This window comes from Pseudomonas sp. GW821-FHT10B02 (assembly GCF_059415665.1).
Genome location: NZ_JBWKNR010000013.1, coordinates 115,344 through 171,726, shown reverse-complemented (window position 1 = coordinate 171,726; position 56,383 = coordinate 115,344). Strand labels below are relative to the sequence as shown.

Below are 56,383 nucleotides of genomic sequence, written 5' to 3'. Positions count from 1 at the left end.
GCGTTTTTTCAGCTCTTCGACTTCGTTATGACCTTCTTCACTGTCGCCCAGCTCCTTCTGAATGGCCTTCATCTGCTCATTCAGGTAGTACTCGCGCTGGCTGCGTTCCATTTGTTTCTTGACCCGGCCGCGGATGCGTTTTTCCACCTGCAGCAGGTCGATTTCAGCGTCCAGCAGCGCCATGACATGCTCGACACGGGTAGTCAGGTCGAGGATCTCGAGGATTTCCTGCTTTTGCTCGATCTTCAGCGCCATGTGCGCAGCCATGGTATCGACCAGGCGTCCTGGCTCGTCGATGCTGTTGAGCGACGAGAGGACTTCAGCCGGGACCTTTTTACCCAGCTGAACGTATTGTTCAAATTGTGACAACAAGCTACGAACGAAGACCTCAGACTCGCGCTCGGCGGTCTGCGACTCGTCGATCAACGAAACTTCGGCGCGGATATGGCCATCGACTTCGTTGAAACGCTCAACTGCACCGCGCTGCTCGCCCTCGACCAGGACCTTGACGGTGCCATCAGGCAGTTTCAGCAGTTGCAGAACAGTGGCAATGGTACCGACGCGGTACAGGGCGTCTTCGCCTGGATCGTCATCAGCGGGGTTCTTCTGGGCCAGCAGGAGAATCTGCTTCTCGCCCGTCATTGCGGCCTCGAGGGCTTCGATGGACTTCTCGCGCCCCACGAACAGTGGGATAACCATGTGCGGATAGACGACGACATCGCGCAATGGCAAAAGAGGCAAGTCGAGGGTGGTCTTCATGATTTCGCCTCTACAGCGGCCTTGTGGCCGGAAACCGGTGGAATTTGAGCGTGGGTTTAATGTGGGGGCAGCCCCGCAAAAAAACAAGCTCTACGACAGGAAAAGCAAAGGGGCCCGAAGGCCCCTTGCAGACTCGAGCCGTTTGGCGACTCAGACGTCGGGTGCAGCTTTGGCTTGCGGCTCGCTGTTCTCGTAGATCAGCAGCGGCTGCGAAGAGCCTTCGATGACGCTCTCGTCGATCACCACTTTGCTGACATCCTTCTGCGAAGGAATCTCATACATGGTGTCGAGCAGGATGCCTTCGAGGATCGAACGCAGGCCGCGGGCACCGGTTTTGCGCTCCAGGGCCTTGCGAGCCACGGATTTCAGCGCATCGCTGCGGAACTCCAGGTCTACGCCTTCCATCTCGAACAGCTTGGCGTACTGCTTGGTGAGGGCGTTCTTCGGCTCGGTGAGAATCTGCATCAAGGCAGCTTCGTCGAGCTCGTCGAGGGTCGCCAGCACCGGCAGACGGCCGACGAATTCCGGGATCAGACCGAACTTGACCAGATCGTCAGGCTCGACTTCACGCAGCGATTCACCCACCTTCTTGCCTTCCTGCTTGCTGCGCACTTCGGCACCGAAGCCGATACCGCCGCGGGTGGAACGGTTCTGAATGACCTTTTCCAGGCCCGAGAACGCGCCGCCGCAGATAAACAGGATGTTACGCGTGTCGACCTGCAGGAACTCCTGCTGCGGATGCTTGCGGCCACCTTGCGGCGGTACCGAGGCAACCGTGCCTTCGATCAACTTGAGCAGCGCCTGCTGCACGCCTTCGCCCGAGACATCACGGGTGATCGACGGGTTGTCCGACTTACGCGAGATCTTGTCGATTTCGTCGATGTAGACAATGCCCATCTGGGCCTTTTCCACGTCGTAGTCGCACTTTTGCAGCAGCTTTTGAATAATGTTCTCGACGTCTTCACCGACATAACCGGCTTCGGTCAGGGTGGTGGCATCGGCGATGGTGAACGGTACATTCAACAGACGCGCGAGGGTTTCGGCGAGCAGGGTTTTACCCGAGCCCGTCGGACCGATCAGCAGGATGTTACTCTTGCCGAGCTCGACATCGTCGTTCTTCTTGTCGCGTTGGTTCAGGCGCTTGTAGTGGTTGTACACCGCTACCGCCAGTACCTTTTTCGCACGCTCCTGACCAATGACATACTGGTCCAGGATGGTGCTGATTTCTTTCGGCGAAGGCAGTTTATGCGCGCTGCTTTCGGCCTGGGCTTCCTGCACCTCCTCGCGGATGATGTCGTTGCACAGGTCGACGCACTCGTCGCAGATAAATACCGAGGGGCCGGCAATCAACTTGCGCACTTCATGCTGGCTTTTGCCGCAGAAGGAGCAATAGAGCAATTTGCCGTTGTCCTCGCCGTTACGGGTGTCAGTCATTCGATCGATCCAATCCGGTAGGCTTGCAACACAAGATGAAGGCAATTGCGGGCTTTTTCAAGTCCACAGGTGGCGGGAAAGCCCAACCACCTGCTTTAGCGCCTTAATCAGACAGCCATTTGCCGCTTCTCGTGTACCGAGTCGATCAGACCGTACTCGGCAGCACGTTGCGCGCTCATGAAATTGTCGCGCTCGGTGTCACGCTTGATGGTTTCCAGCTCCTGACCGGTGTGATAGGCCAGCAGTTCGTTCAACCGCGACTTGATGGAGAGGATTTCCTTGGCGTGGATTTCGATATCCGTCGCCTGCCCCTGGAAACCGCCCAGTGGCTGGTGAATCATCACCCGCGAGTTCGGCAGGCAGTGACGCTTGCCCTTGGCACCGGCGGCGAGCAGGAAGGCACCCATGGAGCAGGCCTGACCGATGCAGGTGGTGGAGACGTCCGGCTTGATGAACTGCATGGTGTCGTAGATCGACATGCCTGCAGTCACCGAACCGCCCGGCGAGTTGATGTAGAGATGGATATCCTTGTCCGGGTTTTCCGCTTCAAGGAACAGCAATTGCGCCGCGATCAGGTTGGCCATGTAGTCCTCTACCGGGCCGACCAGGAAGATCACCCGCTCCTTCAGAAGGCGCGAGTAGATGTCATAGGCACGTTCGCCACGAGCGGATTGCTCGATAACCATCGGGACCAGGCCGCCTGCGGCCTGGATGTCAGAGCTCTGCTGATAATAAGAATTGCGGGACATGTCCTGCACTCACTCCCAAATAGTCATGTCTTGAATACGCACAAGCCAGCTCGAAGGCTGGCTTGTGGTGTTTTCCTACGAGAGAAGGAAATCAGTCAGCGGCAGGAGCCTGCACTGGCTTGATCGCTTCTTCGTACGAGACCGATTTGTCGGTCACAGTCGCTTTCTGCAGAACAGTATCCACAACTTGTTCTTCCAGCACAACCGAACGAACTTCGTTCAGTTGCTGGTCGTTCTTGTAGTACCAAGCTACAACCTGCTCAGGCTCCTGGTAGGCCGAGGCCATTTCCTGGATCATTTCGCGAACGCGGGCTTCGTCCGGCTTCAGCTCGTTCTGCTTGACCACTTCAGCAACGATCAGACCCAGCACGACGCGACGCTTGGCTTGCTCTTCGAACAGCTCGGCCGGCAGTTGCTCAGGCTTGATGTTGCCACCGAACTGCTGAACGGCTTGAACGCGCAGGCGGTTCACTTCGTTTTCCAGCAGGGCTTTTGGCACTTCGATCGGGTTGGCAGCCAGCAGGCCGTCCATTACCTGGTTCTTGACCTTGGTCTTGATGGCCTGACGCAGTTCACGCTCCATGTTCTTGCGAACTTCGGCGCGGAAACCTTCCAGGGAAGCTTCTTTGATGCCGAACTGGGCGAAGAACTCTTCGTTCAGCTCTGGCAGCTTAGGCTCGGAAACGCTGTTGACGGTAACGGTGAACTCGGCGGCTTTGCCAGCCAGGTCCAGGTTCTGGTAGTCCTCAGGGAAGGACAGGTTCAGAACGCGCTCTTCACCGGCTTTGGCGCCAACCAGACCTTCTTCGAAGCCTGGGATCATGCGGCCGGAACCCAGAACCAGCTGGGTGCCCTTGGCCGAACCACCGGCGAACACTTCACCGTCGACCTTGCCGACGAAATCGATGTTCAGCTGGTCTTCGTTCTGGGCAGCGCGATCAGTGGCTTCGAAACGAACGTTCTGCTTGCGCAGTACTTCCAGCATGTTGTCCAGGTCGGCGTCAGCCACTTCGGCACTCAGGCGCTCGACGGCGATCGAGTCGAAACCGGCAACGGTGAACTCAGGGAACACTTCGAAAGTGGCAACGTATTCCAGGTCACCGCCTTTCTCGAACGATTTTGGCTCGACGGCAGGGGCGCCAGCCGGGTTCAGCTTCTGCTCGACCACAGCTTCGTAGAAAGAAGCCTGGACCAGGTCGCCGAAGGCTTCCTGACGGGCAGCATCTTCATAACGCTGACGGATCACGCTCATCGGCACTTTGCCAGGACGGAAGCCTGGAACCTTGGCGCGACGGGCAGTCTGTTGCAGACGCTTGTTGACTTCGTTCTCGACGCGCTCTGCCGGAACGGCGATGGTCATGCGACGCTCGAGAGCAGAAGTATTTTCAACAGAAACTTGCATGGATATTCCTCGTTGCACAGACGTTAGCCGGCGATACCCGACTCCAGAATCAAGGGCAAGCATTCTAGTGGCTCAAAGACCAGAAGTCACCCCGTTCAAGACGACGGGAAAGTACGCCGGTCCATTTCATTTACAGCCCCCGGCAAAAACCTTGCCTTGGGACGCTCAAGACCCGCTGCTCAAGGCCTGGACGCCTCCTTCGATCATGGCGACGCGCCCAACCTCGAACAGCCAGAAATACTTGTCAAAACACTACAGGATCACGGCTCGGCGCTCAGGGCGCCGCATCGTCGATCTCGTTGATACTGCAATACTCTTCCCATTCCATGCCCAGCGCCTCAGCGACCTCCCGATGCACTTCCAGGCGCATGGCCTGAAGCTCTGCGTCGGAGCCGGCGATCAGTTGCAGGGTCAATTCCCAGGGCTCAAGCCCCTGCTCCTGCGCGGCATCTTCGAAGGCCCACTCGATCTGCTGTTGCTGCTCATGGGCGCTAAGCCCGGCAATTTCTTCGAGCAGTTGCGGATTGGCTGCGGCGAAACGCTGCAATGCGCTGGCCTGGCGTTCTTTTGAAATCATGTAGCTGTCCTCACTACCTTACCGTTGGCCACGGCCTCAACCGGCTGAAATCTATCAGCTTTTGAGTACTTGTCACCAGTGCACCGCAGCACCGGCGCAGCAAATGGAGCAATGGCATAGCATCCTGACGAAAGCCACGGGCGAGCCTGGAAAAGGGTAATACAGCTAAAAAGGTTTCAGGCAGGCGACGGATGCCCCGGCAAATGGACGCCGAGGCACAACAGAAAGACCACGCACTGGTTCAAGCCCGGAAACGAAAAAAGCCGCACAAGGCGGCTTTTTCGAGGCTTTCATGCACTTCAGCGAAGGGCGGTGAAAGCTTGGATGGTGCGGACGAAGAGACTCGAACTCTTACAGCTTGCGCCGCTGGAACCTAAATCCAGTGTGTCTACCAATTTCACCACGTCCGCGTGAAGCTTTTAAAGCAAAGGCGCCAGATTTTCATCGGGCGCCTTTTGGAATATGGGGTGGACGATGGGGATCGAACCCACGACAACAGGAGTCACAATCCTGTGCTCTACCAACTGAGCTACGCCCACCATATTGCATTTACCGCTTTACTTGTGCCTAAGCTGCCTATTGGCGCACCCGGCAGGACTCGAACCTGCGACCATCCGCTTAGAAGGCGGATGCTCTATCCAGCTGAGCTACGGGCGCATATTTAATCTGCTTTCTGTTACGATTACAAATTAACTTTTAGCCGTACCGAACAAGCTACCAAATCCGCTCATTCTGCCTGACCTTGCTAACCAGTGCTAGGCTCTGCCCGACAAGTGCGACGAATGTTATAGACGAGTGGTTAGGTCGTCAACTCTTTTTTGAAAAAAATTCATTTTATTTAAGGGCTTAGGGGAATAGCCGGACCAAGCGCCTTTGCCCTCGGCCCCCTTCATGCGAGAATGCGCGCTCTTTTTATTCCCTCTCGATGGTTAATCACGCGTCATGACTGCACACCTTATAGACGGCAAGGCGATCGCCGCCAGCCTGCGCCAGCAGATCGCCCAACGTGTTGTGGAGCGTCGCCAGCAAGGCCTGCGTACTCCAGGCCTGGCGGTGATCCTGGTCGGCACCGACCCCGCTTCTCAGGTCTATGTTTCGCACAAGCGCAAGGACTGTGAAGAAGTCGGCTTTATCTCCCAGGCATTCGACCTGCCCAGCGAGACCACCCAGCAGACCCTGACCGACCTGATCGATCGCCTCAATGATGATGCGAACATCGACGGCATCCTGCTGCAGTTGCCACTGCCGGCCCATCTGGACGCGTCGCTGCTGCTCGAGCGCATTCGCCCGGACAAGGATGTCGATGGTTTCCATCCTTATAACGTCGGCCGCCTGGCCCAGCGTATCCCGCTGCTGCGCCCGTGCACGCCGAAAGGCATCATGACCCTGCTGGAAAGCACCGGTCAGGATCTGTACGGCATGAACGCCGTGGTCGTCGGTGCTTCGAACATCGTCGGCCGGCCAATGGCCATGGAGCTGCTGCTGGCCGGCTGCACTGTTACCGTCACCCACCGTTTTACCAAGGACCTGGCCGGTCACGTTGGCCGCGCCGATCTGGTCGTGGTTGCCGCTGGCAAGCCGGGCCTGGTCAAAGGTGAGTGGATCAAGGAAGGCGCGATCGTCATCGACGTCGGTATCAACCGTCAGGAAGATGGCAAGCTGGTCGGCGACGTGGTCTACGAGACCGCCCTGCCCCGCGCCGGCTGGATCACGCCGGTGCCAGGTGGCGTCGGGCCGATGACCCGCGCCTGCCTGCTGGAGAACACCTTGTATGCGGCGGAAGAGCTGCATAAGTAAGGTTTGATCGCGGGATCAAAAACGGCACCTTTGAAGGTGCCGTTTTTTTATGCCTAGCAATGCCTCAGTTGCGAGCCGCCTCCCACGACTTGAGCAGTTCGCTGTAGCTGACGGTCTCACCCTTGGGCTTCTCGTTAGCCAGCTTCGGCTTCGGTGCGCCCGGCTGGTCGAACCAGTATTGGGCGTCGCGCTCCGGATTGAGCTTGGGCGCGCAGGTCGCCTGGGCCTTGGAGCGTTCCAGCCGTTCGAGGATCTTGTCCTGGTCACGGGCCAGACCATCCAGCGCCTCTTGCGGCGTCTTGTCACCGCTGGCCGCCTCGGCGATATGGCTCCACCACAGCTGCGCCAGGCGCGGGTAGTCCGGTACGTTGGTGCCGGTCGGGGTCCATTGCACCCGCGCCGGGCTGCGGTAGAACTCCACCAGACCGCCGAGCTTGGGCGCCAGGTCGGTCATGGCCTGGGAGTTGATGTCCGACTCGCGGATCGGGGTCAGGCCAACGATGGTCTTTTTCAGCGAAACGGTCTTGGAGGTGACGAACTGGGCATACAGCCAGGCCGCCAGGCGCTGTTTTTCCGGGGTCGATTTGAGGAAGGTCCAGGAGCCGGCATCCTGATACCCCAGCTTCATGCCCTCCTCCCAATACGGGCCTTTGGGTGACGGCGCCATGCGCCATTTCGGCGTGCCGTCGGCATTCATCACCGGCAGGCCCGGTTTGGTCATGTCAGCGGTAAAGGCGGTGTACCAGAAGATCTGCTGGGCGATGTTGCCCTGGGACGGCACCGGGCCAGACTCGGAGAAGGTCATGCCCTGGGCTTCCGGCGGTGCGTAGGCACGCATCCAGTCGACGTACTTCTGGGTCGCGTAGACCGCCGCCGGGCCGTTGGTGTCGCCACCACGGGTGACGCTGGAGCCGACCGGATGGCAGTCCTCTACACGAATCCCCCACTCGTCCACCGGCAAGCCATTGGGCAGGCCCTTGTCGCCGCCACCGGCCATGGAGAACCAGGCATCGGTGAAGCGCCAGCCCAGCGACGGATCTTTCTTGCCATAGTCCATGTGCCCATAGACGCGCTTGCCGTCGATTTCCTTGACGTCTTCGCTGAAGAATTTGGCGATGTCCTCGTAAGCCGACCAGTTGACCGGCACACCCAGCTCATAGCCGTACTTTTCCTTGAACCTGGCTTTTAGGTCCGGCCTGTCGAACCAGTCGGCGCGGAACCAGTAGAGGTTGGCGAACTGCTGGTCAGGCAATTGGTAAACCTTGCCATCGGGCGCAGTGGTGAAGGAGATTCCGATAAAGTCCTTCAGATCCAGGGTCGGCGATGTGTAGTCCTTGCCCTCGTTGGCCATCAGGTCAGTGATGGACTCGGTCTTGCCATAGCGAAAGTGCGTACCGATCAGGTCCGAGTCGTTGACCCAGCCGTCATAGATGTTCTTGTCCGACTGCATCTGGGTTTGCAGCTTCTCCACCACATCGCCTTCCTGCAGCAGGTCATGGGTCAGCTTGATCCCGGTGATTTCGCTGAAGGCCTTGGCCAGCACCTTGGATTCATACTCGTGGGTGGCGATGGTTTCCGACACCACGTTGATCTTCATGCCACGGAACGGCTCCGAGGCCTTGATGAACCACTTCAACTCTTCGAGTTGCTGCTCCGGCGTCAGGGTCGACGGCTTGAACTCGCTGCCGATCCATTTCTTCGCCGCGTCTTCATAGGCGTCGGCCCAGGCGCTGGCGTGGAAACTGCCGAGCACGAGCAAGGCAGCCAGGGTCAACTGTCGCCGGTTCTTGTTGTTGTCGAACATCGTGATCTCCCGATTGAGTATTCCCATGGAGCCTGACCGAATCTGTTCGGTTAACCCCAGCGCATCACCACCAACAGCCACACCACCGACAGCAGTGAGGCCACCCAGAGACTCCAGTCACTGACCCCGATGATCAGCAGATGCAGGTAAGCGCTGACCAGAAGCCCGATGAACAGCCGATCGCCGCGGGTCGTGGCAATCGGCAGAAAGCCACGACGCTCGACACACGGCCGGCGCAATTCAGCCAGGGTCATGCCTACCAGCAACAGGCCGATCGCGCAGAAGAACAAGGCGGTCGGCAGGGTCCAGGCCATCCAGTCCATCGTGCGTCTCCTCAGACCCGGCCCAAGGCGAAGCCCTTGGCCACATGGTTGCGGACAAACCAGATCACCAGCATGCCCGGCAGAATGGTCAGCACCCCGGCAGCGGCCAGCACGCCCCAGTCGATACCGGAGGCCGACACAGTGCGGGTCATTACTGCCGCAATCGGCTTGGCATTGACGGACGTCAGGGTGCGCGCCAGCAGCAACTCAACCCAGGAAAACATGAAGCAGAAAAACGCCGTGACACCGATGCCCGAGCCAATCAGCGGCACGAAGATCTTCACGAAGAACCGCGGGAAGCTGTAGCCATCAATGTAGGCGGTTTCGTCGATTTCCTTGGGCACCCCGGACATGAAACCTTCGAGGATCCACACCGCCAGCGGCACGTTGAACAAGCAGTGCGCCAGGGCCACGGCGATGTGGGTGTCAAACAGGCCGATCGACGAATACAGCTGGAAGAACGGCAGCAGGAACACCGCCGGCGGCGCCATGCGGTTGGTCAGCAGCCAGAAGAACAGGTGCTTGTCGCCGAGAAAGCGGTAGCGCGAAAACGCATAGGCCGCCGGCAGGGCCACGCTCAGGGAAATCACCGTGTTCAGGCACACGTAGTACAGCGAGTTTATGTAGCCGGTGTACCAGCTGGGGTCGGTGAAGATCACCCGGTAGTTGGCCAGGGTGAAATCCTGCGGCCACAGGGTCAGGCCGCCGAGGATCTCGGTGTTGCTCTTGAACGACATGTTCAGCAGCCAGTAGATCGGCACCAGCAAAAACAGGATGTAGAGCAGCAAGGGCAGCGTTTTGCGCAGGTTCATGGCCACCCTCCTAGTCTTTGTCGGCATGGGTCATGGCGGTGTAGAACAGCCACGACACCAGCAGGATGATGAGGAAATACACCAGCGAAAACGCCGCGGCCGGCCCCAGATCAAACTGCCCTACCGCCATCTGGGTCAGGGTCTGACTGAGGAAGGTGGTGGCATTGCCCGGTCCGCCTCCTGTCAGCACGAAGGGCTCGGTGTAGATCATGAAACTGTCCATGAAGCGCAGCATCACTGCGATCAGCAGTACGTTCTTCATCTTCGGCAACTGGATATGCCGGAACACCGCCCAGGCCGACGCGCGATCGATACGCGCGGCCTGATAATAGACATCCGGGATCGCCCTCAGCCCCGAGTAACACAGCAGCGCCACCAGCGAAGTCCAGTGCCAGACATCCATCACCAGCACCGTAACCCAGGCATCCATGGTGTTGGCTGCGTAGTTGTAGCTGATGCCCAGCTGGTTCAACGACGCCCCGAGCAGGCCGATGTCGGCACGGCCGAAGATCTGCCAGATGGTGCCAACCACGTTCCACGGAATCAGCAGCGGGATAGCCATGACGATCAGGCACAGCGACGACCAGCGCCCCTTGGTCGGCATGGTCAGGGCAATGGCGATCCCTAACGGAATTTCGATCAGTAACACGCAGCCCGAATAAACAAACTGACGTAGCAAGGAATCGTGCAGACGCGGATCCTGCAGCACCTGGCGATACCAGTCGGCACCGACGAAATAGCGGCTGGACTGGTCGAAAATGTCCTGCACCGAGTAGTTGACCACGGTCATCATCGGTATCACCGCGCTGAAGGCCACCAGCAGGAACACCGGCAACACCAGCCACCAGGCCTTGTTGTTGGGCACCTTGTTCATGGTGCGGCCTCCAGCAGTACGTCGTCGGCATACAGCATCAGCCACTGCGCCGGAAAACTGATCCAGGCCTGCCCCTGCGGCACCACGCGGTCTTCCCCAAGGCGCACCTTGAGGGCCACTGCGCCCAGTTCGAGGGTCAGAATCCGGTAGGTACCCAGGTCTTCGACATCCACCACCCGGGCGGTAAAAGCGTCATCAAATGGCGCCTCGCGCACCTGTACGAACTCCGGGCGGATCCCTACCTGCAAACGCGCAACCGGCGTGCTGGCCAGACGCGCTTGCAATGCTTCTGGCAGCGGTAGATGGACACCGGCAAAACCGACACCGCCCGGCTGCGGCTGCACATCGATCAGGTTCATCCCCGGACTGCCGATGAAATAGCCGACAAAGGTGTGCCGCGGTCGCTCGAACAGTTCCCGCGGCGTACCGAACTGGACAATCTGTCCGCCGTACATCACCGCGATCTTGTCGGCGAAGGTCGAGGCCTCGAGCTGATCGTGGGTCACGTAGATCATGGTGATATTGAACTGCTCATGAATCTGCTTGAGCTTGCGCCGCAGCTTCCATTTCAGGTGCGGGTCGATCACCGTCAGCGGCTCGTCGAAGAGGATCGCGGAAACGTCATCGCGCACCAGGCCGCGGCCCATGGAGACTTTCTGCTTTTCATCGGCACTGAGGTTGCGGGCCTTCTTTTTCAGCGCCGGACCGAGTTCGAGCACCTCGGCGATCTCCTCCACCTTGCTACGCACCCGGGCCTCGTCCATGCCCTGGTTACGCAAAGGGAAAGCCAGGTTGTCGAACACCGTCATGGTGTCGTACACCACCGGAAACTGAAAAACCTGAGCGATATTGCGTGCCTGCGGCGACAACTCATTGACCACCTTGCCATCGAACAACACCTGGCCCTGGGAGGGACTGAGCAGCCCGGAAATGATATTGAGCAAGGTCGACTTGCCGCAGCCCGAAGGCCCGAGCAAGGCATAGGCGCCGCCCTGGGCCCAGACATGCTCCAGCTCGCGCAAGGCATAGTCATCGGCGCTGGCGGGGGTGCGGCTGTAGCTGTGGGCCAACTGCTGCAGGCGAATTTCGGCCATCAGGCGACCCTCGCTTCACGCGCGCCCGGCGCCTGGACCAACACCCCTGCACTGTCGAAGACGAACAGCTTGTGGGTCGGGATAAACACCCGAATTGGCGCATCGACGTGATACTCGTGCACCCCGGACAGATGCAGGATGATGCGAAAGTGCTCGCTGCGCACATGCAGGAAGGTTTCCGAGCCACTGATCTCCGCCAGCTCCACCAGCACCGCCAGCTCAAGGTCATCGTCATTCGACGGCACCAGGCTGATATGGCTGGGACGCACGCCAAAGCGGTATTCACCATCACCGATACGGCGCAGGTCGGCGTTCATGGCGAAATGCACAGCCCCGGCGAAACTCACTTCATTGCCGCTGATGCGCCCGGCAATCAGATTGATCGGCGGCTCGGAAAACAACTCGGCAGCCAGCACCGTACGCGGCTGGTGATAGACCTGAGCAGTCGCACCACTCTGCACGATGCAACCTTCATGCAGGATGGTGGTGGTGCCACCCAGGGCCAATGCCTCGTTCGGCTCGGTGGTGGCATACACGGCAATGCAATGGCGGGAAGCGAACAGTTCGCGCATCTCCTGGCGCAGTTCTTCCCGCAGTTTGTAATCCAGGTTGACCAGTGGCTCGTCGAACAGGATCAGCTCGGCATCCTTGACCAGCGCACGAGCCATGGCCGTGCGTTGCTGCTGACCACCGGACAGCTCCAGCGGCAGGCGCTGCAAGAAGGGCTCGATGCGCAGCATCTGCGCCGTCTGATGCACTTTGTGGCGAATCTCCTCTTCGTTCATACGCGCCTGACGAAGCGGTGAAGCAATGTTCTCGAAAACGCTGAGGGTCGGGTAGTTGATGAACTGCTGATAGACCATCGACACATTGCGCTGACGCACCGGCCGGCCTGTGACATCTACACCATTCATCAGCACCCGCCCCTGGTCAGGGCGGTCCAGCCCGGCCATCAGGCGCATCAGGCTGGTCTTGCCGGACAAGGTGCGACCGAGCAGGACATTGAACGAGCCCGGCTCGAAACTGAGGCTGGCATCGACAATCCAGCGCTGGTTGTCGACGGTGCGGCTGACGTGCTCCAGCGTAAGCGACATGGGGCGGCCCTGATTGTTGTTATCGGACAGGCCTTCGCTGCAGAGCCATATTCGTGCCAGCGCTGGCGACCTTCGATAAGTCGTTGTCGCGGCGCCACTTTTTCTTTCGCCATGGCAACTGACGATTCACACCTGAACAGAAATGAACAGTAACCGCTGAACACCTGAACAGCCCTGACATTGACAATGAACAGGACTGAACAACACTGGTTCACACAAAAACGACAACGCTGGCAGAGGAAACGCCCATGGCCGTCTCCATTGCATCCCATGACCAATTGATCCAGGCCTCCTGGGCGCGCTGCCGCGACTACGGTCTCGACCATCAGTCAGCTCCCGACTTCGGTGACCTCTCCGCTGCCTGCCTGAGTGAGTTGCTCGAACGCCAGCAGATCCTGCTGCGCACCACCCGTGACGAGGTGATCCCGCAGTTCAATCATCTGCTGGGTAATTCCAGCTACCTGATCATGCTCAGCGATGACCAGGGCCAGCTTCTGGAAACCTGGGGCACCCGGCGTTTTATCGACCCGCGTCAGCAGCACGGCTTTGTCGCCGGCGCCCGCTGGCTTGAACAGGGGGTGGGTACCAATGCCATCGGCACCGCCCTGGCCTGCAGCGAGGCGGTGCATGTGGGCCAGGATGAGCACTTTCTCAAGCGCAACCGCTACATGGCCAGCGCCGCCGCGCCGCTGTTCGACGCCGAACGGCGCCTGATCGGCGTACTGGATGTGTCCAGCGACAGCTACCTGCCTGCCTCGCAAACCCTGGGCATGGTGCGGATGATGAGCCAGAGCCTGGAAAACCGCCTGATCATCGCGCGCTATGCCGGACAGTACCGACAATTGAGTTTCAATACCGGCTCGAACAACCTCGACAGCCAGTGGGCCGGGCTGCTGCTGTTCGATGACCGCGGCCGTATCCTGGCCGCCAATCGCCGGGCGGACAGCCTACTCGGTCAACCAGCCTTGCAGCACAGTCTTGAACACCTGTTCCAGACACCGCTGCCGGAGCTGTTGCAGCATGCTGCAGGGCAGCCTTTTGCCGTGCAGGTGCCCGGGCGCAATCGCTTTCATTGCCTGTTGCGTGAGCCGCTGACAAGCCCCTCGGCCGCTAGCAACCGTCAGCCACCCGCCGACTGCGATCCACGTATAACCAAAGCCCTGCGCCAGGCGGGGTTGTTGCTGGAGAAGGACATTCCACTGTTGATCCAGGGCGAAACCGGGGTTGGCAAAGAGGTCTTCGTCAAGGCCCTGCACGAAGCCAGCAGCCGCCGCAGCCAGCCGTTGATCGCGGTGAACTGTGCAGCGATTCCGGCCGAGCTGGTAGAGTCTGAGCTGTTCGGCTATGAAAAAGGCGCGTTCACCGGTGCCCACCACAAAGGTAACCCTGGCCTGATCCGCAAGGCCGAACATGGCATCGTTTTTCTCGACGAAATCGGCGACATGCCACTGCCAACCCAGGCGCGCTTGCTGCGTTTTCTGCAAACCCGCTGTATCCAGCCGCTGGGCAGTGGCGATCCGGTACCGGTGGATATCCGGGTTATCTCCGCTACCCACCAGGACCTGTCCGAACGGGTGCGCCAGGGACGTTTCCGCCAGGACCTGTACTATCGAATCGCCGGCCTCAGCCTGACCTTGCCAGCGCTTCGCGAACGCAGTGATCGCCTGGCACTGATCGAGCAGATCCACCAGCACTACCGCGATGCCGACGCGCCCCCACAGCTGGACAACAAGGTACTGCAGCATCTGTTACAGCATCCGTGGCCGGGCAACCTGCGTCAGCTTGCCAGCACCCTGCAGGTCGCCCTGGCCCTGGCCGGCCAGCAACCCGTCGCCCTGGAGCACCTGCCGGACAGTTTTTTCAGCGCGCTGCCTGCTTCGCAAACAGTCGAGCCTTCCCCGCCCTGCGTATCCGATGAGCACGACCTGAACCTGCGCCTGCAAGCGCTCAAGGGCAACGTTTCAGCCCTGGCCCGCGACCTGGGCATCAGTCGCACCACCCTCTACAAACGCCTGCACGCCCAGGGTCAGGCCGAGGGCTGAGTATCGCCGGAAGCCAAACAGCCGATTCCGCTGTCAAATCGCATATTTCAGCTGAAGCCGCTGAGCACCTGCCACGCTTCAGCCGAGATGTACCCGGCGCTGCATCGACAATAGGCACACTGCCCCCGAATACGTGCCTCGATGCCAATAACAAAGGAGTTCATCATGACCCGCTATATCGATGTGACTGACCTCAGCCGCCTGGTTGCGCGTAAAGGCCTGAGCACCTGCATCAGCGAAATGGCCGAGTACATCCGTGAGGACTACCTGCGTTGGCACGACTTCGAAAAATGCCCGCGCCTGGCCAACCACTCGCCCGATGGCGTGATCGAGCTGATGCCGGTGTCCGACCGCAACCTGTACGCCTTCAAATACGTCAACGGTCATCCCAAGAACACCCAGCGCGGCATGCTTACAGTGATGGCTTTCGGCGCCCTCGGCGACGTTGATACCGGCGCGCCGGTGCTGCTCAGTGAAATGACCCTGACCACCGCCATCCGCACCGCCGCCACTTCAGCCCTGGCTGCCCGCTACCTCGCCCGCCCGGACAGCCGGCGCATGGCACTGATCGGCAACGGCTCACAAAGCGAATTCCAGGCCCTGGCTTTCCATGCCCTGCTGGGTATCGATGAAATCCGCCTGTACGACCTCGACCCCAAGGCCAGCGCCAAGCTGGTCGCCAACCTCAGGGCATTCCCGGAATTGCGGGTGAGCATCGCCGGTTCCGTGGCCGAAGCGGTTCGCGGCGCCGATATCGTCACCACAGTGACCGCCGACAAGGCCTTCGCCACCATCCTGACCCCGGACATGATCGAGTCAGGCATGCACCTGAATGCCGTTGGCGGCGACTGCCCGGGCAAGACCGAACTGCACCGGGACATCGTCGATCGCGCGCGAGTGATCGTCGAATACGAACCGCAAAGCCGTGTCGAAGGCGAGATCCAGCAAATGCCCGCGGACTCGCCAACCACGGAGTTCTGGCAAGTGGTCAACGGCCAGGCGCCCGGCCGCGAAAGCGCTGATCAGGTGACCCTGTTCGACTCGGTCGGTTTTGCTCTGGAAGACTACTCGGCTCTGCGTTATGTGTTCGATGTCGCCAAGGCGCTGAACATCGGCCATGAACTTGCCCTGGTACCGGAGCTTGCCAATCCCAAGGACCTGTTCGCCGTACTGCGCCAGCCGCTTGCCGACACCCGCAAGAAAAGCGCCTGAACCCGCGCGGGTTCGGCTGCTCAATGGGGGGTACAGACGCTGACCAAGGAAGGTCGTACCATATTCAGCGTCACCCACCGTTTGAAGTGAAGCCGAACCTGTATGGATACCAAGGTCAACAGCCCACACGCCGCACCACCGCTGGACCGGATCGACGAAGCAATCATCGAAGTGCTGCGCCATGACGGGCGCATCACTTACGAGAAACTGTCCTCGCTGGTGCACCTCACTCCCCGCCCCTGCCTTGAGCGCGTGCGCAAGCTGGAACGACGCGGGGTGATACGCGGCTATAGCGCGATCATCGATGTACAGAAGGTGTCGCCCGGGCTGTCGCTGCTGGTGCTGGTGGCTTTGTCCAATCAGAGCGGGCGCGCGGCACAAAAAGCGTTTGAAGCCTGTGTGAACGCCTGCCCGCAAGTCTTCGACTGCCAGCTGATCAGCGGCCATTTCGACTACAGCCTGCGCATGCGCTGCCGCGACATGGAGCATTACCGGGTGCTGACCGAAACCTGGATGAACAACGACGAGTTGCACATCGATAAGCTGGTGGCCCACCCAGAGCTGGCGGTGGTGAAAAACACCGCCCCGCAGCTCTGAGCAACACGCCTATCAGGGATGTGGCGGTGCCACCGGCTCGCTGCGCGACCAATCCAGCAACAGCGCATAGGCGACGGCCAACAGCGTCGGGCCAATGAACAGACCGATGAAACCGAAGGCCAGCAAGCCGCCAAACACCCCCAGCAGCACGATCACCAACGGCAGGTTGCCACCCCGGCTGATCAGGTAGGGCTTGAGCACGTTATCGACGCCGCTGATGATGAACGTGCCCCAGATCCCGAGAAACACCGCCATGCCATACTCACCCTGCCAGGCGAGCCAGGCCGTGGCCGGAACCCAGGCCAGTGGCGGGCCCATAGGGATCAGGCTGAGCATGAACGTGACGATACTCAGGACCAGCGCCCCCGGCACGCCTGCGATCATGAAGCCGATCAGCGCCAGGACGGCCTGGGCCGCCGCGGTACCGATCACGCCGTTGACCACCCGCTGCACCGTGCCGGCGACCAGACCCAGGTAATACTCGGCGCGATCGCCGATCAGCCGATCCAGCAAACGCAGGACAAACGCCGACAGACGTGGACCATCGCGGTAGAAAAAGAACACGAACACCAGGCTCAAGGTCAGCTCGAGCATGCCGCTGCCAATCTGCGCGCTACGCGCCAGAAACCAGTTACCGACCTGGCCCAGGTAGGGCTTGATTGTGGTCAACAAGGCGGCGCCCTGCTGATCAATGGTGTTCCACATACGCACCAGGCGTTCGCCCACCAGCGGTACGCCTGCCAGCCAGTCCGGCGCGTCCGGCAGACCATCAACCTGAACGTCACGCACGAAAGCAGTGGCATCGCGAACATGATCGGCCAGGTTAAAGCCCAGCCATACCAGCGGCAGTGCCACCAGCAGTATCCACAGGGTAGTCAACAGGCCGGCGGCGAGGGTTTCGCGACCGCCCAGCACTCGGGTCAACAGGCGCATCAGCGGCCAGCTGGCGTAGGCCAGGATCGCCCCCCAGAGCAGCGCCGACATGAATGGGGCCATCACCCAGAGACCAGCCCCGAGCAGGGCCAGCAAGATGATTTGTACTAGCAGGCGATCATTGTTGGGCATGCAGCACTCACTTAGCGAATCAGTTCGACGTGAAAACCGTCGGTCTTGGCATCACCCACTTCCAGCCGGGCCGCAAGCACTCCGGCCTTTACCAGTTGCTCACGCCAGGCCTCGGCCTGAGTGCCGCTGAGACTCACGCGCAAAGTAGTATTGTTTTTCAAGCTACGCCCGAGCAAGGTGACCCAGGCTTCGGATGGCTCACCGCTCAGGTCAGGGTAGTCCAGCTTGCCGGTGTCGAGCAGCTCGCGCATTACCGTGGCCGGCGTTGGCAGCAGTTCACCCAGAGGCGCTTCGGCGACAAACTGCTCGACATGCAGGTAAGCACGTTTGTTACCGCGAGTAATGCTGTACAGCGCGATCAACGTGTTGTTCTGCTCGGCGGAGCGGCGCAACAGGATGAACGCCTGTTGTTCGTCCGAACCAGACAACTGGCGGTTCTTGAACACCTCGTTGGCCCACAGGCTGTTTTCACCACAATCACGCGCCTGGCACCAGAACAGCGGGTAGCCGCCGTCTTTCTGCAGAGCCTCGCGCGCCGCGGTGAACGCTTCATTGGCGGAACGCTCGCGGGGTAGTTCATAGGTGACCGAACTGACCTCGCCACGGCTTTCAATCTTGCCTTCGACACGCAGCTGGTTACTGATCTTGCGCAAACCACCCAAAGGATAGACGCGCTCCTGCACCTGCGCCGGACGCTCATCGACGACTTTGCCATCGACCGGCACCGGCAGCCCTTCAGCCAGCGACTGCGCGCTGACGAACAAGCCCAGTCCGGCAATCGTTGTACGGATGCATTGTTTGAGATTCATAGGCACGCCACACTGTAGGCGGCGCCAAGGGGCTCAAAGGATGTGGCGTTGTCTTGCTCGTTCATGGTTGTCTCCCTGTTCAACCCGCCAAGCCTCGACAGTTGCCCGCCGCAAGTCAAGGAATGCCAAAGAAGCGATTGAAACAGTCTGCAACAAGGGTTGCACCAGATTCGTCATTCATATGCAGATGATGCCCACCGGGCAAGACCTCGCGGGTGAAGGGTAGCTGCTCAAGCAGCGCGGTGTGACGGGCGAGCATGCCGTCGGCAGCCACTACCAACATGGCTGGGCAGGCGACGCGCTGAACGAAGCTCAAGGCCTGCGCTTCGCTTAAGCGCGTGGGAGATGGCAGGGTCAGGCGGCTATCGCTACGCCAGGTGTAACCACCCGGCACCGGCATCAGGCCGCGCTGAGCGAGCAATTCGGCGGCCTCACGACTGACCGCGACCAGGCCTTTCATACGCGCCTGGATCGCTTGCTCAAGGGTTGGATGCACGGCCTTGCGTTTGCTGTCCAGGCGCAGCTGTGCCTGTAACGCCATGCCCATGCGCTCGGCGGCATCCTGGGGGCCACTGGTGGGCGGGATCACTCCGTCGATCAGCGCCAAGCGGGTAATGCGTTCGGGCAGCGAACCGGCCAGTACCACCGAGACAATCGCCCCCAGCGAGTGACCAACCAGGGCAAAGCGCTCCCAACCCATTTGCTCGGCAGCACGCAGCACATCGTGGGCGTAATCCCACAGGGCGTATCCCGCGCCAGCCGGCCGATGCCCGGAGTGACCATGACCGGCCAGGTCCAGGGCCAGGATCCGTAGTCCTCGCAATTTAGGCGCCAGCAGGGCAAAACTGTTGGCGTTGTCCAGCCAGCCATGCAGGGCAATCACCGGAACTCCGTCGGCAGGGCCGAACAAATGCCCGGCCAGCTCGACATGGCCCAGGCTCAGGCGGACTTCTTCCATCTGCGTATTCATCCCGACACCTGCTGCCAGCGTTCGAACAGCCCCTTGATCAGACTCGCGGTGTCTGTGGGACGTTCGAGCGGGAACATGTGACCGCCCGGCAGACTGTGGTACTCACCCCGAGGCAGGCCGCGCACGGCCAGGGCGTGATGATGCCTGACGATCCGGCTGCTACTGCCACGCACCATCGCCAGTGGCAGTTCCAGGCGCTTGGCCGGTGCCGGGCGGGTGTGCGGTATGTTGCGGTAAATGCTGATTTCCGTCGCCGGATCAAAGCGCAGGCGCAAACCTTCTTCGGTCGCCTGCAGACCGTGTTCCAGATAAGCGTCGAGGCACTCCGGATCAAAATGGCGGAACAGTGATTTGCTGGCGAAATAGGCCCGGGCACTGTCGCGGTCAGCGAACGCCTCGCGACGCCCCAGGGTACGTCCAGCCGGAGTAATGCGGTCGATGAAACCCATGCGCTTGGCTGCCTGCAACAGCCACTGATCAACCCGGGTCAGCACCGGAGAATCGAGCATGACCACGCCCCGGTAATACTGCGGGCAACGCAGCGCCGCATGCAGGTGCAACACACCACCGAGGGAGTGGCCCACGCCCCAGACCGGTTCGGGCTGTTGCTGCAGGTGATGTATCAGCTCATCGACCAGGTTCTGCCAGTTGTCATCGACCGGGAAGCGCGGGTCATGGCCGTGTTGTGGCAGGTGGAACACCCGGTAGTCAGGTGCAAGCGCGGCAAACAGCTTGCCATAGGTCGCCGAAGGAAAGCCGTTGGCATGGGCGAAGAAGATTTGCTGCGACATGGCCGCCTGTCCGTAGGGGAGTGATGGTCCATTGTCGGCAAGCAGCCCGCACCCGGCAATGTCCGGAAAAGCCATCGCCAAGGGCAATCAGGTCAATACTCGCCAAAACTGGCCATGGAGCGCCGCAGGCAAGCCTGCATGGACGCCAGTTGCTGCTCCAGGGCTTCACGGGCGCGGCGTTTGTCTTCAGGGGCGAGATCGAGCTGACGTAATGCCAGGCAACTGCTCTGCAACAGATGCGCCATGCGAATGCTGGCCTGACGCAGTTGCCCCAGCTCGTACTGGCCTTCGAACCTGCTCAACAGGTAGCCGAGCTTGGCATCGGCACTGGCCTGGAGCAGACGATACTCGGCAAAGTCCAGAACCTGGTCATCTTGTACTTTGGCCAATGTCGGCCCGAGGTCTGCCGAATACACCAATTGCGGATACTTGCTGCTCATTGCCTGATCCCCAGGGCCACCCTGCCCGCGACGTTGGCGAACGCTAACAAGCCGACCCCTGATCGACAACTGAAAAATATGTCAGGTCGATCAGTGGCCTGCAGCGCGCTGAAGGCTCAGGGGTGGGAAAGGCTGCGTAAGGTCATCAATCCAGCCAGTGGCCAGTCACCCTCGAGCTCGGCCAGGCTCGCCGTGGACATAGAAGGCCCCTGCCGGTGCCCCTGCTCCAGCATGCCGACCAGGCAGCTCACCAGCGGCTGATGGCTGACCAGCAACACCTGCTCCAGGCCCAGCTTGTCCAGCTCGGCAATGACCTCCTGGGGATCGGTGTCCGGGGTCAGCCAGGTGACTGTCTGCAGCGGTTTATCAAACCCTAGCGCCTCGTGCACCAGCCCGGCGGTCTGCTGGGCCCGCACATACGGGCTGGCGAAGATCGCCTGTAACGGCTGGCCGAGCAGCTCTGCGGCGCTGCGCAGCACCTGCTCACGTCCATGCGCGGTCAGCCGGCGCTCGGCATCGCTGTTGGCCCGGGGCTCGGCTTCACCATGACGCAACACCCAGAGCTTCACAGCTTGGGCTCCTCGTCACGTACCGGATGCGGCGCTGGCGGTACGCTATGGGCGACTTCACCTTCTGGCGCACGCGGTGCCGGCCAGTCGGCGAACGGCCAAGGCTTCTGGTCGCTGTGGAAGCTGCCGAAACGGCCAATCTGCGCCAGAAACTGGCTGAGGCTGTCACCGAAGTTCATCAGGCTGGCACTCGGCGCGCCATAGATCAGGCGGTAGATCAGTTGAACCAGCACCAGGCCGCCCAGCAGCAGTTCGGCCAATTGCCAGATCACCAGGAATACCAGCATCCACAACACGCGCAGGATGATGGACTCGCGTTGCGACTGGCTCGGGGATTCGTTCATGTCTTGCTCCTGTACTCAGTTGAAACCGCTGGTGGAGATGAAGTCGACATCGGTTTTCGGCTCGGCGCGCATCAGCAGCTCGATCACCTGGGTCAAGGTCCGGCCTTCGAAAAGAATCGCATGCAAGCCCGCTACCAATGGCATGTATACCTGCACTTCCTGAGCCTTGACCTTGAGTACCTTGAGCGTATTGACGCCTTCGGCGACCTCGCCCAGACGGCTGACTGCCTCTTCCAGGCTCAAACCCTGGCCCAGGGCGTGACCAACCTGATAGTTGCGGCTCTTGGGCGAAGAGCAGGTGACGATCAGGTCGCCGACCCCGGCCAGACCGAGAAAGGTCATCGGGTTGGCGCCCTGGCTCACCGCAAAGCGGGTCATCTCCGCCAGGGCGCGGGTGATCAGCATGCTCTTGGTGTTCTCACCCATGCCCAAGGCCACCGCCATGCCGGCAATGATCGCGTAGACGTTCTTCAGCGCCCCGCCCAGTTCGACACCGAATCGGTCGCTGCTGGCATACACGCGGAAAGTGCGCCCGTGCAGCACGTCCTGCACGCGCTGGCACAACGCTTCGTCTTCACTGGCAACCACGGTGGCGGTCAGTGCGTGCTCTGCCACTTCGCGGGCCAGGTTCGGCCCCGACAGCACACCGATGCGCGCCTCGGGAGCGATTTCTTCGAGAATCTGGCTCATCAACTTGAAGCTTTGCGCCTCGATGCCCTTGGTCAGGCTGACCAGCATTTTGCCGCTCAGCAGCTGCGCATGGGGCGCCAGCACACTGCGCAAGGCACTGGAAGGCAGGGCGACGAAGATCAGCTCACAGTCCTGCAGGGTCGCCAGCAGGTCATTGACCGGATCAACGCCCGGGTGAATTTTCACCCCTTTGAGGTAACGCGGGTTTTCCCGGTTGCTGCGCATGGCCTCGGCCTGCTCGGGGTCGCGCATCCATTGCCGTACGCCGATGCCGTTTTCCGCCAGCAGATTCGCCACGGCGGTGCCGAAACTCCCGCCTCCAAGCACTGCAACAGGCTGCTGTTCAGTCATATCCGATCCGTTAAAACCAATTAAAGTGGCGACTTCCGCATTATACGGAGCGCCCGTGCCAGAGCCAGCGTCAGTTGTATGAATTGACTGCGATATCGCGCCATACAGCACTGAAAAATGCTGGCCACTCGGTTAACATGCCCGGTTTGAATTCGCTACCAAGGCCGCACCGTGTCATTTGGCCCCCCGGCTTCACGCCCCCTCCTGCTGCTGACTGCTTTTTTCGGCGGTGCCGCGCTGGCTGACGATCTGTTCGTCGACAGCCAGGCCCTGCCCCAAGTGCTCACCGCCACCCGGCTCAAACAGTCACCGGCGGCCGTGCCAGGCAGCATGACCGTGCTCGACAGCGCACTGATCCGCGCCAGCGGCGCCCGCGACATACCCGAATTGCTACGCCTGGTGCCGGGGATGATGATCGGCTACGGCGCTGGCAACCAGCCCTCCGTCAACTACCACGGCAGTAACGCTAACGACGCCCGGCGCATGCAGGTGCTGATTGACGGCCGCTCGGTGTACCGCGCGGGGCTGGCCACGGTGGACTGGAGCGACATTCCCCTGGCCATGGAAGATATCGAGCGCATCGAGGTCTTTCGCGGTCCCAATACCGTCAGCTATGGCGCCAACGCACTGATGGCAGTGGTCAATATTCTTACGCGCAAACCGGTCGACAGCCAGGGTACGCGGCTGAAAGTGACCCGTGGCCAACGCGGTATCAATGACTGGTATGCCAGCCAGGGTAGCGGTTGGGACGGCGGCGACCTGCGTCTGTCGCTGTCCGGTATGCAGGATGACGGTTTCGATCAAACCCGCAACGGCCAGGATTACCGCGACAGCCGTCGCCTCAACCGCCTGAACCTGAGCGTCAGCCACAGCCTGGCAAGCAATCAGAGCCTGGATTGGCAGTTCGCTGCCAAGGAAGGCAGCAACCAGCGCCCGTACACCTACCAGCCAGTGTTCTACGGCGTCACTGCCAGTGGCGACAATTCCGACGCCAAGGCCAAGGACTATGCCGGTTCGGTGCGCTGGAACATTGACTTGAACCCCGACCACAGCCTTTATCTGCAAGGCTCCGCCCAGCACTGGGATCGGCAGCAGGTCTGGCGTGCGTGTGATGCGGCATTGTCGTTCAGCCCGGAACTGACCCGCCTGTGGCAGCTCAATCCGAACTACGCGGAGCAAGTGGCCCGTAACATTCGTTCGCCAATCCCCAGGGGCAGCACCGATGAACAGATGCTGGGCCGCCAGGTGCAGCAACAATGGCGCAATGGAGGCTCCAGCCAGGTCTGCGGCGATATCGACCAGAGCACCCGGGAAACGCGCTACGACCTGGAGCTGCAGGACACCTTCAGCCTGTCCGACAACCTGCGCCTGGTCAGCGGTGCCAACTACCGCTACGACCGCGCCGACTCGCAGACCTTCTTCAACGGCAGCCTGGACGACAGCACCTGGCGCCTGTTCGGCCACCTGGAATGGCGCGCCGACGAACACTGGATTGTCCAGGGCGGAGCGATGTACGAAGACGCCCGGCTCTCCGGCAGCTCGCTCACACCACGCCTGGCGGTGAACTACCTGATCACCCCGCGCCACGGTTTGCGCGCGGTGTACTCCGAAGCGGTACGCTCACCGGATATGTTCGAAAACAACGTCAACTGGAGTTATCGGGTCAACAACCTGCGCCCGGGCGCTTTCGGCCAGAACAGTGCCCAGTACTTCGTCAAGACCCGTGGGCCGGGCGACCTCGAACAGGAACGGATGCGCTCGCGGGAACTGGGCTATAACGGTTACTTCGCCGACGCCGACCTCAGCGTTGACCTCAAGCTGTTCTACGACGAAATCACCGGCATGATCAGCGAGCCGCTGCGCAACAACCAATACATCGCCAGCAACAGCAACAAGGCCCGCTTCAGCGGCAGTGAAGCGCAACTGGACTGGCGCCTGACGCCCGCCGATCGCTGGCGCCTGACCTACGCCCATGTCGACGCCTGGGCCAGCAACCCCGCCGATCGCCGCCTGAGCGCGCACAACAGTGGCTCGGCCGGCTGGCTGCGCGACTGGGGGCGAGGCTGGTCCAGCGCGCTGTTCTACTATGGTGACGATGAACTGAACCAGTACCGCTTCGAGCGTGTCGACCTGCGCGTGGCCAAACAGCTGCGCTGGCAGCGCACCCAGCTTGAACTGGCGGGTGTCGTGCAGCAGCGCCTGGACGACGAGCCCACGACCTTTGCAGATAACCGCTACGACAGCCGTCACGTTGTGTACTTCAGTGCGGAGCTGGAATTCTGATGCGCATGCTGCGGCGCTGGCTGCTGCTGGTCTGTTTGTGGCCGGCGGGAATGCTCTGGGCCAGTGAGATCCTTCTCACCGGCAGCCAGGACAGCCCCGGTGTCGAGCATTTCGTTGAGGCTCTGCGCGAACGCCGCCCTGCCGACACTGTTCACTTCGTTCCGGTCACCGAGCTTGCCCGCCCGTCCCGGCTCAATCCATCCGTGCGCCTGATCCTGCTCGACAGCGCCGGATTGGAATGGCGCCTGAGTGAAACAGCAGGACCGCCAGCACTGGCCATGCGGGTCAGCCGGGTCCAGGCCGAACAGCGCCTGGGCAAGCTGCGCCCGGCTTACCTGAGCCTGTTGTGGAGCGATCCGCCGCTGGACCGTCAGCTACGCCTGACCCGTTACCTGCTGCCTGAGGCCCGGCGGATTGGCGTGCTCTACGCCGAGCACAGTCGCTTCCTGGTCGAAGAAGCGCGCCGCGCCGCCAAGCCCATGGGCCTTGAAATCATTGCCGAACCCTGGCCCGACCTGCGCGACAATCGTCCGCTGCAAACCCTGCTGCAAAGCAGTGATGTATTGCTGGGTATCGACGATCTGCAGCTGTACAACTCCAAGACCGCGAAGAGCCTGCTGCTCAGCAGCTACGGGCGGCAAATGGCATTGATCGGCCCCAACGCGGGCTTTGTCCGCGCCGGCGCCCTGGCCAGCACCTTGAGCAATCAGGACGATTGGCTGGCGGTGCTGGACCGCTTGCTCGATCAAGCGCCAGGCAAGTGGCCACGCGCCCTGTATCCCGAACATTTCAGAGTCGTCGGCAACCAGCAGGTCGCCCGCGCCCTGGGCATCGGCACCATCGATCCCGAAGGCGCCGCACTGGCGCTGGCCGAAGGAGAACGCAGACCATGAGGCGTCGTCTGAGCTGGGACATTCATACCCGCACGCAAATCATCAGCCTGGGCCCGGCCCTGCTGCTGACGCTGCTGTTGATCAGCTTCTTTACCTTCGTGCGGATCCAGGATCTGCGCCAGGAGCTCAATCACACCGGCCAGTTGATCGCCAACCAGCTGGCACCAGCGTCCGAGTACGGCGTGATCGCCGGTAACGACGAAGTGCTGGAAAGCCTGATGCGCGCCACCTTGAGCATCCCGCATGTGCGCTTTCTCGAGGTACAGGACAGCAGCAACCATATTCTGGTGTACGTCGAACAGCCGGACGAACACGACAACCGCGCCCAGCAGGTCGAGGTGTTCCAGGCCCCTATCCGTCTGCAGCAGATCCGCCTGGACAACGATTTCCTGCATAACGGCAAGCAACCCTTGAAACATATCGATGATGATTACCTGGGCCGGGTCATCGTCGGTATGTCCAATGACGCGTTCAGCCAGCGCCAGCAGGAAATCGTGATCAAGGCCGGGATCCTGGCCCTGTTCGCCCTGCTCTTTACCTTCCTGCTGGCCCGCCGCCTGGCCCTGAGCCTGGCCAAACCGATCAGCGACATGGGCCATGCGGTCAAGGCCATTCAGCAAGGCGACTTCAATGCCCCCTTGCCGGTGGTCGATGACAGTGAACTCGGCCACCTGGCCCGCCACATCAACAACCTGGCCCGCGCACTGGCCCAGGCCAGCCATGAGCAGCAGCAGGCGATGTCGCAACTGATCCAGGCCCGTGAAGAAGCCGAACAGGCGAACCGGGCCAAATCCGACTTCCTGGCCATGATGAGCCATGAACTGCGCACCCCCATGAACGGTGTACTGGGCATGCTGCAGTTACTGGAAACCACGACCTTGAGCGAGGAGCAGGTCGAATACACCGCCGTGGCCAGTGAATCGACCGGCCACCTGCTCAAGGTGATCAACGACATTCTCGATTTCTCGCGGATCGAGCGCACCCACCTGGAACTGGAGCACATCGACTTCAACCTCGGTGAACTGATCGGCAGCTGTGCGCAATCCTTCCAGCACCTGGCCGCCCAGCGCGGCTTGAATCTGCAACTGCTGTTGCCACCCGGCATGGAGCAATTGCAGGTGGTCGGCGACCCGACGCGGATTCGCCAGATCCTGCTCAACCTGGTGGGCAACGCGCTGAAATTCACCGAGCAAGGCAGCGTCCGCATCGAACCCCGCTGGCAGGTGCTCGACCGCCAGCTGATCTGGTTCGCCTGCGCGGTACACGACACCGGCATCGGCATCGACAACGAGCGCCTGGAAACCATGTTCGTCGCCTTCCAGCAGGCCGACAGCTCGATTTCCCGGCGTTACGGCGGCACCGGCCTGGGCCTGTCGATTGCGCGCACGCTGGCAGAACGCATGGGCGGCACCTTGCGCGGCGAAAGCCGTCAGGGCCAGGGCTCGACCTTTACCCTGGAAATGCCGCTGACGCTGTCGGTGCAGCCAGTGGCATGCCTGCCCAGCCAGAACAGCGAGCAGGAAGAAGCAGGTCTTGGCCGGAAAATCCTGCTGGTGGAGGACAATCCGGTGAACCAGACCGTGATCGAAGCCATGCTGCGCAGCCTGGGGTACGAGGTGCAGATTGCCGTGGACGGTGCCCAGGCAGTGTCGCAGGTTGCCCGTCAGCGCTTTGCCGCAACCCTGATGGATTGCCGATTGCCGATCATCGATGGCTATGAAGCCACCCGGCGCATCCGCCAGTTGCCCCAGGCGGCCGCCATGCCGATCATCGCCCTGACCGCCAACGCCTTGCAGGGTGATCGCGAACGCTGCCTGAGCGCCGGCATGAACGATTACCTCGCCAAGCCGTTCAAACGGACTGATCTGCAGCAGATTCTGCAGCGTTGGCTGCCCGATCAGTCAGCTGCGACTGGCGATTAATCTGAAATTGCGGCAGTCTTATGGACTGGACAGGCTGCTTTGCAGGCCTGAAAATAAAATTTCAGTGCACAAGTGTACTTCTTTGCCCCGTGCGCTGTGACTTTCACTACAACGCAATAGTCTATGTGTAGGCTGCCGCCCCAAGCACAAGCGTTTTGGGTCGGCCGGGAAGATTTGCCCCCCTGCCGCACGGGGATTATTGAGGAGCTCGCATGACCAAACAAAACGCCTTTACTCGGGAAGACCTGCTGCGCTGCAGTCGCGGTGAGCTGTTCGGCCCAGGTAACGCGCAACTGCCCGCCCCGAACATGCTGATGGTGGATCGTATCACCCACATCAGCCAGGAAGGCGGCAAGTACGGCAAAGGTGAATTGGTCGCCGAGCTGGATATCAATCCGGACCTGTGGTTCTTCGCCTGCCATTTCGAAGGTGATCCGGTAATGCCGGGCTGCCTGGGCCTGGACGCCATGTGGCAGCTGGTTGGCTTCTTCCTCGGCTGGCAAGGCCTGCCGGGCCGTGGCCGTGCCCTGGGTTCGGGCGAAGTGAAATTCTTCGGCCAGGTCCTGCCGACCGCCCAGAAAGTCACTTACAACATTCATATCAAGCGCGTCCTCAAGGGCAAGCTGAACATGGCCATCGCCGATGGCTCGGTCAGCGTCGACGGCCGTGAGATCTACACCGCCGAAGGCCTTCGGGTCGGCGTATTCACCTCCACTGACAACTTCTAAGGGTTATCCGCATGCGCCGCGTCGTTATCACTGGTCTGGGCATCGTTTCGTGCCTGGGCAATGACAAAGAGACCGTCTCCGCCAACCTGCGTGCAAGCCGCCCTGGCATCCGATTCAACCCGGAATATGCCGAAATGGGTCTGCGTAGCCAGGTTTCCGGCTCCATTGACCTCAACCTCGAAGAACTGATCGACCGCAAGATCTTCCGTTTCGTTGGTCACGCTGCCGCCTACGCCTATCTGGCCATGGCCGACGCGATCAAGGATTCGGGCCTGACCGAAGAGCAAGTGTCGAACCCGCGTACCGGCCTGATCGCAGGTTCCGGCGGCGCCTCGACCCTGAACCAGATGGAAGCGCTGGACATCCTGCGCGAAAAAGGCGTCAAGCGCGTTGGCCCGTACCGCGTCACCCGGACCATGAGCAGCACCGTTTCGGCGTGCCTGGCCACCCCGTTCAAGATCAAGGGCCTGAACTACTCCATCGCCTCCGCTTGCGCCACCAGTGCGCACTGCATCGGTACCGCGATGGAACAGATCCAGATGGGCAAGCAGGACATCGTCTTCGCCGGTGGTGGTGAAGAAGAGCATTGGAGCCAGTCGTTCCTGTTCGACGCCATGGGCGCGCTGTCCAGCAAGCGCAACGACACCCCGGAAAAGGCCTCCCGTGCCTACGACGCCGACCGTGACGGTTTTGTCATCGCCGGCGGTGGCGGTATGGTTGTAGTCGAGGAGCTGGAGCACGCTCTGGCCCGTGGCGCGAAAATCTACGCCGAGATCGTCGGCTACGGCGCGACCTCCGATGGCTACGACATGGTTGCCCCAAGCGGCGAAGGCGCCATCCGCTGCATGCAGCAGGCGCTGTCCACCGTCGACACCCCGATCGACTACCTGAACACCCACGGCACCTCGACGCCGGTTGGCGACGTTGCCGAAATGAAGGGTGTACGCGAAGTGTTCGGCGACAAGGCACCAGCCATCAGCTCGACCAAGAGCCTGTCCGGTCACTCCCTGGGCGCCGCCGGCGTTCATGAAGCGATCTACTGCATGCTGATGATGGAAGGCAACTTCATTGCCGGTTCCGCCAACATCGACGAGCTGGATCCAGAAGTGGCTGACCTGCCGGTTCTGCGTGAAACCCGCGAAAACGCCAAGATCGACACCGTGATGAGCAACAGCTTCGGTTTCGGCGGCACCAACGCCACCCTGGTGCTCAAGCGCTGGGAAGGCAAGTAAGGGCTAGCCCCTTATGCTGAAACGCCCCGACTCGTCGGGGCGTTTTTGTTTGTCCGCCCTGGGGACTCTGCCGACCCTATCGCCGGCAAGGCCGGCTCCCACAAAACCAAGCACAACACATAACCCTGTGGGAGCTGGCCTTGCCAGCGATGGGCTGTGCAGCAGCCCCTGCTATACCGAAAATCGTCCCACCAAGCCATTCAAATCAATCGCCAACTGCGACAACGCCTGACTCGCCGCATTGGTCTGATTGGCCCCCGCCGAGGTCTGCAACGCCAGATCGCGGATATTGGTCAGGTTGCGATCCACCTCCCGCGCCACCTGTGCCTGCTGTTCGGACGCGCTGGCGATCACCAGATTGCGCTCGTTGATCAGGCTGATCGCCGCGGCAATCTCTTCCAGCGCCGCCCCCGCGGCATGTGCACCTTCCAGGGTACTTTGGGCACGCTCGTTACTCTGCTGCATGCCCTCCACCGCGCGCTCGGTACCTTGCTGGATACCATGGATCATCTGCTCGATTTCCCGGGTCGACTGTTGCGTGCGATGCGCCAAGGCCCGTACCTCATCCGCCACCACGGCAAAACCACGCCCGGCATCCCCGGCCCGGGCCGCTTCGATCGCGGCATTGAGGGCCAGCAGGTTGGTCTGCTCGGCAATGGCACCGATCACATCCAGCACTTTGGTTATACCGTGCACTTGCTGCGCCAGTTGCCCAACCTCCTCGGCATTGGAGGTCACGCCTGCCGCCAGCGACTCGATCGAAACCACGGTCAGACGCACCTGCTCCCGGCCCTGGCGGGCAATGCGGTCTGATTCGCGCGATGCTTCGGAGGTGGCCACCGCATTGCTCGCCACCTCCTCCACCGCCGTGGTCATCTGATTGACCGCCGTAGCCGCCTGCTCGATCTCCTGGCTCTGCTGCATCAAGCCGCGCGTGGCATCTTCGGTCACGGCGCTGAGCTCCTCGGAGGCCGAGGCCAACTGACTGGAGGAATCGGAAATTCTCCCGATGGTCTCGCGCAAGCTTTGCTGCATCTGCTTGAGCGCCGCCAACAGCCGCGCCGGTTCGTCCGCCCCCTGTACGGCAATCTGCGGGGTCAGGTCGCCGGTGGCCACTATCTCGGCCACCTGCAGTGACTGGGCCAAAGGGCGAACGATACTGCGGGTCAGGGTCAGCGCCAGGATAACGGTCATCACCAACGCGCCGAGCAAAAGCGCGATCACCCAGACCCGAGCGTTGCTGTACACGGCTGCGGCCAGGTCGGTAGCCTTGTTGGCGTGGTGGTTATTGAGCGCAATCAGTTCGTTGAGCGTGGCGGTGAGCTGGTCGGCCAGCTGGTTCATTTCGCCGTTGACCACGGCGGTCGCGGCATCGACCTGGCCCTGCAGCGACAACTGGGTCACCTGAGCCTGCAACCCCATGTACTGTTGCTCGATCTTCAAATAGCGATCGAACAGCGACTGCTCTTCAGGCAGGACAATCAGCGCCTGATACTGCTGTTGCGCCTTGCTCAGGCCGGCCTTGATGTCCTCGATGCGCGCCTTGTTCTGCTGCAGCGACTGCGGGTCGCGATTGATCAGCAAGCGCAGGGTCAGGGCGCGAATGCGCAGAGTGTCCTGGGTCATCTGCCCCACTGCGACGACACTGGGCAACCAGTTGCTGTCGACCTGCTCGGACTGCTGGCGCATGCTGGTCATCTGCATCAGGGCGAAAACCCCCAAGGCAAGCACCAGCAAGGCCACCAAACCGAAGCCCAGGCCCGCCCTGGGCGCGATATTCATGCTTCTCAAGTTCATCTTCCGGCTCCCTCCAAAAGCGCTGCACAAGGATGCAGCTGTCCCTTGCTCTAGACGATATCGGGCCGTGGAAGATTTGCCTTAGACGAAAACATGATATCAAAATGCCTGCTCATCGCGACGGCAGGCGCACTCTGCTCAGCGCACGGTAAAACGCTGCTCGGCGAGCAGACGGTCACCCTGAAAGACCATGAAATGCCATTGCCCCGGCACTACTTCGTGGTTTTCAGTGAACTCGTAAGCCATGACATCCTGGGCCGCCCCAGGCACCAGCTTCTGCACCACTTCAAATTTGTCGTGGCGTTTGCCATCCGGCGTGCGCACCCCAGGGGTGAAGTACAACAGGGTCAGCGGCGTGTCGTCCGCCACTTTGCCTTCCAGACGGTAACGCATGCCAAACTTGCTGCCCAGGCGCGCCGGAATCTGGTCGGTGGACTGGATAGTCTGGTTGCTCTGGGTCAGCACCCGCTCACCGGGCTGAAAATTCTGGTGACGGGTTTCAAACAGGCCATATTCAATCGGGCCTTCGACCCGGACCTCTGCACCGGCCAGGCCACTGACCAGCAAAAGCCCGCACACCGCACTGAAACGACTGAAAAACATGATGCACTCCATCAGGATTGATGGCGGCAGGCTATGACGCTGGCATGACAGACTGATGACAACTGCACATCCGACAGCGGCGCCCCTAGCGTTGCTTCGGCAGTACCGCGAGAAAATTGTCCCGCGCAACCTTCTGCGCCACATCCGCTGGCAAGGCATCGAGAAAAGGATCGAAGCCGTGCAACTGCTCACTCAGGCTGTCGAACCGTCCGACCACGTCAGAGCCGAGCATGAAGCGCTCCGGGAAGCGCTTGACCAGCGTCAGCCACTGAGCCCTGGGTTTGCCCTGCTCGTCCAGCAGATAAGGCTGCAGGACGCTCCAGGACAGGTCGATGTACAGGTTGGGATAGGACTCGAGCAGACGCGACAGAGTCGGCAGGAGGAAATCCAGCCGGGTCTGGTGACGGTGGATTTCCATGCTGCTGCCGGCATGCGCCCAGATGAAGCGGGTGTGCGGATGATTGCGCAACGGCTCTTCGATTTCGGCCAGGTACAGCGGATTGCGCTCACGCTTGGAGGTGATGTTGGAATGGATCAACACCGGCAGGTCCTGCTCGGCCGCCAGGTGATAGATACGGGTCATGGCTTCGTTGTTGGCCCGTGGCGTATCGCCACTGGTCAGCGCCGTCAGATCGTCATGCCGGGTAAAGACTTCACCAATACCTTGCCAGAGCCCAGGGTACAGTTCGAGCATCCGCTCGATATGCGCCACTGCATTCTTGTCCACCGGGTTGAAGCCGGTCAGGAACGGATGAAAGCGCTGACGCTGCCTGGGTTCGAGTTTTTCCAATGCAGCGGCGACATAAATATCGGTGGCGCTGTACCAATAGGCATCGGCATCGTCACCGGCGTAATAACGCGGGCGCTTGGGTTCATCCTCATGCCATTTTTTCGCCACCGCCACACCGGAGATCATCGACTGATCGATGCGCGCCTGGTCCATGGCCTTGAGCAATGCATCCATGCCTTCGCTTTCCTGAAAGAAGTCTACGTAGTGCAGGTGTGCATCGCTGTAGCGATAGTCCCGCGCCTGCACGCTTTGCAGGCTCAGCCCCATCAACACGATCCAGCCCAGACTTCTGGCAAACATTGCGTATTCCTTGTTGGCGATTCAGACAGGGTAGACCGGTCAAGCCGCAGTGCAGTTCAGACGCTGCCTGTAACAGGTTATGCTCAAGCTCATCATCCCCGGCCTGGAGCCCACCGTGAGCAATCCCCTGGTCATCCACCCTCGCGCCGAATCCGTCGAGGGCCAACCGATCCTGCGCCCACTGCCGTCGGCACAATGTCGCAGTGTCGGACCGTTCGTGTTCTTCGATCACATGCTCGAAACCGATTACACCGCCGGCAATGGCGTGAACATCCGTCAACATCCGCATATCGGCCTTTCTACCCTCACCTACCTGTTCGAAGGCGAGATCCTGCACAAGGACAGCCTTGGCTCGGATCAACGGGTCAAGGCCGGGGACGTCAGCTGGATGACCGCGGGTAGCGCCATTGCCCATGTCGAGCGCACGCCGGCGGACCTGCTGGAAAAGGGCTCACGCCTGCATGGCCTGCAAGTCTGGCTGGCGTCTCCCAAAGACAAGGAACAGGGGCCCGGCCATTACAGCCACCACCCGGCTGCAACCCTGCCGGTCAGCGATAACCTGGGCGTGAACATCCGCATGATTGCCGGTAGCGGCTTCTGTCTGGAGTCTCCGGTGCCGGTGCTGTCGCCGACCCTCTATGCCCTGGTGCAGATGCAGGCTGCGACTACCCTGACCATCCCCAGTGAGCATGCCGAGCGCGCCCTGTATGTGCTGGACGGTGAAGTGAGCCTCAACGACGAAACCGTCGAGCCCCACAGCCTGGTGGTATTGCCTGAAGGCGAGGAAATGAGTTTGTATGCCGACAGTGAGAGCCAGCTGGTGCTGTTCGGCGGCGCAGCCCTGGACGGGCCACGGCGGATGAACTGGAACTTCGTGGCCAGTGATCCGGCGCTGATCGAGCAGGCCCGGGCGCGCTGGGCGGCTGGCGATTGGCCGAAGGTGCCGGGGGAAAGCGAGCGAATCGAGTTGCCTTGAAATTATTGCGACCGCTATGCGGTCGATCGCTGGCAAAGCCGGCTCCCACAGGTTATGCATTGCCCTTGTGGGAGCCGGCGTTGCCGGCGATTTGGCAGCGTGCGACCCTCAGCGCTGGAACACCTCATCCAGCAAGTTGAACATCGCCCGGAACGCGCGCTTGGAGGTTTTGGCGTCGTACTTCATCTTGCCCGGCATGTTCGCTGCCGTATCGGTGAACGAGTGCACCGCGCCACCGTAGCTGATCAATTGCCAATCGACCTTGGCCGCGTCCATCTCGCCCTCGAAGGCCGGCAATTGCTCCTTGGGCACAAACGGGTCAGCCGCACCGTGCAATACCAGCATCGATGCCTTGACCTTGCCCTCCTGCGCCGGCAACGGGGTGTCGAGCGTGCCATGGAAAGACACTGCCGCCAGCAGGCGTGCATCTTCACGCGCCAGCTCCAATGCACAGCATCCGCCAAAGCAGAAGCCGAAGGTGCCCAGCTTGCCTGGCTCCAGCACCGCCTTCGATTGCCCCAGCAACTGATCCAGCGCCGCTTTCATGCGTTTACGCAGCTCAACCCGGTCATTCTTCAGCGGCATCATCGCCGCACCGGCTTCATCCATGTTCGACGGTCGCAGGGTCTGCCCGTAGATATCGGCGAGCAGCACCACATACCCCTGGGCGGCAACATCCCGGGCGATCCGTTCAGCCCCTTCGCCAACCCCCATCCAGTTTGGCGCCATCAGCAAACCGGGCTGCTCCTTGGCACCCTGGGTATAGAACAAACGACTCTCATAGGCTTTGCCGGCAACATGATAGACCAGCGATTCGACGGTAACCTTGCTCATGCACTCCTCCTTGCACCATGAAAAAAGCCCGCCGAAGCGGGCTTTCCTGAGTCTACTTAAGCCGACAATTCGACCAGCAGCTTGTTCAGGCGACGAACGTACGCCGCCGGGTCCTTCAAGCTGTCACCTGCCGCCAGTGCGGCCTGGTCGAAGAGGATGTGCGAGAAGTCAGCGAAACGGTCTTCGCTCTGCTCGTTGTCCAGCTTCTCGATCAGCGGGTGACCCGGGTTGAATTCGAAGATCGGCTTGGAGTCCGGCACCTTCTGCCCGCTGGCTTCGAGGATCTGGCGCATCTGCAGGCCGAGGTCCTGTTCACCAATGGCCAGGATCGCTGGCGAGTCGGTCAGGCGGTGCGATACCCGCACTTCGCTGACGTTTTCGCCCAGGGCGGCTTTCAGACGCTCAACCAGGCCTTCCTTCTCCTTGGCGACTTCTTCCTGGGCTTTTTTGTCCTCTTCGGAGTCCAGCTTGCCCAGGTCCAGATCGCCACGGGCGACGTCGACGAAGTTCTTGCCGTCGAATTCGCTCAGGTAGCTCATCAGCCACTCGTCGATACGATCGGTCAGCAGCAGCACTTCGATGCCTTTCTTGCGGAAGACTTCCAGGTGCGGGCTGTTCTTGACCTGCGCGTAGGATTCGCCGGTGAGGAAATAGATCTTGTCCTGACCTTCCTTGGCACGGGCCAGGTAGTCGGCCAGGGATACGCTCTGCTCGCCGCTGTCGTCGCTGGTGGAAGCAAAACGCAGCAGGCCGGCAATCTTCTCTTTGTTGGCGAAGTCTTCGGCCGGACCTTCTTTCATCACCTGACCGAAGTTTTTCCAGAAGCCCTTGTACTGCTCAGGCTCGTTCTTGGCCAGCTTCTCGAGCATGTCCAGCACACGCTTGGTCAGCGCCGATTTCATCGAGTCGATGATCGGGTCTTTCTGCAGGATTTCCCGCGAAACGTTCAGCGACAGGTCGTTGGAATCGACCACGCCCTTGATGAAGCGCAGGTACAGCGGCAGGAACGACTCGGCCTGATCCATGACGAACACGCGCTGAACATAGAGCTTCAGGCCGCGCGGTGCTTCACGCTGGTACAGGTCAAACGGCGCACGCGCAGGCACGTACAGCAGCGAGTTGTACTCAAGCTTGCCTTCGACCTTGTTGTGGCTCCAGGCCAGCGGGTTCTCGAAGTCGTGACCGATGTGCTTGTAGAACTCCTGGTATTCCTCGTCCTTGATCTCGGTACGCGGACGGGTCCACAGGGCACTGGCACGGTTGACGGTTTCCCACTCTACGGCCGGTTTCTCTTCGCCTTCAGCGGCTTCGACCTGTTTTGGCAGCTCGATCGGCAGGGCGATGTGGTCGGAGTATTTCTTGATGATGTTGCGCAGACGCCAGCCGTCGGCGAACTCTTCTTCACCTTTTTTCAGGTGCAGGACGATACGGGTGCCGCGCTCGGCCTTGTCGATGGTGGCAACGTCGAATTCGCCTTCGCCCTTGGAGGACCAGTGCACGCCTTCAGCGGCCGGTGCGCCGGCACGACGGCTGAACACATCGACCTTGTCGGCGACGATGAAGGCCGAGTAGAAGCCCACGCCGAACTGACCGATCAGGTGCGAGTCCTTCTTCTGGTCACCGGTAAGGTGCTTCATGAAGTCGGCAGTGCCGGACTTGGCGATGGTGCCCAGGTGAGTAATCACGTCCTCACGGCTCATGCCGATGCCGTTGTCTTCGAGGGTGACGGTGTTGGCGTCTTTGTCGAAGCTGACGCGAATCTTCAGCTCGGCGCCGCCTTCGAGCAGCTCAGGCTTGGCCAGGGCTTCGAAACGCAGCTTGTCGACCGCGTCGGAGGCGTTGGAAATCAGTTCGCGAAGGAAGATTTCCTTGTTCGAATACAGGGAATGGATCATGAGGTGCAGCAGTTGCTTCACCTCGGTCTGGAAGCCCAGGGTTTCTTTTTGAGTTTCCACACTCATGGTCTTCAACACTCCAATCTGATGGCAGTTGTCGCTCGGCAGGCGGGCACGGCGGCCCGGGCCTGCTTTCACGGCGGGATGAGCAACAGATGGGGGCGCGAGAAGCTATTTCAAGGGCGCATTGATTTCTTCGATCTTGAAATGCGCCCGTGCGGTGGCAATCGGCTCATCCTGGTTGCCCTGCCAGGCGGTGATCGCAACGTTGGTCACCCGTCGCCCCTGGCGCCAGAGCTGGCAGCGGGCGTAGGTGTCGCGAAAATGTCCGGCGCGCAGGTAATCGATGGAAAAATCGATGATTTTCGGAATCGTCGCGCTCTCGGTGAAAATCAGCAGGTACAGGGCCGCCGACAGCTCCATGAAACCGGCGATCACACCACCATGGATAGCGGGCAGCAACGGATTGCCGATGTTGTCCTTGTTGGCTGGCAAACAGAACAGCAGATCGTCGCCCTGACGGCTGCACTGGATACCGATCAATCCCGCATACGGGATCAGCTGCAATAACGGCTGGTAGTTTCCTTGTGCGTGAGCCTCACGCAATTGCTGATGCACCTGAGGAGGAATCATTGCGCACTCCCCTTCAGCGCGTTGCCGAAGTTCAGCCCGCCCTTCACACCTTTGCCCAAGCGCATGAAGGTGCCGACCACCTGGGCAATCGGCTGCTCGGGATCGTCCTGATAGGCCATGCCGCGGGTAAAGATCACATCGCGGGTTACCCGGTAGCAGTGGGCGTAGCCGTAGATGTCCAGCCCGGCTTTGGCCGGGTGCATGTAGTCGATGCGCAGGTCGAGGGTCGGACAGACTTCGAACTCAGACAGCGCACAGAGCGTGGCCATGCCGCAGGTGGTGTCCATCAGGGTGGTCAAGGCGCCTCCGTGAATGGCGCCGGTCTGCGGGTTACCGACGATCTTCGTCGAATACGGCAGCAACAGGGTCATGCCTTGGGCATCGGCGTGCTGCACTCGCATCTGTAATACCTGGCAATGACGCAAGGCACCGAGGAATCGCTCAGCCATGGCCATCAATGCAGTCTCACTCATATCATTAAGGCCCTTGTGGTTATCAAGACAATGCACAAGCCTAGAAAAAAGTCTATATAGATCCAGTACTTATATATCTGTAATGTGTGTGGAACTTCTGTCCGTTACTTGAGCTCAAAGGAACAAGTAACTTATTTCCCCAAGGAGAAACACCCCATGCGTAAACCTTTTGCTTTTGCCGTAATGCTGGCCGCCGCTCTGGGTCTCGCTGCTTGCGATAAAGCCAGCGAAGACAAGGCTCAAGATGCTGCGCAACACACCGAGAACGCCCAGCAGAAGATGGACGAAGCTCAGGATAAAGTGAACGAGGCCGCAAAAGAAAACGCTGAAGCCGCCAAAGACAGTGCTGAAGCGCAACAGAAAGCCGCTGAAGAAGCTGCTAAAGAAGCTGCACCCGCTGCTCCAGCCGAGCCTGCCAAGTAAGCAAGCACCCTGGAACGAAAAAAACCCGACAATTGTCGGGTTTTTTTATACCTGGCCGATTTAGCTTTAACGATTCAGTTAACAGCAGTTTCTTTACTCGCATCCACCATCGGCGCTTCGGTCGGGGTATATACCATTACATCCAGCACATCGGAGTGAAACTCGCGCCGGTACAGTACCAGCACAACCCCGGCACTCATTAGCATGAACAACCAGGGACTGATAAACCAACTGAGCATGGCCATGCCGAAATAATAAGAACGCAAGCCGAAGTTGAACTGGTTGGCCGCCATGGAAATGACCCGGGCGGCACGCTGGGCGAATGCCTTGCGCTCCATCTCGGTGACATGCCGTTCACCGATCATCGGCGCCGAGCCCACCAGCACCGCGGCGAAGTTGTATTGACGCATGCACCAGCTGAAAGTGAAAAAGGCATAGACAAACACCGTGGCCAGGCACAGCAGTTTGATTTCCGACATGCCCTGGGTCGCCTGCTGGACCAGCGGCAGGTCCGCCAGTAGTGATACAGCGCGATCCGAAGCACCGAGTACGGTGAGGATACCGGCGAGGATGATCAGCGTACTGGAGGCGAAGAACGAAGCGTTACGCTCCAGGTTGGCAATCACGCTGGCATCGGCGATACGGTTGTCACGCATCAGCATGCGGCGCATCCAGTCTTCGCGGTACAGGTGCAGCACGCTGGCCAGGCACGCGGTATCACGGCCCTTCCAGGTGGCATAGCGGGTATAGCCGCCCCAGCAGACCACGAACCAGCAAGCCGCCAGCAGATGATTGAGATTACTTTGAATAAAGCTCATGCAAGGTCCCGGTAAAGTTTCGTGCACAGTAACGCGCATTGACCGGCTTTCGACGCTTAGTCGCAGAAAAAGACACGTCCTCGAGCAAAAAACAAAAAAGCCCCGCATCCTTGTGGATACGGGGCTCGGAATCTGCCGTACCTGACGCGCTATGGCTTGTGGCCGACGTCAGGCATGCGGCTTATTCTCTCAGGCAAGCGCTTCGCGCGGCTTGCCCAGCATACGGTCACAGACTACCGCTACCGCCAGGGTCGCCACCGAAGGCACCAGCCAGGCCAGGCCCTGATCGCTCAGTGGCAGGTGGGCCAGGGCATCTGGCAGCAGGTGCGCCAGGGTGGTGCCCTTGAGCGCATCAACCATGCCGAACAGCAGCGATACCAGCATCACTGGAGCCAGGATGCGTACCTGGGAGTTCCACAGCTCTTTGCAGAAGCTCAGACCCACCACCACGATGCATGGCGGATAGATAGCGGTCAGGACCGGAATCGAGAACATGATCAGCTTGGTCAGGCCCAGGTTCGAGATCAGCAGCGAGAAGCCGCACAGGATCACCACCAGGGCGCGGTAGGACAATGGCAATACCTGGCTGAAGTACTCGGCACAGGCGCAGGTCAGGCCCACGGCGGTAACCAGACAGGCCAGCGCGATCAGCACGGCAAGGAAACCGCTGCCCAGGGAGCCAAAGGTATGCTGCACATAAGCATGCAGAACCGCCGCACCGTTGGTAGCACCGGCTGCAATTTCATGGCTGCTCGCGCCGAGGCGGAACAGACTGATGTACACCAGCGCCAGGCCGACACCGGCGATCAGGCCGGCGATGATGGCGTAGCGGGTAATCAGCCTCGGCGACTCGACGCCACGGGAACGAATGGCATTGACGATAACGATACCGAACACCAGCGCGCCGAGAGTATCCATGGTCAGGTAACCATTGATAAAGCCCTGGGAGAACGCCGATGCCTCATAGGCTGGCAGTGCGTCACCGCTGGTACCGGCCGGCAGCATGAATGCGGCAATGCCCAGAGCGGCCAGGGCGATGATCTTCAGCGGCGCCAGGAAGCGGCCTACGGTATCAAGCAACTTGCCCGGATACATGGACACGGCCAGCACTACCAGGAAGTACACCAGACTGTAGATGAACAGCGCTGTCGGGCTTTCGCCGGTCAGCGGCGCCAGGCCCACCTCAAACGACACTGTAGCGGTACGCGGGGTGGCGAACAGCGGGCCGACCGACAGGTAGCAGACAGCCGCAAGCAAGCCACCGGCAATCTTACCGATAGGGCTGCTCAGCGCGTCCATGCCACCGCCAACTTTGGCCAGGGCGATAACCGTGATGACCGGCAGGCCAACAGCGGTGATCAGAAAGCCCAAGGCTGCCATCCACACATGCGGACCGGACTGCAGACCGACGATCGGAGGGAAGATGATATTGCCCGCACCGACGAACAACGCGAACGTCATAAAACCAAGCGCCAGGATGTCCTGGCCTTTCAACACTTTCATTAAGGAAATACCACACTTCTGAAATCGGGATTTAGAGAGGGATTTCCCCTTGGGTGAGGGAAATATGTAGCCCGTCCGGATGAGACAAGCCCTTTAAAGCATGCCCGTGCCCTTTTGGGGCACCGACACGAAAGTGCGCACAGTGTAACCAAGTTGCACCCTTCGCGCACGGTTGCACTGACAGGCTGTCTGCCTGACGACAGCTTGTGTCGTCTGAACGACAGGTTTTGTGTGTATCCAGTCTGCCCCTTGAAAAAGCCGGCTTTCTCCAAGGGGCAGACTCAGCTGCCTAAACAGCGCAGCATAGATCGGCGATCATGACTCAGGGAGCGCTGGTACCCGGCTTGATTGCCTGCCAGAAGCTCTTGATCTCATGGATATTCCCAAAATTGTAACGGGGGCCAAAGTACCCGCCACCGCTTGAACCACACCGCAACGGGAGAGCAGTTCCGGTCTGGGGCGTTGCTTCACTGCCGGCATGATAAAGGCGGGACTCGGCCCAAATAGGTTTGTTCATGGTCAACTTCCTTTTAAGGTTGATTTGCATCTTTACTGATGCCTTTGCCACAGCGCCTCAATCCGCTGGTAGATATGCTCTTCCTGCGTACCGAGGCCTGAGTAGATGGGTTCCATGTTTTCATCGAAACACCACTCGCGACGTCCTGAGCGCTCATGAGGGGGTGCTGCGATCATCAATGCCAATGAAACCGAGAATTCATCGGGAGGAATCTGGTAGTGCATGTCCTCAAAGGCACGCATATGCAAGAGTTCGCCCCTACTCAACTGGATCACTTCAGGCGCCCCCAGGACCGGCTTCGTACCCACTCCCACTTGCGCGGTATTCAATACTGGGTACTTCACGGTTCGATAGCCGCTACCGTGATAGCCAACCGCATAGAGTTCAAAGTCGTGCGTATGAGGTAGCCCGTAAATGAACGTCTGTTGCTCCGCTCGGGCATCAACGGGCATCCAGAGGGTCATGCGCAACGACAAATGCGGCGAGTAAAACAGTGCGAAACTGTAGGCGTTGTAGACCTGCTCACCCCTGGAGAACCCGTGCGCCTGTATGTGCGCATACATGGCATCACCCAACAGGCTGCGATTCTGTGCCAGCGCCTGCAGGTCTGCGCCAATTCGTGCCTGCTCATGCCGCAGGTCGTAGCGTTCGAGTCGCTGGATGAACTGTTCGAGCCTCATGACGTTTGCCCCGCAAGGTAGCTCGACAACAGCGCCCGCAAACCCGGGTCTTGCAACGACTCCAGCAGTTCGCAGTAGTGATCCTGTTTTTCGGGGGTACAGCGCATCAGTGCCAGAAAGGCTTGCCAGCGTACTGCCGGGTGATGGTGATAGATCAGGTCGGCGGCCACCCGCTCCAGGTTGCAGTCCTGGATCTTTTCCAGCGCCTCGAGCAGTAGCAGAAATCGAGGTACCTGGGCATCCGCCGGGAACCAGGCGATCCGCGCCAATGTTGCGCGATCATAGACATGAATATCACTGAGCGGCACCGGTAGGTTCAGACTGAACACCAGATGTCCTGATGTCGCGCAGGGGCAGACATCGACGACACTGGCCTCCCCTTCCACCAGCAAGGGGGACTGCGCAGTAATAGATACTTGTTGCGGATTGCCCAGGCGCTCGCCATCCCGCTGAAAAAGCTGTATCCCGTAGTCGAAGCCTGCAGGCGCAAACCAGATGCTGTAACCGGAAGCGGAGTACAGATGCTCCGACACCTCCGCGACCCGGGCTATGTCCAGGCTCACACCCTCATCCATGACCGTCAGACTCAAGCGTTCACTGAAGTGGGCAATCGTGCTGCACAGCAACGCCCTGCGCTCTACTTCATCCTTTTCGAGCACCCGGCATTTGAACTTGCCCCACTCGCGCGCGACCAGGGCGCCCATATCCAGATGCTTAACCCGCTTGAGCAAAACCTCTGGATCGACCCCATAACGAAGTAATTCCTGCATGACCCGCCTCGATATTCACTGAGCTGACTGCTGAGTGGATGATCGCCCCGCGGCGTGCTTGATCAAATCTGGAAATGCTGCTCCGGAAACGACAAAGGCCACCCGAAGGTGGCCTTTGTAGCTTAAAGCGAAGGTTCAGCCGCAGCTTACTTCTTCACTTCCCAGCCAGTCAGCTCGGCCAGGGCCTTGCCGATGTCTGCCAGCGAACGCACGGTTTTCACACCAGCGTCTTGCAGTGCAGCGAATTTCTCGTCTGCAGTGCCTTTGCCGCCGGAGATGATTGCGCCGGCGTGGCCCATACGCTTGCCCGCAGGAGCGGTAACACCAGCGATGTAGGAAACCACAGGCTTGGTCACGTTGGCCTTGATGTAGGCAGCCGCTTCTTCTTCAGCCGAACCGCCGATCTCACCGATCATGACGATCGCTTCGGTCTTCGGGTCTTCCTGGAACAGCTTCAGGATGTCGATGAAGTTCGAGCCTGGGATCGGGTCACCACCGATACCAACGCAGGTGGACTGACCGAAACCGGCGTCAGTGGTCTGCTTGACCGCTTCGTAGGTCAGGGTGCCGGAACGCGAAACGATACCGACCTTGCCTGGCAAGTGGATGTGACCTGGCATGATGCCGATCTTGCACTCGCCCGGAGTGATGACGCCTGGGCAGTTAGGGCCGATCAGGGTAACACCCAGCTCGTCGCACTTGACCTTGGCATCCAGCATGTCCAGGGTAGGAATGCCTTCGGTGATGCAGACGATCAGCTTGATGCCGCCGAAAGCCGCTTCCAGAATCGAGTCTTTGCAGAAAGGAGCCGGAACGTAGATGACCGAAGCGTCAGCACCGGTAGCCGCAACGGCTTCCTTAACGGTGTTGAACACTGGCAGGCCCAGGTGAGTGGTGCCGCCTTTGCCCGGAGTCACGCCGCCAACCATCTTGGTGCCGTAGGCGATGGCTTGTTCGGAGTGGAAAGTACCTTGCGAGCCGGTGAAGCCCTGGCAGATGACTTTGGTGTCTTTATTGATCAGGACGCTCATTACTTGCCCTCCGCAGCTTTGACAACTTGTTGAGCAGCGTCGGTCAGGCTGGTTGCCGCAATGATGTTCAAACCGCTTTCTGCCAGTACTTTAGCACCCAGTTCAGCGTTGTTACCTTCCAGGCGAACAACAACCGGCACTTTCACGCCGACTTCTTTCACTGCACCGATGATGCCTTCGGCAATCATGTCGCAACGAACGATGCCGCCGAAGATGTTGACCAGAACGGCCGCGACATTGCTGTCGGACAGAATGATCTTGAAGGCTTCGGTAACGCGCTCTTTGGTAGCACCACCACCTACGTCGAGGAAGTTGGCTGGCTTGCCGCCGTGCAGGTTGACGATGTCCATGGTGCCCATGGCCAGGCCAGCACCGTTGACCATGCAGCCGATGTTGCCTTCCAGCGCCACGTAGTTCAGCTCGAAGCTGGCAGCGTGGGCTTCACGAGGGTCGTCTTGCGACGGGTCGTGGAAGGTTTTCAGCTTAGGCTGACGGTACATGGCGTTAGCGTCGATGTTGATTTTCGCATCGAGGCAGTGCAGGTCGCCGTCGGCCTTGATGACCAGCGGGTTTACTTCCAGCAGGGCCAGGTCGTGTTCTTTGAACAGCTTGGCCAGGCCGACGAAAATCTTGGCGAACTGTGCAACTTGCTTGCCTTCCAGACCCAGCTGGAACGCCAGTTCACGACCTTGGAATGGCTGAGCGCCAACCAGAGGATCGATAGTAGCCTTGATGATCTTCTCAGGAGTGTCGTGAGCGACTTTCTCGATGTCCACGCCACCTTCGGTGGAGGCCATGAACACGATACGACGGCTCGAACGGTCGACTACAGCGCCCAGGTACAGCTCTTTGGCGATGTCAGTGCAGGATTCGACCAGGATCTTGGTCACTGGCTGACCGTTGGCATCAGTCTGGTAAGTCACCAGACGCTTGCCCAACCACTGCGCAGCGAACGCCTTGGCGTCTTCTTTGCTGCGAACCAGCTTGACGCCGCCCGCTTTACCGCGACCACCGGCGTGAACCTGGGCTTTGACAACCCACTCGGTGCCACCGATCTTTTCGCAGGCTTCTGCGGCAGCTTCAGGGGTGTCGACTGCGAAACCCTTGGAAACTGGCAGGCCGTATTCAGCGAACAGCTGCTTACCCTGATACTCGTGAAGATTCATGCTTTTTACCGTCTTCGTTAGGTACTGCGCTTCGGCGCTGCCTCTTTAAGAGTGCCGCGCCACCTGTGACCACTTGCCCCCGGTATGCTCCGGGAGTTCGAGTCCGGCGGACTTTCCGCGGTGAGTCATGCACGCAAGACTCACGACGGGCCACCCGCCGTGGTTTCTTATTGTTTAACGCTTCTTACGGTTGGCTACGTGAATGGCACCGCCATTCACAGCCAGCGCGGCTTCATGCAGCGCTTCGGACAGGGTCGGATGGGAGAAAACCATCATGCCCAGGTCTTCGGCGCTGGTGCCGAATTCCATTGCGATTGCACCCTGCTGCACAAGTTCTGCAGCCGATGGGCCAATCACGTGTACACCCAGAACGCGGTCGGTCTTGGCATCGGCGATGACCTTGACGAAACCACCGGTGTCGTTGGCAGCCATCGCACGGCCGCTGGCCGCGAACGGGAAGGTGCCCACGTTAACCTCAACGCCTTCAGCCTTCAAGGTTTGTTCGGTTTTACCGACCCACGCGATTTCCGGGTGAGTGTAGATAACCGACGGGATCAGGTCGTAGTTCATCTGGGCTTTGTGGCCCTTGATGCGCTCGACAACCATGATGCCCTCTTCCGAGGCTTTGTGCGCCAGCATCATGCCACGAACCACGTCACCGATGGCGTATACGCCCGGTACGCTGGTCGCGCAATGATCGTCGACGAAGATGAAACCACGCTCGTCGATGGTCACGCCGCTGTCGGCAGCCAGCAGATCAGTGGTCACTGGACGACGGCCGACCGCAACGATCAGCTTGTCGAAGGTGATTTTCTGTTCGCCGTTGGCATCGGTATAGGTTACTTCGACTTCAGCGCCGTTGACCTTGGAGCCGGTCACGCGAGCGCCCAGCTTGATGTCCAGACCTTGTTTGGTCAGGGTCTTCAGGGCTTCCTTGGAGACGGCGGTGTCAGCAGCCATCAGGAAGGTGTCGAGGGCTTCCAGAACGGTAACTTCTGCGCCCAGGCGAGCCCAGACCGAACCCAGTTCCAGACCGATAACACCAGCACCGATAACGCCCAGGCGCTTAGGTACAGCTTGGAATTCCAGGGCGCCAGTGGAGTCGACGATGACGTTCTGGTCGACCGGAGCCGGTGGAATGTCGATCGGACGCGAACCGGAAGCCAGGATCACGTTTTCGGCTTCGATGATTTCGGTGGTGCCGTCAGCCTTGGTGACTTCGACTTTCTTGCCAGCCAGCAGTTTGCCGTGGCCCTGGATCGAAGTAACGCCGTTGGCCTTGAACAGGGTGGCAACGCCGCCGGTCAGGTTCTTGACGATGCCAGCCTTGCGGCCAACCATCGCGGCGACGTCCATTTTGACTTCGCCGGTGGAGATACCGTGGACGTTGAAGCTCTCTTTGGCTTCCTTGTACTTCCAGGAGCTGTCCAGCAGCGCCTTGGACGGAATGCAACCCACGTTCAGGCAGGTACCGCCGAGGGCCAGTTTGCCTTCGCCGTCAGTGTACTTCTCGATACAGGCAGTGCTCAGACCGAGTTGCGCGGCCTTGATTGCAGCTACGTAGCCGCCAGGACCTGCGCCAATCACTACCACGTCGAATTTCTGGGTCATAAAAGATTCCTTTTAGCTTCAAGCCACAAGCTGCAAGCAGCAAGACGACCGGCTTCCAGAGGAAGCATGGCGCTTGCGGCTTGCAGCTGTTTTTTTAGATGTCCAGCAGCAGACGAGCCGGGTCTTCCAGCAGGTTCTTGATGGTCACCAGGAAGGTCACGGCTTCTTTACCGTCGATCAGGCGGTGATCGTAGGACAGTGCCAGGTACATCATCGGACGGATAACGACCTGACCGTTGACGGCCATTGGACGCTGGATGATGTTGTGCATGCCCAGGATAGCAGCCTGTGGCGGGTTGACGATCGGGGTCGACATCATCGAACCGAAGGTACCACCGTTGGTGATGGTGAAGGTACCACCGGTCATTTCGTCGATCGACAGCTTGCCGTCACGTGCCTTCTTGCCGAAGGTAGCGATGCCGTTCTCGATTTCAGCCAGGCTCATCAGCTCGGCGTTACGCAGAACCGGTACCACCAGGCCACGGTCGCTGGAAACGGCAACGCCGATGTCCGCGTAGCCGTGGTAGACGATGTCGGAACCGTCGATCGAGGCGTTGACAGCCGGGAAGCGTTTCAGCGCTTCGGTGGCGGCCTTGACGAAGAACGACATGAAGCCCAGGCGAACGCCGTTGTGGGTCTTCTCGAACAGGTCCTTGTACTTCGAACGCAGGGCCATGACTTCGGTCATGTCGACTTCGTTGAAGGTGGTCAGCATGGCCATGTTCGACTGTGCTTCGACCAGACGCTTGGCAACGGTGGCACGTACGCGAGTCATCGGTACACGCTTCTCGGTGCGATCGCCAGTAGCAACGATCGGTGCGGCGGCGGCAGCGGCAGGCTTGGCAGCTGGAGCGGCAGCCGGAGCGGATTTCTTCGCTTCGATGGCAGCTACAACGTCTTCCTTGGTGATGCGACCGTCTTTGCCGGTGCCCTTGATGCTGTTCAGCGCGATGCCGTTCTCTTCGGCCAGCTTGCGAGCAGCCGGAGCGCCGATGGCGTCTTCGTCGCCGGCAGCCGCGGCTGGTGCAGCAGCGGCAGCCGGAGCGGCGGCAGCGGCAGGTGCAGCGGCAGCAACGCCACCTTCTTCGATCGAGCCCAGGACTTCGTCGGAGAGGACGGTTTCGCCCTCGCCCTTGACGATAGCGCCCAGTACGCCGTCAGCGGTAGCCAGTACTTCCAGGACAACCTTGTCAGTCTCGATGTCGACGATCAGTTCGTCACGCTTGACCGCTTCGCCCGGTTGCTTGTGCCAGGTGGCAACGGTGCCATCGGCAACCGATTCCGGGAAAGTAGGGGCTTTGATCTCGATAGCCATTATCAGTGGTTCCTTAAATTCGGTTTCTAGTGCGCGATGGCATTAAACAGTGAAGGCATCTTGCAGCAGTTTTTCCTGCTGCTCGGCGTGCATCGATGCGTAACCACAAGCAGGTGCTGCCGAAGCATCACGACCGGCGTATTCCAGGACCAGCTCTTTATTGTGGCGGGTCAGGATACGACGCATGTGGTGCTGGCTGCTGTACCAGGCGCCCTGGTTCATCGGCTCTTCCTGGCACCACACCACATCCTTGAGATTGGTGTACGGCGCGAGGATCTCGACCAGATCGTCCTCAGGGAATGGATACAGCTGCTCGATACGCACGATGGCGATGTCTTCGCGGCCTTCGGCACGGCGTTTTTCCAGCAGATCGTAGTAGACCTTGCCCGAGCACAGGACCAGGCGGGTGACCTTTTTCGGATCGAGGGTATCGATTTCCGGGATCACAGTCTGGAACGAGCCTTCGGCCAGATCTTCCAGGGTCGAGATGGCCAGCTTGTGGCGCAGCAGCGACTTTGGCGTCAACACGATCAGCGGCTTGCGCAGCGGACGGATGACCTGGCGACGCAGCAGGTGGTAGATCTGAGCCGGCGTGGTCGGTACGCAAACCTGGACGTTGTGCTCGGCGCACAGCTGCAGGTAACGCTCCAGACGTGCCGAAGAGTGCTCAGGCCCCTGCCCTTCATAACCGTGTGGCAGCAGCATGGTCAGACCGCACAGACGGCCCCACTTGTGCTCGCCGCTGGTGATGAACTGGTCGACAACTACCTGGGCACCGTTGGCGAAGTCGCCGAACTGGGCTTCCCAGATCACCAGCGCGTTTGGCGTGGTGGTGGAGTAGCCGTATTCGAAGGCCAGGACCGCTTCTTCGGACAGGAACGAATCGAACAGGTCGAAACGTGGCTGGCCTTTGTAGAGGTTCTGCAGCGGAATGTAGGTGCTGGCGTCCTTCTGGTTGTGCAACACCGCATGGCGGTGAGAGAAGGTGCCGCGACCGATATCCTGACCCGTCATGCGAATCGGGTGACCTTCGAATGCCAGGGTGGCGTAAGCCATGGTTTCGGCGTAGCCCCAGTTGATCGGCAAGCCACCGGCCTGCATCTTCTGGCGATCTTCGTAGATCTTCGAAACCTGACGCTGAACCACGAAGCCTTCCGGCAGCTCCAGCAACTTGGCCGACAGCTCCTGCAGGGTCTTCAGATCGAAGCGGGTGTCGTGACGCGCGGTCCAGGCGTGGCCCAGATACGGACGCCAGTCGACGAACAGCTCTTTGTTCGGCTCTTTGACCAGGCTTTTTACAACATGCAGGCCGTTGTCCAGCGCGTTGCGGTACTCGTCGACCTTGGCCTGGACGCGTGCAGCATCAAGGCTGCCCGACTTGGTCAGGGCGTCAGCGTACAGCTCGCGGGTGGTGCGCTGCTTGGCGATCTGCTGGTACATCAGCGGCTGGGTGCCGTTCGGCTCGTCGGCCTCGTTGTGGCCGCGACGACGGTAGCAGACCAGGTCGATGACCACGTCACGCTTGAACTGCATGCGGTAGTCAACGGCCAGCTGGGTCACGAACAGCACCGCCTCTGGGTCATCACCGTTGACGTGCAGGATCGGCGCCTGAATCATTTTGGCGACGTCTGTAGCGTACTCGGTGGAACGCGAGTCCAGCGGGTTGCTGATGGTGAAACCAACCTGGTTGTTGATCACGATGTGCACGGTACCGCCGGTCTTGAAACCGCGGGTCTGCGACATCTGGAAGGTTTCCATGACCACGCCCTGACCTGCGAATGCAGCGTCACCGTGGATGGAAATCGGCAGTACCTTGTCGCCAACGGTGTCGTTGCGACGGTCCTGACGGGCACGTACCGAACCTTCAACCACTGGCGAGACGATCTCCAGGTGCGAAGGGTTGAACGCCATGGCCAGGTGAACTTCACCGCCGGCGGTCATCACGTTGGACGAGAAGCCCTGGTGGTATTTAACGTCACCGGAACCCAGCTCGACCTTCTTCTTGCCTTCGAACTCGTCGAACAGCTCGCGCGGGTTCTTGCCAAAGGTGTTGACCAGTACGTTCAGACGGCCACGGTGGGCCATGCCGATGACAACTTCCTTGGTACCGTAGGAACCGGAGCGCTGGATCAGCTCGTCCAGCATCGGAATCAGGCTTTCGCCGCCTTCCAGGCCGAAACGCTTGGTGCCCGGGTATTTGGTACCCAGGTACTTTTCCAGACCTTCTGCTGCGGTTACGCGCTCGAGCAGGTGGCTCTGGACATCCGCAGAGAAAGCCGGGCGGCCACGAACGCTCTCCAGACGCTGCTGGAACCAGCTGCGCTGCTCAGAATCGACGATGTGGGTAAATTCGGCGCCAATGGTGCGGCAATATGTCTGCTGCAAAGCGTCGAAAATTTCGCGTAGGCTCGCTTCCTCTTTGCCGATGAACAGGTCGCCGGCACGGAAGGTCGTATCAAGATCGGCATTGGTCAAGCCGTAGTGATTGATCGACAGGTCTACTGGCGCAGGGCGCTGCCACAACCCCAGGGGGTCGAGCTTGGCGGCTTGGTGGCCGCGCATACGGTAGGCCTGGATCAGTCGCAGAACTTCAACCTGCTTCTTCTCGTGTTCACTGCTCACGCTCCCGGCGGAAACCGGTTGGGCGCGGCGCTGGTTCTTTGCCAGCAGTACGAAATGGTCGCGGATTGTAGAGTGCGATACATCGGTAGCGGTGCTGCCTTCGGCGGGCAACTTCTGGAAGTAAGTGCGCCACTCTTCTGGCACAGCGTTAGGGTCGTGCAGGTAGAGCTCGTAGAGCTCTTCCACATATGCAGCGTTACCACCTGAAAGGTGGGCGCTTTCCCACATGCGCTGCATCACGCTTTCTTGCATGCTTGGTCACCCTCGGTTAGGGGACGGATCGGCGAGAGCCATAGCAAGCCTGGAAAAGTCCCAATGCAGCGACCGAACCAAGCCACCAAGGATCCCACAGATTTTCCGGGTACCAGCCCGGAAGCCCCTGCTGGTCTCATATCTTCATAGGTAAAAGCTCGGGCTTTTTGAGCCCTCGCTCGGGTTTCACCTTGGTGCGGGCAAGGGCCCGCACCTCGGCGTGCTACGGGTACAACACTTTAAAAATCAAACACCGCTCTGCAGCAACATGTTACGTACGTGGCCGATTGCCTTGGTCGGGTTCAGACCTTTAGGGCAAACGTTTACGCAGTTCATGATCCCGCGGCAGCGGAATACGCTGAACGGGTCGTCCAGCGAAGCCAGACGCTCCTGGGTCTTGGTGTCACGGCTGTCGGCCAGGAAACGATAGGCCTGCAGCAGTGCAGCTGGACCGAGGAACTTGTCAGGGTTCCACCAGAACGATGGGCAGGAGGTCGAGCAGCAAGCGCACAGGATGCACTCGTACAGACCGTCCAGCTTCTCACGCTCTTCCGGCGACTGCAGACGCTCGATGGCCGGAGCCGGCGTGTCGTTCTGCAGGAATGGCTTCACCTTCTCGTACTGCTTGTAGAAGATGCTCATATCAACGACCAGGTCACGAATGACCGGCAATCCAGGCAGCGGACGGATGATCAGCTTGTTACGCTTGACCACTGCCGACAGCGGCGTGATGCAAGCCAGGCCGTTCTTGCCGTTGATGTTCATGCCGTCGGAGCCGCAAACACCTTCGCGGCAAGAACGACGATACGAGAAACCTTCATCCTGTTCTTTGATCAGTGCCAACACATCCAGCACCATCAGGTCTTTGCCACCGGTATCGACCTGGAACGTCTGCATCTTCGGCGCAGAGTCGGTATCGGGGTTGTAACGATAGACTTCGACTTGCAACATAGCGACCACCCCTTAGTAAGTCCGGACTTTTGGCTCGAACGCCGGTACGGTTTTCGGCGCGAAGTTGACGGCGCGCTTGGCAACGCGCTTTTCGCCCGGGAAGTACAGGGTGTGGCACAGCCAGTTTTCGTCGTCACGATCTTCGAAGTCTTCACGGGCGTGGGCGCCGCGGGACTCTTTACGTACTTCTGCAGCGATTGCAGTGGCTTCAGCGACTTCCAGCAGGTTCTGCAGCTCCAGCGCTTCGATACGCGCGGTGTTGAAGGCCTGGGACTTGTCGTTGATCTTGACGTTGGCGATACGCTCACGCAGTTGCGCCAGTTGCTCGATACCCTTCTGCATGTATTCGCCAGTACGGAATACACCGAAGTAGTTCTGCATGCAGCTTTGCAGCTCGCGACGCAGGGTAGCCACGTCTTCACCGCTGTTGCGCTCGTTGAGCTTGTTCAGACGGCTCAGGGCAACATCGATATCGGTGTCGCTGGCGTCGAGGTATTCGATACCGTCGGACAGCGCTTTTTCCAGGTGCAGGCCAGCAGCACGGCCGAAGACAACCAGGTCGAGCAGCGAGTTGCCGCCCAGACGGTTGGCACCGTGAACCGATACGCACGCCACTTCACCTACCGCGAACAGACCCGGGATGATCTGGTCAACGCCATCGGCGTCCTGAGTCATTGCCTGACCATGAATGTTGGTGGCAACGCCGCCCATCATGTAGTGGCAGGTTGGAACAACAGGAACCGGAGCAACAACCGGATCAACGTGAGCGAAGGTCTTGGACAGCTCACAGATACCTGGCAGGCGGCTGTGCAGAACTTCTTCACCCAGGTGGTCGAGCTTGAGCATCACGTGGTCGCCGTTAGGACCACAGCCGTTACCGGCGATGATCTCTTTAACCATGGAACGGGCCACAACGTCACGACCGGCAAGGTCTTTGGCGTTAGGCGCGTAACGTTCCATGAAACGCTCGCCGTGCTTGTTGATCAGGTAACCACCTTCACCACGGCAACCTTCGGTAACCAGTACACCGGCGCCGGCGATGCCGGTCGGGTGGAACTGCCACATCTCGATGTCCTGGACCGGAACGCCTGCACGCAGCGCCATGCCGATACCGTCACCGGTGTTGATCAGGGCGTTGGTGGTGGAGGAGTAGATACGGCCTGCACCGCCAGTGGCCAATACGGTGGCCTTGGCTTTGATGTACAGGGTTTCGCCGGTTTCGATGCAGATTGCGATCACACCGACGAACGCGCCTTCCTGGTTTTTCACCAGGTCAACGGCGTAGTACTCGTTCAGGAAGGTGGTGCCTGCTTTCAGGTTGCCCTGGTACAGGGTGTGCAGCAGCGCGTGACCGGTACGGTCGGAAGCTGCGCAGGTACGGGCGGCCTGGCCACCTTTACCGTAGTCCTTGGACTGGCCACCGAACGGACGCTGATAGATACGGCCGGTTTCGGTACGCGAGAACGGCAGACCCATGTGATCCAGCTCGAAGACCGCAGCCGGGCCTTCCTGACACATGTATTCGATAGCGTCCTGGTCACCGATGTAGTCGGAGCCTTTGACGGTATCGTACATGTGCCAGCGCCAGTCATCGTTCGGGTCGGCCGAAGCGATGGCGCAGGTGATGCCACCCTGGGCCGATACGGTGTGCGAACGGGTCGGGAAGACCTTGGTGATCACGGCAGTCTTGTGACCACCCTGAGCCAGCTGCAGCGCAGCGCGCATGCCGGCGCCACCACCACCAATAATGATGGCGTCGAATGTAATCGTAGGAATGTTAGCCATGAATCAGATACCCCAGAGAATCTGCACACCCCAGACGAAGTACGCGAACATCGCGACACCACATACCGCCTGGAACAGGAAACGTACGGCAGTCGCCGACTTGCCCAGCGCCATCGGCGTCAGGTAGTCGGTAGCAATGGTCCACATGCCGACCCAGGCGTGAGCGCCCAGGGCAACCAGTGCCAGCAGACTGAAAATACGCATCGCGTTATTGGAGAACAGAGCGTGCCACTGGGCAAACTCGATGCCCGGGTGCGCGACCAGGTATCCGATCAGGAAAATGAAATAAGCCGCGAGAACGACCGCAGAAACGCGCTGCGCCATCCAGTCATAGAGGCCCGAACGCGAGAGGTTCGTGACGTTGGTTACCATATCCAAACTCCTGCCAGCACAATCACCACCACGGAAACGGCGATGATAATTTTCGAGCCCAGTCGGCCGCCTTCCAGCGTTTCACCGATGCCCATGTCCATGATCAAGTGGCGCACACCGGCTACCAAGTGATACAGCAAGGCGGACAGGAGGCCCCATGCCACGAACTTGGCCAGCGGACTGGTCAAGCATGCCTTCACCTCGGCGAAACCTTCCTCCGAACCCAGGGATTTGCCCAATGCATAAAGCATGATGCCAAGGCCCAGGAAGAGGATGATGCCGGATACACGGTGAAGAAATGACGTAACGCCGGTAATGGGGAGTTTGATGGTCCTTAGGTCTAGGTTTACAGGTCGTTGGCTTTTCACGGCTTTTTTCACACTGAAGAGCCCCTAGCAAGCAGGGCAAAGTTGTTGGTAAGTGTACTGGTCAGGTACCCACCACCCAGGGAGTGACGACCCCAGCAACACGGGCTTGCAAGCCCCTGGCGGTCGGGGGCCGATTATAGACAGTTAGGCTACTAATGACAACGCAAGGCCCTAGCCCAAATAGCGCATTGCCTTTAGCGGATAAAAGGCGTAAACGGGCGGCAATTTCGAGGAAAAACCGTGCCCAAAGCCCTTTACAACCGTGCTTTAGGCAAATTGACATTCGAATTTATCTCACTATAGTGGTGCGGGCCCTGCGTGGGGGGTCTGTCTGATGATTTCAAGCATTAATAGGAGGCCACATGGCTGACAAAAAAGCGCAGTTGGTCATCGAGGGCGCAGCCCCCGTCGAGCTGCCCATTTTAACCGGCACCGTTGGTCCCGATGTTATCGACGTTAGAGGGTTGGGGGCCACGGGTCACTTCACTTTCGACCCTGGTTTCATGGCGACCGCATCCTGCGAGTCGAAGATCACTTATATCGACGGCGACAAGGGTATCCTGCTGCATCGCGGCTATCCGATCGAACAGCTCGCTGAAAAATCCGATTACCTCGAGACCTGCTACCTGCTGCTCAACGGCGAACTGCCGAATGCCGAGCAGAAGGCCCAGTTCGTCAGCACCGTGAAGAATCACACCATGGTGCACGAGCAGTTGAAGTCCTTCTTCAACGGCTTCCGCCGCGACGCCCACCCGATGGCCGTCATGTGCGGTGTGGTCGGCGCCCTGTCGGCGTTCTACCACGACTCGCTGGACATCAATAACCCGCAGCACCGCGAAATCTCCGCGGTTCGCCTGGTCGCCAAGATGCCGACCCTGGCGGCGATGGTGTACAAGTACTCCATGGGTCAACCCATGATGTACCCGCGCAACGACCTGTCGTACGCGGAAAACTTCCTGCACATGATGTTCAACACCCCGTGCGAGATCAAACCGATCAGCCCGGTACTGGCCAAGGCAATGGACCGGATCTTCATCCTCCACGCCGACCACGAACAGAACGCATCGACTTCCACCGTCCGCCTGGCCGGTTCGTCGGGCGCCAACCCGTTCGCCTGTATCGCTGCCGGTATCGCTGCACTCTGGGGCCCGGCTCACGGCGGCGCCAACGAAGCTGTACTGACCATGCTCGATGAAATCGGCGATGTCTCGAACATCGACAAATTCATCGCCAAGGCCAAAGACAAGAACGATCCGTTCAAGTTGATGGGCTTCGGTCACCGCGTCTACAAGAACCGTGACCCACGCGCCACCGTGATGAAGCAGACCTGCGACGAAGTCCTGCGCGAGCTGGGCATCAAGAACGATCCGCAGCTGGAACTGGCCATGCGTCTGGAAGAGATCGCCCTGACCGATCCGTACTTCATCGAGCGCTCGCTGTACCCGAACGTCGACTTCTACTCGGGGATCATCCTCAAGGCGATCGGCATTCCGACCAGCATGTTCACCGTGATCTTCGCCCTGGCGCGTACCGTCGGCTGGATCTCGCACTGGAAAGAAATGCTCTCCAGCCCGTACAAGATTGGCCGTCCACGCCAGCTGTACACCGGCTACGAGTCGCGCGACATCACCAAGCTGGAAGACCGCAAGTAAGCCCTGCGCTGAACACGAAAAAAGGCTGCCCTCGGGCAGCCTTTTTTATTGGCGCAATCCTTGTAGGAGTCGGCCTTACCGGAGATGGGCCGCAAAGCGACCCTACAGTTGCGCGGACTTCGTAATGCTGGCGATCTGTACTGATCGAATCAAGGCTTCTCAGCCTTCGCCTTCAATGCTTTCAAGGTGTTGAACGGCGCATCCACGACAAACTTGTTCGCCACCATCGACGGCACGCTGCCACCTGGCTCGGTGTGCACCTGGTAAGTCACCTCGGTACCACCGTCCTTGGGCTGCAGCTTCCAGAAACCCTGAACCTTGGCCACGCGCACAAAGCCTTTTTCTTCAGGTAGATACTTCGGCACACCTTCAAGCTTGCGGGTCAAGCTGCCATCCGCTTCCTCAGTGGTGGTGACGTGCAGAATGGAGTCGCGCGGGGTGACCGGCCATGGCGTATTGAACTGGGTGTAGGTCCAGCTCTGATTGCCCTCGGTCTTGAGCAGCTTTTGCGACTTGCACTCATGAATCCAGGCGCAAGCACCCACGACGTCTTCCTGCAGGGCCCTGACTTTTGCCAGCGGCGCCTTGA

General features: G+C 60.0%; 52 protein-coding genes, 3 tRNA genes and 1 pseudogene (2 of these 56 only partly in view). 12 read left to right on the top strand and 44 right to left on the bottom strand.

Translation table 11 applies throughout. From position 1 onward, the window contains the following. The 8 genes from lon to AC07OF_RS19940 form a co-directional block, all read right to left on the bottom strand. Window positions 1-759, bottom strand: partial view of an endopeptidase La gene (lon, locus tag AC07OF_RS19975; protein WP_157193317.1) — the beginning only. 1,638 nt of this gene lie to the left of the window's left edge; only the first 759 of its 2,397 coding nucleotides appear in the window; it begins with the start codon at window positions 757-759; its stop codon lies beyond the left edge, outside the window. Window positions 760-909: 150 nt separating this feature from the next. Next, the gene (gene clpX / locus AC07OF_RS19970) at window positions 910-2,193 is read right to left on the bottom strand and encodes an ATP-dependent Clp protease ATP-binding subunit ClpX (protein ID WP_038613042.1); all 1,284 of its coding nucleotides are present in this window, start codon (window positions 2,191-2,193) and stop codon (window positions 910-912) included. Window positions 2,194-2,300: 107 nt separating this feature from the next. Further along, window positions 2,301-2,942 (bottom strand): ATP-dependent Clp endopeptidase proteolytic subunit ClpP, encoded by a 642-nt coding sequence (clpP, locus tag AC07OF_RS19965; protein ID WP_038613044.1) that lies wholly within the window; start codon window positions 2,940-2,942, stop codon window positions 2,301-2,303. Window positions 2,943-3,033: 91 nt separating this feature from the next. Then, window positions 3,034-4,344 (bottom strand): trigger factor, encoded by a 1,311-nt coding sequence (tig, locus tag AC07OF_RS19960; protein WP_476445759.1) that lies wholly within the window; start codon window positions 4,342-4,344, stop codon window positions 3,034-3,036. 274 nt (window positions 4,345-4,618) lie between these two features. Next, complete coding sequence (locus tag AC07OF_RS19955; protein ID WP_038613048.1) at window positions 4,619-4,921, bottom strand: DUF6388 family protein; 303 nt, start codon at window positions 4,919-4,921, stop codon at window positions 4,619-4,621. Window positions 4,922-5,246: 325 nt separating this feature from the next. Continuing rightward, window positions 5,247-5,331 (bottom strand) — tRNA-Leu (locus tag AC07OF_RS19950). Between the two features lie 53 nt (window positions 5,332-5,384). Next, window positions 5,385-5,460 (bottom strand) — tRNA-His (locus AC07OF_RS19945). Window positions 5,461-5,501: 41 nt separating this feature from the next. Further along, window positions 5,502-5,578 (bottom strand) — tRNA-Arg (locus AC07OF_RS19940). 285 nt (window positions 5,579-5,863) lie between these two features. Here AC07OF_RS19940 and folD point away from each other — a divergent pair. Next, on the top strand, window positions 5,864-6,718 hold the full coding sequence (gene folD, locus AC07OF_RS19935; protein ID WP_157193355.1) for a bifunctional methylenetetrahydrofolate dehydrogenase/methenyltetrahydrofolate cyclohydrolase FolD: 855 nt from the start codon (window positions 5,864-5,866) through the stop codon (window positions 6,716-6,718). A gap of 64 nt (window positions 6,719-6,782) precedes the next feature. Here folD and AC07OF_RS19930 read toward each other — a convergent pair whose 3' ends face one another. Genes AC07OF_RS19930 through AC07OF_RS19905 form a run of 6 tightly spaced genes read right to left on the bottom strand, consistent with a single transcriptional unit; the run spans window position 6,783 to window position 12,719 of the window. Next, complete coding sequence (locus tag AC07OF_RS19930; RefSeq protein ID WP_495073363.1) at window positions 6,783-8,522, bottom strand: ABC transporter substrate-binding protein; 1,740 nt, start codon at window positions 8,520-8,522, stop codon at window positions 6,783-6,785. 50 nt (window positions 8,523-8,572) lie between these two features. Next, window positions 8,573-8,845, bottom strand: coding sequence for a DUF2160 domain-containing protein (locus AC07OF_RS19925; protein ID WP_157193357.1), 273 nt, complete (start codon window positions 8,843-8,845; stop codon window positions 8,573-8,575). A gap of 11 nt (window positions 8,846-8,856) precedes the next feature. Continuing rightward, window positions 8,857-9,657 (bottom strand): carbohydrate ABC transporter permease, encoded by an 801-nt coding sequence (locus AC07OF_RS19920; RefSeq protein ID WP_038613054.1) that lies wholly within the window; start codon window positions 9,655-9,657, stop codon window positions 8,857-8,859. Between the two features lie 10 nt (window positions 9,658-9,667). Beyond that, window positions 9,668-10,531 (bottom strand): carbohydrate ABC transporter permease, encoded by an 864-nt coding sequence (locus AC07OF_RS19915; RefSeq protein ID WP_038613055.1) that lies wholly within the window; start codon window positions 10,529-10,531, stop codon window positions 9,668-9,670. After that, window positions 10,528-11,625, bottom strand: coding sequence for an ABC transporter ATP-binding protein (locus AC07OF_RS19910; RefSeq protein WP_157193358.1), 1,098 nt, complete (start codon window positions 11,623-11,625; stop codon window positions 10,528-10,530). The genes AC07OF_RS19915 and AC07OF_RS19910 overlap by 4 nt, the downstream gene beginning before the upstream one ends. Next, entirely contained in the window at window positions 11,625-12,719 is a 1,095-nt protein-coding gene (locus AC07OF_RS19905) for an ABC transporter ATP-binding protein (RefSeq protein ID WP_157193359.1), read from the bottom strand. Before AC07OF_RS19905 ends, AC07OF_RS19910 begins: the two co-directional genes overlap by 1 nt. Before the next feature lie 248 nt (window positions 12,720-12,967). On the opposite strand from AC07OF_RS19905, the gene AC07OF_RS19900 reads away from it, so the two are divergent. The 3 genes from AC07OF_RS19900 (at window position 12,968) to AC07OF_RS19890 (ending at window position 16,570) form a co-directional block, all read left to right on the top strand. Then, window positions 12,968-14,761, top strand: a complete 1,794-nt coding sequence (locus AC07OF_RS19900; protein ID WP_157193360.1) for a sigma-54-dependent Fis family transcriptional regulator — start codon at window positions 12,968-12,970, stop codon at window positions 14,759-14,761. A 165-nt stretch (window positions 14,762-14,926) separates the two neighbouring features. Next, window positions 14,927-15,973, top strand: coding sequence for an ornithine cyclodeaminase (gene ocd / locus AC07OF_RS19895; protein ID WP_495073362.1), 1,047 nt, complete (start codon window positions 14,927-14,929; stop codon window positions 15,971-15,973). 102 nt (window positions 15,974-16,075) lie between these two features. After that, window positions 16,076-16,570 carry an Lrp/AsnC family transcriptional regulator gene (locus AC07OF_RS19890; RefSeq protein WP_038613062.1) on the top strand — a complete coding sequence of 165 codons (495 nt, stop codon included), beginning with the start codon at window positions 16,076-16,078 and terminating at the stop codon, window positions 16,568-16,570. A gap of 12 nt (window positions 16,571-16,582) precedes the next feature. On the opposite strand, the gene AC07OF_RS19885 is transcribed toward AC07OF_RS19890, so the two are convergent. The 8 genes from AC07OF_RS19885 to AC07OF_RS19850 form a co-directional block, all read right to left on the bottom strand. Then, window positions 16,583-17,635, bottom strand: a complete 1,053-nt coding sequence (locus AC07OF_RS19885) for an AI-2E family transporter (protein ID WP_157193362.1) — start codon at window positions 17,633-17,635, stop codon at window positions 16,583-16,585. A gap of 11 nt (window positions 17,636-17,646) precedes the next feature. Then, window positions 17,647-18,444: a DUF4892 domain-containing protein gene (locus AC07OF_RS19880; RefSeq protein WP_157193363.1), complete on the bottom strand. Its 798-nt coding sequence runs from the start codon at window positions 18,442-18,444 to the stop codon at window positions 17,647-17,649. Between the two features lie 115 nt (window positions 18,445-18,559). Beyond that, complete coding sequence (locus AC07OF_RS19875; protein ID WP_476445766.1) at window positions 18,560-19,414, bottom strand: alpha/beta hydrolase; 855 nt, start codon at window positions 19,412-19,414, stop codon at window positions 18,560-18,562. Then, on the bottom strand, window positions 19,411-20,205 hold the full coding sequence (locus AC07OF_RS19870; RefSeq protein ID WP_157193365.1) for an alpha/beta fold hydrolase: 795 nt from the start codon (window positions 20,203-20,205) through the stop codon (window positions 19,411-19,413). Before AC07OF_RS19870 ends, AC07OF_RS19875 begins: the two co-directional genes overlap by 4 nt. 92 nt (window positions 20,206-20,297) lie before the next feature. Then, window positions 20,298-20,645 carry a hypothetical protein gene (locus AC07OF_RS19865; RefSeq protein WP_157193366.1) on the bottom strand — a complete coding sequence of 116 codons (348 nt, stop codon included), beginning with the start codon at window positions 20,643-20,645 and terminating at the stop codon, window positions 20,298-20,300. A 116-nt stretch (window positions 20,646-20,761) separates the two neighbouring features. Next, window positions 20,762-21,214: a phosphohistidine phosphatase SixA gene (sixA, locus tag AC07OF_RS19860; protein ID WP_157193367.1), complete on the bottom strand. Its 453-nt coding sequence runs from the start codon at window positions 21,212-21,214 to the stop codon at window positions 20,762-20,764. Next, on the bottom strand, window positions 21,211-21,558 hold the full coding sequence (locus AC07OF_RS19855) for a DUF4389 domain-containing protein (RefSeq protein ID WP_157193368.1): 348 nt from the start codon (window positions 21,556-21,558) through the stop codon (window positions 21,211-21,213). The genes sixA and AC07OF_RS19855 overlap by 4 nt, the downstream gene beginning before the upstream one ends. A 15-nt stretch (window positions 21,559-21,573) precedes the next feature. Then, entirely contained in the window at window positions 21,574-22,599 is a 1,026-nt protein-coding gene (locus AC07OF_RS19850; RefSeq protein WP_157193369.1) for an NAD(P)H-dependent glycerol-3-phosphate dehydrogenase, read from the bottom strand. A gap of 171 nt (window positions 22,600-22,770) precedes the next feature. Here AC07OF_RS19850 and AC07OF_RS19845 point away from each other — a divergent pair, with 171 nt between their 5' ends. The 5 genes from AC07OF_RS19845 (at window position 22,771) to fabB (ending at window position 29,657) form a co-directional block, all read left to right on the top strand. Beyond that, complete coding sequence (locus AC07OF_RS19845; RefSeq protein WP_157193370.1) at window positions 22,771-24,882, top strand: TonB-dependent receptor plug domain-containing protein; 2,112 nt, start codon at window positions 22,771-22,773, stop codon at window positions 24,880-24,882. Next, the gene (locus AC07OF_RS19840) at window positions 24,882-25,775 is read left to right on the top strand and encodes an ABC transporter substrate-binding protein (protein ID WP_157193371.1); all 894 of its coding nucleotides are present in this window, start codon (window positions 24,882-24,884) and stop codon (window positions 25,773-25,775) included. Before AC07OF_RS19845 ends, AC07OF_RS19840 begins: the two co-directional genes overlap by 1 nt. Further along, window positions 25,772-27,697 carry an ATP-binding protein gene (locus AC07OF_RS19835; RefSeq protein ID WP_157193372.1) on the top strand — a complete coding sequence of 642 codons (1,926 nt, stop codon included), beginning with the start codon at window positions 25,772-25,774 and terminating at the stop codon, window positions 27,695-27,697. Before AC07OF_RS19840 ends, AC07OF_RS19835 begins: the two co-directional genes overlap by 4 nt. Before the next feature lie 212 nt (window positions 27,698-27,909). Then, window positions 27,910-28,425 carry a 3-hydroxyacyl-[acyl-carrier-protein] dehydratase FabA gene (fabA, locus tag AC07OF_RS19830; RefSeq protein WP_028945338.1) on the top strand — a complete coding sequence of 172 codons (516 nt, stop codon included), beginning with the start codon at window positions 27,910-27,912 and terminating at the stop codon, window positions 28,423-28,425. An 11-nt stretch (window positions 28,426-28,436) separates the two neighbouring features. Next, window positions 28,437-29,657 (top strand): beta-ketoacyl-ACP synthase I, encoded by a 1,221-nt coding sequence (gene fabB / locus AC07OF_RS19825; RefSeq protein ID WP_038613087.1) that lies wholly within the window; start codon window positions 28,437-28,439, stop codon window positions 29,655-29,657. Between the two features lie 171 nt (window positions 29,658-29,828). On the opposite strand, the gene AC07OF_RS19820 is transcribed toward fabB, so the two are convergent. The 4 genes and pseudogenes from AC07OF_RS19820 to AC07OF_RS19805 form a co-directional block, all read right to left on the bottom strand. Continuing rightward, complete coding sequence (locus AC07OF_RS19820; RefSeq protein ID WP_410457962.1) at window positions 29,829-30,581, bottom strand: methyl-accepting chemotaxis protein; 753 nt, start codon at window positions 30,579-30,581, stop codon at window positions 29,829-29,831. A gap of 102 nt (window positions 30,582-30,683) precedes the next feature. After that, window positions 30,684-31,439, bottom strand: a pseudogene (locus AC07OF_RS19815) (MCP four helix bundle domain-containing protein); the annotation flags it as partial. A 153-nt stretch (window positions 31,440-31,592) separates the two neighbouring features. Further along, window positions 31,593-32,057, bottom strand: coding sequence for a DUF3859 domain-containing protein (locus AC07OF_RS19810; protein WP_038613091.1), 465 nt, complete (start codon window positions 32,055-32,057; stop codon window positions 31,593-31,595). Window positions 32,058-32,142: 85 nt separating this feature from the next. Beyond that, window positions 32,143-33,147 carry an amidohydrolase family protein gene (locus AC07OF_RS19805; protein WP_495073361.1) on the bottom strand — a complete coding sequence of 335 codons (1,005 nt, stop codon included), beginning with the start codon at window positions 33,145-33,147 and terminating at the stop codon, window positions 32,143-32,145. A gap of 115 nt (window positions 33,148-33,262) precedes the next feature. On the opposite strand from AC07OF_RS19805, the gene AC07OF_RS19800 reads away from it, so the two are divergent. Further along, a complete protein-coding gene (locus AC07OF_RS19800) occupies window positions 33,263-34,123 on the top strand; it encodes a pirin family protein (RefSeq protein WP_157193376.1) in 861 nt (286 codons plus the stop codon). 108 nt (window positions 34,124-34,231) lie between these two features. Here the strand turns inward: AC07OF_RS19800 and AC07OF_RS19795 are convergent, their stop codons facing one another. The 4 genes from AC07OF_RS19795 to AC07OF_RS19780 all read right to left on the bottom strand — a co-directional run bounded on the left by AC07OF_RS19795 (window position 34,232) and on the right by AC07OF_RS19780 (window position 37,958). Beyond that, window positions 34,232-34,957, bottom strand: coding sequence for a dienelactone hydrolase family protein (locus AC07OF_RS19795; RefSeq protein WP_157193377.1), 726 nt, complete (start codon window positions 34,955-34,957; stop codon window positions 34,232-34,234). A 56-nt stretch (window positions 34,958-35,013) separates the two neighbouring features. Continuing rightward, window positions 35,014-36,918, bottom strand: coding sequence for a molecular chaperone HtpG (gene htpG, locus AC07OF_RS19790; protein WP_157193378.1), 1,905 nt, complete (start codon window positions 36,916-36,918; stop codon window positions 35,014-35,016). A gap of 105 nt (window positions 36,919-37,023) precedes the next feature. Further along, entirely contained in the window at window positions 37,024-37,485 is a 462-nt protein-coding gene (locus AC07OF_RS19785) for a PaaI family thioesterase (RefSeq protein WP_157193379.1), read from the bottom strand. Continuing rightward, the gene (locus AC07OF_RS19780) at window positions 37,482-37,958 is read right to left on the bottom strand and encodes a PaaI family thioesterase (protein ID WP_157193380.1); all 477 of its coding nucleotides are present in this window, start codon (window positions 37,956-37,958) and stop codon (window positions 37,482-37,484) included. The genes AC07OF_RS19785 and AC07OF_RS19780 overlap by 4 nt, the downstream gene beginning before the upstream one ends. Before the next feature lie 156 nt (window positions 37,959-38,114). On the opposite strand from AC07OF_RS19780, the gene AC07OF_RS19775 reads away from it, so the two are divergent. Next, a complete protein-coding gene (locus AC07OF_RS19775; protein ID WP_157193381.1) occupies window positions 38,115-38,381 on the top strand; it encodes a hypothetical protein in 267 nt (88 codons plus the stop codon). A 74-nt stretch (window positions 38,382-38,455) separates the two neighbouring features. Here the strand turns inward: AC07OF_RS19775 and AC07OF_RS19770 are convergent, their stop codons facing one another. The 13 genes from AC07OF_RS19770 to sdhC form a co-directional block, all read right to left on the bottom strand. After that, a complete protein-coding gene (locus AC07OF_RS19770; protein ID WP_157193382.1) occupies window positions 38,456-39,199 on the bottom strand; it encodes a DUF599 domain-containing protein in 744 nt (247 codons plus the stop codon). A gap of 189 nt (window positions 39,200-39,388) precedes the next feature. Further along, a complete protein-coding gene (brnQ, locus tag AC07OF_RS19765) occupies window positions 39,389-40,702 on the bottom strand; it encodes a branched-chain amino acid transport system II carrier protein (protein WP_157193383.1) in 1,314 nt (437 codons plus the stop codon). Between the two features lie 549 nt (window positions 40,703-41,251). Then, window positions 41,252-41,899 (bottom strand): transposase, encoded by a 648-nt coding sequence (locus tag AC07OF_RS19760; protein ID WP_157193384.1) that lies wholly within the window; start codon window positions 41,897-41,899, stop codon window positions 41,252-41,254. Further along, the gene (locus AC07OF_RS19755; protein WP_157193385.1) at window positions 41,896-42,669 is read right to left on the bottom strand and encodes a hypothetical protein; all 774 of its coding nucleotides are present in this window, start codon (window positions 42,667-42,669) and stop codon (window positions 41,896-41,898) included. The genes AC07OF_RS19760 and AC07OF_RS19755 overlap by 4 nt, the downstream gene beginning before the upstream one ends. Before the next feature lie 146 nt (window positions 42,670-42,815). Continuing rightward, complete coding sequence (sucD, locus tag AC07OF_RS19750) at window positions 42,816-43,700, bottom strand: succinate--CoA ligase subunit alpha (protein ID WP_038613108.1); 885 nt, start codon at window positions 43,698-43,700, stop codon at window positions 42,816-42,818. Then, entirely contained in the window at window positions 43,700-44,866 is a 1,167-nt protein-coding gene (gene sucC / locus AC07OF_RS19745) for an ADP-forming succinate--CoA ligase subunit beta (protein ID WP_038613110.1), read from the bottom strand. The genes sucD and sucC overlap by 1 nt, the downstream gene beginning before the upstream one ends. Before the next feature lie 174 nt (window positions 44,867-45,040). Further along, window positions 45,041-46,477 carry a dihydrolipoyl dehydrogenase gene (lpdA, locus tag AC07OF_RS19740; RefSeq protein ID WP_107025469.1) on the bottom strand — a complete coding sequence of 479 codons (1,437 nt, stop codon included), beginning with the start codon at window positions 46,475-46,477 and terminating at the stop codon, window positions 45,041-45,043. 94 nt (window positions 46,478-46,571) lie between these two features. Continuing rightward, window positions 46,572-47,792 (bottom strand): 2-oxoglutarate dehydrogenase complex dihydrolipoyllysine-residue succinyltransferase, encoded by a 1,221-nt coding sequence (odhB, locus tag AC07OF_RS19735; RefSeq protein WP_157193386.1) that lies wholly within the window; start codon window positions 47,790-47,792, stop codon window positions 46,572-46,574. A gap of 42 nt (window positions 47,793-47,834) precedes the next feature. After that, window positions 47,835-50,666: a 2-oxoglutarate dehydrogenase E1 component gene (locus tag AC07OF_RS19730; RefSeq protein WP_038613116.1), complete on the bottom strand. Its 2,832-nt coding sequence runs from the start codon at window positions 50,664-50,666 to the stop codon at window positions 47,835-47,837. Window positions 50,667-50,912: 246 nt separating this feature from the next. Then, window positions 50,913-51,617, bottom strand: a complete 705-nt coding sequence (locus AC07OF_RS19725; RefSeq protein WP_038613118.1) for a succinate dehydrogenase iron-sulfur subunit — start codon at window positions 51,615-51,617, stop codon at window positions 50,913-50,915. Between the two features lie 12 nt (window positions 51,618-51,629). Continuing rightward, window positions 51,630-53,402 carry a succinate dehydrogenase flavoprotein subunit gene (gene sdhA, locus AC07OF_RS19720; RefSeq protein WP_157193387.1) on the bottom strand — a complete coding sequence of 591 codons (1,773 nt, stop codon included), beginning with the start codon at window positions 53,400-53,402 and terminating at the stop codon, window positions 51,630-51,632. 3 nt (window positions 53,403-53,405) lie between these two features. Beyond that, complete coding sequence (gene sdhD, locus AC07OF_RS19715; RefSeq protein ID WP_028945358.1) at window positions 53,406-53,774, bottom strand: succinate dehydrogenase, hydrophobic membrane anchor protein; 369 nt, start codon at window positions 53,772-53,774, stop codon at window positions 53,406-53,408. Beyond that, window positions 53,768-54,154, bottom strand: a complete 387-nt coding sequence (gene sdhC, locus AC07OF_RS19710) for a succinate dehydrogenase, cytochrome b556 subunit (RefSeq protein ID WP_174446946.1) — start codon at window positions 54,152-54,154, stop codon at window positions 53,768-53,770. Before sdhC ends, sdhD begins: the two co-directional genes overlap by 7 nt. Window positions 54,155-54,504: 350 nt before the next feature. Here sdhC and gltA point away from each other — a divergent pair, with 350 nt between their 5' ends. Next, complete coding sequence (gene gltA, locus AC07OF_RS19705) at window positions 54,505-55,794, top strand: citrate synthase (protein WP_038613122.1); 1,290 nt, start codon at window positions 54,505-54,507, stop codon at window positions 55,792-55,794. A 149-nt stretch (window positions 55,795-55,943) separates the two neighbouring features. Here gltA and AC07OF_RS19700 read toward each other — a convergent pair whose 3' ends face one another. Next, window positions 55,944-56,383 carry the 3' portion of an START domain-containing protein gene (locus tag AC07OF_RS19700; protein ID WP_157193388.1) on the bottom strand. 166 nt of this gene lie beyond the right edge of the window, so the window shows 440 of its 606 coding nt (coding positions 167-606); its start codon lies beyond the right edge, outside the window; its stop codon occupies window positions 55,944-55,946.

Excerpts from the sequence above, each read along its gene's own strand:
- clpX (WP_038613042.1), bottom strand. The coding sequence starts at position 2,193 with ATGACTGACACCCGTAACGGCGAGGACAACGGCAAATTGCTCTATTGC.
- clpP (WP_038613044.1), bottom strand. The coding sequence starts at position 2,942 with ATGTCCCGCAATTCTTATTATCAGCAGAGCTCTGACATCCAGGCCGCA.
- tig (WP_476445759.1), bottom strand. The coding sequence starts at position 4,344 with ATGCAAGTTTCTGTTGAAAATACTTCTGCTCTCGAGCGTCGCATGACC.
- AC07OF_RS19955 (WP_038613048.1), bottom strand. The coding sequence starts at position 4,921 with ATGATTTCAAAAGAACGCCAGGCCAGCGCATTGCAGCGTTTCGCCGCA.
- folD (WP_157193355.1), top strand. The coding sequence starts at position 5,864 with ATGACTGCACACCTTATAGACGGCAAGGCGATCGCCGCCAGCCTGCGC.
- AC07OF_RS19930 (WP_495073363.1), bottom strand. The coding sequence starts at position 8,522 with ATGTTCGACAACAACAAGAACCGGCGACAGTTGACCCTGGCTGCCTTG.
- AC07OF_RS19925 (WP_157193357.1), bottom strand. The coding sequence starts at position 8,845 with ATGGACTGGATGGCCTGGACCCTGCCGACCGCCTTGTTCTTCTGCGCG.
- AC07OF_RS19920 (WP_038613054.1), bottom strand. The coding sequence starts at position 9,657 with ATGAACCTGCGCAAAACGCTGCCCTTGCTGCTCTACATCCTGTTTTTG.
- AC07OF_RS19915 (WP_038613055.1), bottom strand. The coding sequence starts at position 10,531 with ATGAACAAGGTGCCCAACAACAAGGCCTGGTGGCTGGTGTTGCCGGTG.
- AC07OF_RS19910 (WP_157193358.1), bottom strand. The coding sequence starts at position 11,625 with ATGGCCGAAATTCGCCTGCAGCAGTTGGCCCACAGCTACAGCCGCACC.
- AC07OF_RS19905 (WP_157193359.1), bottom strand. The coding sequence starts at position 12,719 with ATGTCGCTTACGCTGGAGCACGTCAGCCGCACCGTCGACAACCAGCGC.
- AC07OF_RS19900 (WP_157193360.1), top strand. The coding sequence starts at position 12,968 with ATGGCCGTCTCCATTGCATCCCATGACCAATTGATCCAGGCCTCCTGG.
- ocd (WP_495073362.1), top strand. The coding sequence starts at position 14,927 with ATGACCCGCTATATCGATGTGACTGACCTCAGCCGCCTGGTTGCGCGT.
- AC07OF_RS19890 (WP_038613062.1), top strand. The coding sequence starts at position 16,076 with ATGGATACCAAGGTCAACAGCCCACACGCCGCACCACCGCTGGACCGG.
- AC07OF_RS19885 (WP_157193362.1), bottom strand. The coding sequence starts at position 17,635 with ATGCCCAACAATGATCGCCTGCTAGTACAAATCATCTTGCTGGCCCTG.
- AC07OF_RS19880 (WP_157193363.1), bottom strand. The coding sequence starts at position 18,444 with ATGAATCTCAAACAATGCATCCGTACAACGATTGCCGGACTGGGCTTG.
- AC07OF_RS19875 (WP_476445766.1), bottom strand. The coding sequence starts at position 19,414 with ATGAATACGCAGATGGAAGAAGTCCGCCTGAGCCTGGGCCATGTCGAG.
- AC07OF_RS19870 (WP_157193365.1), bottom strand. The coding sequence starts at position 20,205 with ATGTCGCAGCAAATCTTCTTCGCCCATGCCAACGGCTTTCCTTCGGCG.
- AC07OF_RS19865 (WP_157193366.1), bottom strand. The coding sequence starts at position 20,645 with ATGAGCAGCAAGTATCCGCAATTGGTGTATTCGGCAGACCTCGGGCCG.
- AC07OF_RS19855 (WP_157193368.1), bottom strand. The coding sequence starts at position 21,558 with ATGAACGAATCCCCGAGCCAGTCGCAACGCGAGTCCATCATCCTGCGC.
- AC07OF_RS19850 (WP_157193369.1), bottom strand. The coding sequence starts at position 22,599 with ATGACTGAACAGCAGCCTGTTGCAGTGCTTGGAGGCGGGAGTTTCGGC.
- AC07OF_RS19840 (WP_157193371.1), top strand. The coding sequence starts at position 24,882 with ATGCGCATGCTGCGGCGCTGGCTGCTGCTGGTCTGTTTGTGGCCGGCG.
- AC07OF_RS19835 (WP_157193372.1), top strand. The coding sequence starts at position 25,772 with ATGAGGCGTCGTCTGAGCTGGGACATTCATACCCGCACGCAAATCATC.
- fabA (WP_028945338.1), top strand. The coding sequence starts at position 27,910 with ATGACCAAACAAAACGCCTTTACTCGGGAAGACCTGCTGCGCTGCAGT.
- fabB (WP_038613087.1), top strand. The coding sequence starts at position 28,437 with ATGCGCCGCGTCGTTATCACTGGTCTGGGCATCGTTTCGTGCCTGGGC.
- AC07OF_RS19820 (WP_410457962.1), bottom strand. The coding sequence starts at position 30,581 with ATGCAGCAGAGCCAGGAGATCGAGCAGGCGGCTACGGCGGTCAATCAG.
- AC07OF_RS19810 (WP_038613091.1), bottom strand. The coding sequence starts at position 32,057 with ATGTTTTTCAGTCGTTTCAGTGCGGTGTGCGGGCTTTTGCTGGTCAGT.
- AC07OF_RS19805 (WP_495073361.1), bottom strand. The coding sequence starts at position 33,147 with ATGTTTGCCAGAAGTCTGGGCTGGATCGTGTTGATGGGGCTGAGCCTG.
- AC07OF_RS19795 (WP_157193377.1), bottom strand. The coding sequence starts at position 34,957 with ATGAGCAAGGTTACCGTCGAATCGCTGGTCTATCATGTTGCCGGCAAA.
- htpG (WP_157193378.1), bottom strand. The coding sequence starts at position 36,918 with ATGAGTGTGGAAACTCAAAAAGAAACCCTGGGCTTCCAGACCGAGGTG.
- AC07OF_RS19785 (WP_157193379.1), bottom strand. The coding sequence starts at position 37,485 with ATGATTCCTCCTCAGGTGCATCAGCAATTGCGTGAGGCTCACGCACAA.
- AC07OF_RS19780 (WP_157193380.1), bottom strand. The coding sequence starts at position 37,958 with ATGAGTGAGACTGCATTGATGGCCATGGCTGAGCGATTCCTCGGTGCC.
- AC07OF_RS19775 (WP_157193381.1), top strand. The coding sequence starts at position 38,115 with ATGCGTAAACCTTTTGCTTTTGCCGTAATGCTGGCCGCCGCTCTGGGT.
- AC07OF_RS19770 (WP_157193382.1), bottom strand. The coding sequence starts at position 39,199 with ATGAGCTTTATTCAAAGTAATCTCAATCATCTGCTGGCGGCTTGCTGG.
- brnQ (WP_157193383.1), bottom strand. The coding sequence starts at position 40,702 with ATGAAAGTGTTGAAAGGCCAGGACATCCTGGCGCTTGGTTTTATGACG.
- AC07OF_RS19760 (WP_157193384.1), bottom strand. The coding sequence starts at position 41,899 with ATGAGGCTCGAACAGTTCATCCAGCGACTCGAACGCTACGACCTGCGG.
- AC07OF_RS19755 (WP_157193385.1), bottom strand. The coding sequence starts at position 42,669 with ATGCAGGAATTACTTCGTTATGGGGTCGATCCAGAGGTTTTGCTCAAG.
- sucD (WP_038613108.1), bottom strand. The coding sequence starts at position 43,700 with ATGAGCGTCCTGATCAATAAAGACACCAAAGTCATCTGCCAGGGCTTC.
- sucC (WP_038613110.1), bottom strand. The coding sequence starts at position 44,866 with ATGAATCTTCACGAGTATCAGGGTAAGCAGCTGTTCGCTGAATACGGC.
- lpdA (WP_107025469.1), bottom strand. The coding sequence starts at position 46,477 with ATGACCCAGAAATTCGACGTGGTAGTGATTGGCGCAGGTCCTGGCGGC.
- odhB (WP_157193386.1), bottom strand. The coding sequence starts at position 47,792 with ATGGCTATCGAGATCAAAGCCCCTACTTTCCCGGAATCGGTTGCCGAT.
- AC07OF_RS19730 (WP_038613116.1), bottom strand. The coding sequence starts at position 50,666 with ATGCAAGAAAGCGTGATGCAGCGCATGTGGGAAAGCGCCCACCTTTCA.
- AC07OF_RS19725 (WP_038613118.1), bottom strand. The coding sequence starts at position 51,617 with ATGTTGCAAGTCGAAGTCTATCGTTACAACCCCGATACCGACTCTGCG.
- sdhA (WP_157193387.1), bottom strand. The coding sequence starts at position 53,402 with ATGGCTAACATTCCTACGATTACATTCGACGCCATCATTATTGGTGGT.
- sdhD (WP_028945358.1), bottom strand. The coding sequence starts at position 53,774 with ATGGTAACCAACGTCACGAACCTCTCGCGTTCGGGCCTCTATGACTGG.
- gltA (WP_038613122.1), top strand. The coding sequence starts at position 54,505 with ATGGCTGACAAAAAAGCGCAGTTGGTCATCGAGGGCGCAGCCCCCGTC.